General features: G+C 69.0%; 56 protein-coding genes and 1 riboswitch (1 of these 57 only partly in view). Of the genes, 26 read left to right on the top strand and 30 right to left on the bottom strand.

Annotated features, from left to right (window positions below; all coding sequences use genetic code 11):
* Nucleotides 1-420 carry the end of an Mrp/NBP35 family ATP-binding protein gene (locus NA4_RS17390; protein WP_067470709.1) on the top strand. The gene continues 717 nt to the left of window position 1, outside the view, so the window shows 420 of its 1,137 coding nt (coding positions 718-1,137); its start codon lies off the left edge, out of view; it ends in the stop codon at nt 418-420.
* Nucleotides 421-535: 115 nt separating this feature from the next.
* On the top strand, nt 536-1,240 hold the full coding sequence (locus NA4_RS17385) for a histone deacetylase (RefSeq protein ID WP_245671437.1): 705 nt from the start codon (nt 536-538) through the stop codon (nt 1,238-1,240).
* A gap of 18 nt (nt 1,241-1,258) precedes the next feature.
* On the opposite strand, the gene NA4_RS17380 is transcribed toward NA4_RS17385, so the two are convergent.
* Nucleotides 1,259-2,533, bottom strand: coding sequence for a PucR family transcriptional regulator (locus NA4_RS17380; protein WP_067470707.1), 1,275 nt, complete (start codon nt 2,531-2,533; stop codon nt 1,259-1,261).
* A 210-nt stretch (nt 2,534-2,743) separates the two neighbouring features.
* Here NA4_RS17380 and NA4_RS17375 point away from each other — a divergent pair, with 210 nt between their 5' ends.
* Nucleotides 2,744-3,106 carry a hypothetical protein gene (locus NA4_RS17375; protein WP_067470705.1) on the top strand — a complete coding sequence of 121 codons (363 nt, stop codon included), beginning with the start codon at nt 2,744-2,746 and terminating at the stop codon, nt 3,104-3,106.
* A gap of 71 nt (nt 3,107-3,177) precedes the next feature.
* Here the strand turns inward: NA4_RS17375 and NA4_RS17370 are convergent, their stop codons facing one another.
* Nucleotides 3,178-4,128: an FAD-dependent oxidoreductase gene (locus tag NA4_RS17370; protein ID WP_067470704.1), complete on the bottom strand. Its 951-nt coding sequence runs from the start codon at nt 4,126-4,128 to the stop codon at nt 3,178-3,180.
* A 75-nt stretch (nt 4,129-4,203) separates the two neighbouring features.
* Complete coding sequence (locus tag NA4_RS17365) at nt 4,204-4,539, bottom strand: hypothetical protein (protein ID WP_157129089.1); 336 nt, start codon at nt 4,537-4,539, stop codon at nt 4,204-4,206.
* Between the two features lie 155 nt (nt 4,540-4,694).
* Here NA4_RS17365 and NA4_RS17360 point away from each other — a divergent pair, with 155 nt between their 5' ends.
* On the top strand, nt 4,695-5,804 hold the full coding sequence (locus tag NA4_RS17360) for a carboxylate-amine ligase (protein WP_067470700.1): 1,110 nt from the start codon (nt 4,695-4,697) through the stop codon (nt 5,802-5,804).
* 50 nt (nt 5,805-5,854) lie between these two features.
* Here NA4_RS17360 and NA4_RS17355 read toward each other — a convergent pair whose 3' ends face one another.
* Complete coding sequence (locus NA4_RS17355) at nt 5,855-6,595, bottom strand: anti-sigma factor (protein ID WP_067470699.1); 741 nt, start codon at nt 6,593-6,595, stop codon at nt 5,855-5,857.
* Nucleotides 6,596-7,154: 559 nt separating this feature from the next.
* On the opposite strand from NA4_RS17355, the gene NA4_RS17345 reads away from it, so the two are divergent.
* From NA4_RS17345 to NA4_RS17330, 4 genes are all read left to right on the top strand, one after another.
* Entirely contained in the window at nt 7,155-7,709 is a 555-nt protein-coding gene (locus tag NA4_RS17345) for a TerD family protein (RefSeq protein ID WP_067470695.1), read from the top strand.
* A gap of 186 nt (nt 7,710-7,895) precedes the next feature.
* The gene (locus tag NA4_RS17340; protein ID WP_067470693.1) at nt 7,896-8,225 is read left to right on the top strand and encodes a plasmid stabilization protein; all 330 of its coding nucleotides are present in this window, start codon (nt 7,896-7,898) and stop codon (nt 8,223-8,225) included.
* Between the two features lie 195 nt (nt 8,226-8,420).
* Nucleotides 8,421-8,816, top strand: coding sequence for a hypothetical protein (locus NA4_RS17335; protein WP_067470691.1), 396 nt, complete (start codon nt 8,421-8,423; stop codon nt 8,814-8,816).
* A 358-nt stretch (nt 8,817-9,174) separates the two neighbouring features.
* Nucleotides 9,175-10,545: an amidase gene (locus NA4_RS17330; protein WP_067470729.1), complete on the top strand. Its 1,371-nt coding sequence runs from the start codon at nt 9,175-9,177 to the stop codon at nt 10,543-10,545.
* A 50-nt stretch (nt 10,546-10,595) separates the two neighbouring features.
* Here NA4_RS17330 and NA4_RS17325 read toward each other — a convergent pair whose 3' ends face one another.
* Nucleotides 10,596-11,459 carry an NAD(P)H-binding protein gene (locus NA4_RS17325; protein ID WP_067470688.1) on the bottom strand — a complete coding sequence of 288 codons (864 nt, stop codon included), beginning with the start codon at nt 11,457-11,459 and terminating at the stop codon, nt 10,596-10,598.
* 87 nt (nt 11,460-11,546) lie between these two features.
* Between NA4_RS17325 and NA4_RS17320 the strand changes: the two genes are divergently transcribed.
* From NA4_RS17320 to NA4_RS17310, 3 genes are all read left to right on the top strand, one after another.
* Complete coding sequence (locus NA4_RS17320) at nt 11,547-12,257, top strand: TetR/AcrR family transcriptional regulator (protein WP_067470686.1); 711 nt, start codon at nt 11,547-11,549, stop codon at nt 12,255-12,257.
* Nucleotides 12,258-12,416: 159 nt separating this feature from the next.
* On the top strand, nt 12,417-13,769 hold the full coding sequence (locus NA4_RS17315; RefSeq protein ID WP_067470684.1) for a cytochrome P450: 1,353 nt from the start codon (nt 12,417-12,419) through the stop codon (nt 13,767-13,769).
* Between the two features lie 54 nt (nt 13,770-13,823).
* Complete coding sequence (locus NA4_RS17310; protein ID WP_067470682.1) at nt 13,824-14,783, top strand: helix-turn-helix transcriptional regulator; 960 nt, start codon at nt 13,824-13,826, stop codon at nt 14,781-14,783.
* 86 nt (nt 14,784-14,869) lie between these two features.
* Here NA4_RS17310 and NA4_RS17305 read toward each other — a convergent pair whose 3' ends face one another.
* The 4 genes from NA4_RS17305 to NA4_RS17290 all read right to left on the bottom strand — a co-directional run bounded on the left by NA4_RS17305 (nt 14,870) and on the right by NA4_RS17290 (nt 21,579).
* A complete protein-coding gene (locus NA4_RS17305; RefSeq protein WP_067470680.1) occupies nt 14,870-15,400 on the bottom strand; it encodes a DUF8020 domain-containing protein in 531 nt (176 codons plus the stop codon).
* Nucleotides 15,401-15,574: 174 nt separating this feature from the next.
* Nucleotides 15,575-19,147: a cobaltochelatase subunit CobN gene (cobN, locus tag NA4_RS17300; protein ID WP_067470678.1), complete on the bottom strand. Its 3,573-nt coding sequence runs from the start codon at nt 19,145-19,147 to the stop codon at nt 15,575-15,577.
* Nucleotides 19,148-19,180: 33 nt separating this feature from the next.
* A riboswitch (cobalamin riboswitch) is annotated at nt 19,181-19,280 on the bottom strand.
* 95 nt (nt 19,281-19,375) lie between these two features.
* Entirely contained in the window at nt 19,376-20,158 is a 783-nt protein-coding gene (locus tag NA4_RS17295; RefSeq protein ID WP_067470676.1) for an SAM-dependent methyltransferase, read from the bottom strand.
* Between the two features lie 362 nt (nt 20,159-20,520).
* Nucleotides 20,521-21,579: a hypothetical protein gene (locus tag NA4_RS17290; protein WP_067470674.1), complete on the bottom strand. Its 1,059-nt coding sequence runs from the start codon at nt 21,577-21,579 to the stop codon at nt 20,521-20,523.
* A gap of 331 nt (nt 21,580-21,910) precedes the next feature.
* Here NA4_RS17290 and NA4_RS17285 point away from each other — a divergent pair, with 331 nt between their 5' ends.
* Nucleotides 21,911-22,930, top strand: a complete 1,020-nt coding sequence (locus NA4_RS17285; RefSeq protein ID WP_245671436.1) for an alpha/beta hydrolase — start codon at nt 21,911-21,913, stop codon at nt 22,928-22,930.
* Nucleotides 22,931-23,028: 98 nt separating this feature from the next.
* The gene (locus NA4_RS17280; RefSeq protein ID WP_067470672.1) at nt 23,029-24,270 is read left to right on the top strand and encodes a ferredoxin-like domain-containing protein; all 1,242 of its coding nucleotides are present in this window, start codon (nt 23,029-23,031) and stop codon (nt 24,268-24,270) included.
* Between the two features lie 24 nt (nt 24,271-24,294).
* Here the strand turns inward: NA4_RS17280 and ddaH are convergent, their stop codons facing one another.
* On the bottom strand, nt 24,295-25,140 hold the full coding sequence (gene ddaH, locus NA4_RS17275) for a dimethylargininase (protein WP_245671435.1): 846 nt from the start codon (nt 25,138-25,140) through the stop codon (nt 24,295-24,297).
* 137 nt (nt 25,141-25,277) lie between these two features.
* On the opposite strand from ddaH, the gene NA4_RS17270 reads away from it, so the two are divergent.
* The 5 genes from NA4_RS17270 to NA4_RS17250 all read left to right on the top strand — a co-directional run bounded on the left by NA4_RS17270 (nt 25,278) and on the right by NA4_RS17250 (nt 29,057).
* Nucleotides 25,278-25,715, top strand: a complete 438-nt coding sequence (locus NA4_RS17270; RefSeq protein ID WP_067470668.1) for an Lrp/AsnC family transcriptional regulator — start codon at nt 25,278-25,280, stop codon at nt 25,713-25,715.
* Nucleotides 25,716-25,802: 87 nt separating this feature from the next.
* Nucleotides 25,803-26,438: a precorrin-8X methylmutase gene (locus NA4_RS17265; protein WP_067470666.1), complete on the top strand. Its 636-nt coding sequence runs from the start codon at nt 25,803-25,805 to the stop codon at nt 26,436-26,438.
* The gene (gene cobJ, locus NA4_RS17260; RefSeq protein WP_067470664.1) at nt 26,435-28,000 is read left to right on the top strand and encodes a precorrin-3B C(17)-methyltransferase; all 1,566 of its coding nucleotides are present in this window, start codon (nt 26,435-26,437) and stop codon (nt 27,998-28,000) included. The genes NA4_RS17265 and cobJ overlap by 4 nt, the downstream gene beginning before the upstream one ends.
* A 32-nt stretch (nt 28,001-28,032) precedes the next feature.
* A complete protein-coding gene (locus NA4_RS17255) occupies nt 28,033-28,470 on the top strand; it encodes a hypothetical protein (protein WP_157129088.1) in 438 nt (145 codons plus the stop codon).
* Nucleotides 28,471-28,526: 56 nt separating this feature from the next.
* Entirely contained in the window at nt 28,527-29,057 is a 531-nt protein-coding gene (locus tag NA4_RS17250; protein WP_245671434.1) for a PadR family transcriptional regulator, read from the top strand.
* Between the two features lie 47 nt (nt 29,058-29,104).
* On the opposite strand, the gene NA4_RS17245 is transcribed toward NA4_RS17250, so the two are convergent.
* The 4 genes from NA4_RS17245 to dprE2 all read right to left on the bottom strand — a co-directional run bounded on the left by NA4_RS17245 (nt 29,105) and on the right by dprE2 (nt 32,578).
* The gene (locus tag NA4_RS17245; protein ID WP_218022311.1) at nt 29,105-29,854 is read right to left on the bottom strand and encodes a cobalt-precorrin-6A reductase; all 750 of its coding nucleotides are present in this window, start codon (nt 29,852-29,854) and stop codon (nt 29,105-29,107) included.
* A 2-nt stretch (nt 29,855-29,856) separates the two neighbouring features.
* Nucleotides 29,857-30,474: a DUF8020 domain-containing protein gene (locus NA4_RS17240; protein WP_067470658.1), complete on the bottom strand. Its 618-nt coding sequence runs from the start codon at nt 30,472-30,474 to the stop codon at nt 29,857-29,859.
* A gap of 77 nt (nt 30,475-30,551) precedes the next feature.
* A complete protein-coding gene (cbiE, locus tag NA4_RS17235) occupies nt 30,552-31,844 on the bottom strand; it encodes a precorrin-6y C5,15-methyltransferase (decarboxylating) subunit CbiE (RefSeq protein WP_084497178.1) in 1,293 nt (430 codons plus the stop codon).
* Nucleotides 31,823-32,578 carry a decaprenylphospho-beta-D-erythro-pentofuranosid-2-ulose 2-reductase gene (gene dprE2, locus NA4_RS17230; protein WP_067470656.1) on the bottom strand — a complete coding sequence of 252 codons (756 nt, stop codon included), beginning with the start codon at nt 32,576-32,578 and terminating at the stop codon, nt 31,823-31,825. Before dprE2 ends, cbiE begins: the two co-directional genes overlap by 22 nt.
* A gap of 266 nt (nt 32,579-32,844) precedes the next feature.
* Between dprE2 and NA4_RS17225 the strand changes: the two genes are divergently transcribed.
* Nucleotides 32,845-33,288, top strand: a complete 444-nt coding sequence (locus tag NA4_RS17225) for a PPOX class F420-dependent oxidoreductase (RefSeq protein WP_067470655.1) — start codon at nt 32,845-32,847, stop codon at nt 33,286-33,288.
* 21 nt (nt 33,289-33,309) lie between these two features.
* On the opposite strand, the gene NA4_RS17220 is transcribed toward NA4_RS17225, so the two are convergent.
* The gene (locus tag NA4_RS17220; RefSeq protein WP_067470654.1) at nt 33,310-34,437 is read right to left on the bottom strand and encodes a M24 family metallopeptidase; all 1,128 of its coding nucleotides are present in this window, start codon (nt 34,435-34,437) and stop codon (nt 33,310-33,312) included.
* An 83-nt stretch (nt 34,438-34,520) separates the two neighbouring features.
* On the opposite strand from NA4_RS17220, the gene NA4_RS17215 reads away from it, so the two are divergent.
* Nucleotides 34,521-35,486 carry a 5'-3' exonuclease gene (locus tag NA4_RS17215; protein WP_067470652.1) on the top strand — a complete coding sequence of 322 codons (966 nt, stop codon included), beginning with the start codon at nt 34,521-34,523 and terminating at the stop codon, nt 35,484-35,486.
* Between the two features lie 405 nt (nt 35,487-35,891).
* Here NA4_RS17215 and NA4_RS17210 read toward each other — a convergent pair whose 3' ends face one another.
* The 12 genes from NA4_RS17210 to dop all read right to left on the bottom strand — a co-directional run bounded on the left by NA4_RS17210 (nt 35,892) and on the right by dop (nt 49,181).
* Nucleotides 35,892-36,581 (bottom strand): DUF4333 domain-containing protein, encoded by a 690-nt coding sequence (locus tag NA4_RS17210; RefSeq protein ID WP_067470721.1) that lies wholly within the window; start codon nt 36,579-36,581, stop codon nt 35,892-35,894.
* A gap of 175 nt (nt 36,582-36,756) precedes the next feature.
* On the bottom strand, nt 36,757-39,459 hold the full coding sequence (locus tag NA4_RS17205; RefSeq protein ID WP_067470651.1) for a DEAD/DEAH box helicase: 2,703 nt from the start codon (nt 39,457-39,459) through the stop codon (nt 36,757-36,759).
* 3 nt (nt 39,460-39,462) lie between these two features.
* Nucleotides 39,463-40,416, bottom strand: a complete 954-nt coding sequence (gene tatC, locus NA4_RS17200; protein ID WP_067470650.1) for a twin-arginine translocase subunit TatC — start codon at nt 40,414-40,416, stop codon at nt 39,463-39,465.
* Nucleotides 40,417-40,509: 93 nt separating this feature from the next.
* Complete coding sequence (tatA, locus tag NA4_RS17195) at nt 40,510-40,770, bottom strand: Sec-independent protein translocase subunit TatA (protein WP_067470649.1); 261 nt, start codon at nt 40,768-40,770, stop codon at nt 40,510-40,512.
* A gap of 64 nt (nt 40,771-40,834) precedes the next feature.
* A complete protein-coding gene (locus NA4_RS17190; RefSeq protein ID WP_084497177.1) occupies nt 40,835-41,884 on the bottom strand; it encodes a 2-dehydropantoate 2-reductase in 1,050 nt (349 codons plus the stop codon).
* 125 nt (nt 41,885-42,009) lie between these two features.
* Nucleotides 42,010-42,987 (bottom strand): helix-turn-helix transcriptional regulator, encoded by a 978-nt coding sequence (locus NA4_RS17185; RefSeq protein WP_067470648.1) that lies wholly within the window; start codon nt 42,985-42,987, stop codon nt 42,010-42,012.
* Complete coding sequence (locus tag NA4_RS17180; RefSeq protein WP_157129087.1) at nt 42,984-43,979, bottom strand: helix-turn-helix transcriptional regulator; 996 nt, start codon at nt 43,977-43,979, stop codon at nt 42,984-42,986. Before NA4_RS17180 ends, NA4_RS17185 begins: the two co-directional genes overlap by 4 nt.
* 140 nt (nt 43,980-44,119) lie before the next feature.
* Complete coding sequence (pafA, locus tag NA4_RS17175; RefSeq protein ID WP_174186519.1) at nt 44,120-45,478, bottom strand: Pup--protein ligase; 1,359 nt, start codon at nt 45,476-45,478, stop codon at nt 44,120-44,122.
* Between the two features lie 221 nt (nt 45,479-45,699).
* Nucleotides 45,700-46,497 (bottom strand): proteasome subunit alpha, encoded by a 798-nt coding sequence (gene prcA / locus NA4_RS17170; protein WP_067470647.1) that lies wholly within the window; start codon nt 46,495-46,497, stop codon nt 45,700-45,702.
* Between the two features lie 2 nt (nt 46,498-46,499).
* Nucleotides 46,500-47,354, bottom strand: coding sequence for a proteasome subunit beta (prcB, locus tag NA4_RS17165; RefSeq protein ID WP_067470646.1), 855 nt, complete (start codon nt 47,352-47,354; stop codon nt 46,500-46,502).
* The gene (locus NA4_RS17160; protein ID WP_014986166.1) at nt 47,351-47,545 is read right to left on the bottom strand and encodes a ubiquitin-like protein Pup; all 195 of its coding nucleotides are present in this window, start codon (nt 47,543-47,545) and stop codon (nt 47,351-47,353) included. The genes prcB and NA4_RS17160 overlap by 4 nt, the downstream gene beginning before the upstream one ends.
* Before the next feature lie 136 nt (nt 47,546-47,681).
* Entirely contained in the window at nt 47,682-49,181 is a 1,500-nt protein-coding gene (gene dop / locus NA4_RS17155; RefSeq protein WP_067470645.1) for a depupylase/deamidase Dop, read from the bottom strand.
* A 121-nt stretch (nt 49,182-49,302) separates the two neighbouring features.
* Here dop and NA4_RS17150 point away from each other — a divergent pair, with 121 nt between their 5' ends.
* The 4 genes from NA4_RS17150 (at nt 49,303) to NA4_RS17135 (ending at nt 52,710) form a co-directional block, all read left to right on the top strand.
* Nucleotides 49,303-50,517: a DUF418 domain-containing protein gene (locus NA4_RS17150; protein ID WP_157129086.1), complete on the top strand. Its 1,215-nt coding sequence runs from the start codon at nt 49,303-49,305 to the stop codon at nt 50,515-50,517.
* 142 nt (nt 50,518-50,659) lie between these two features.
* Nucleotides 50,660-51,226, top strand: a complete 567-nt coding sequence (locus NA4_RS17145) for an NUDIX hydrolase (protein WP_067470644.1) — start codon at nt 50,660-50,662, stop codon at nt 51,224-51,226.
* Between the two features lie 60 nt (nt 51,227-51,286).
* On the top strand, nt 51,287-51,574 hold the full coding sequence (locus NA4_RS17140; RefSeq protein ID WP_067470643.1) for a DUF427 domain-containing protein: 288 nt from the start codon (nt 51,287-51,289) through the stop codon (nt 51,572-51,574).
* A gap of 485 nt (nt 51,575-52,059) precedes the next feature.
* Nucleotides 52,060-52,710: a slipin family protein gene (locus NA4_RS17135; protein WP_067470642.1), complete on the top strand. Its 651-nt coding sequence runs from the start codon at nt 52,060-52,062 to the stop codon at nt 52,708-52,710.
* 502 nt (nt 52,711-53,212) lie between these two features.
* Here NA4_RS17135 and NA4_RS17130 read toward each other — a convergent pair.
* Nucleotides 53,213-53,599: a nitroreductase family deazaflavin-dependent oxidoreductase gene (locus NA4_RS17130; protein WP_067470641.1), complete on the bottom strand. Its 387-nt coding sequence runs from the start codon at nt 53,597-53,599 to the stop codon at nt 53,213-53,215.
* Nucleotides 53,600-53,653: 54 nt separating this feature from the next.
* Between NA4_RS17130 and NA4_RS17125 the strand changes: the two genes are divergently transcribed.
* Nucleotides 53,654-54,247 carry an NUDIX hydrolase gene (locus NA4_RS17125; RefSeq protein ID WP_067470640.1) on the top strand — a complete coding sequence of 198 codons (594 nt, stop codon included), beginning with the start codon at nt 53,654-53,656 and terminating at the stop codon, nt 54,245-54,247.
* Here the strand turns inward: NA4_RS17125 and NA4_RS17120 are convergent, their stop codons facing one another.
* Nucleotides 54,248-54,928 carry a TIGR00266 family protein gene (locus tag NA4_RS17120; RefSeq protein ID WP_067470639.1) on the bottom strand — a complete coding sequence of 227 codons (681 nt, stop codon included), beginning with the start codon at nt 54,926-54,928 and terminating at the stop codon, nt 54,248-54,250. It abuts the gene before it with no gap.
* A gap of 105 nt (nt 54,929-55,033) precedes the next feature.
* The gene (locus NA4_RS17115) at nt 55,034-55,402 is read right to left on the bottom strand and encodes an arsenate reductase family protein (RefSeq protein WP_067470638.1); all 369 of its coding nucleotides are present in this window, start codon (nt 55,400-55,402) and stop codon (nt 55,034-55,036) included.
* Nucleotides 55,403-55,494: 92 nt separating this feature from the next.
* Here NA4_RS17115 and NA4_RS17110 point away from each other — a divergent pair, with 92 nt between their 5' ends.
* Nucleotides 55,495-56,091, top strand: coding sequence for a PNPOx family protein (locus NA4_RS17110; RefSeq protein ID WP_084497174.1), 597 nt, complete (start codon nt 55,495-55,497; stop codon nt 56,089-56,091).
* Nucleotides 56,092-56,250: the final 159 nt, after the last annotated feature.

Raw genomic sequence — 56,250 nt, 5'->3', positions numbered from 1 at the left:
TTGCTGCCGACCGCGGAACTGCTGGTCGTCACCACGCCGCAGCAGACCGCCGCGCGCATCGCCGAGCGGGCGGGCGCGGTGGCCGCCAAGACCGAACAGCGCGTGATCGGCGTCATCGAGAACATGTCGTGGTACCAGGATCCCGGCGGGGCGCGCATCCCCCTGTTCGGGTCCGGCGGCGGGGCCATGGTCAGCCGCAGGCTTACCGAAATCCTCGGAACCGACTGCCCACTGCTCGGCAAGATCCCGTTCGACCCCGATGTGTGCGCTACGGGTGATCGCGGGACGCCGATGGTGCTGGCCGAGCCCGGCTCGGCGGCGGCGATGGCCTTCTTCGCTCTGGCGGACCTGCTCGCCGCGCCTCGCGAGAGCATCGTGGGGAAGCGCCTGATGGTGTCTCCAGTCGAGAAACCAGCCTGAGCGCCGACTTCTGCACGGCACCACCTACCCGGCGTCACACCTCTGAGACCGCACAGACGGGCTCGCGGCGGCTCGCCGGTGGGCACGGCGGCGAGAAGCGCCCAGAATGGGTGTCATGACGGCGTGGTGCACAGACATCGCCGCCAGCCCCGCGGCGGCAGAGGCAACCGCGCACACAGATCGGCGCGCCCGGGATCCGGATCTGATCTGGTACGCGGCCTACGGCTCGAACATGAGCCTGATCAGGCTGCGCACCTATCTGCGCGGCGGAAGTCCCGATGGTGGAGCGCTCACGCTGCCCGGCTGCCGCGACCACGCCGATCCGCTGCGCTCGATTCCCCTGCTGCTGCCCGGCCTGCTGTATTTCGCCACCGAATCGCTGACCTGGACCGGCGGCCGCGCTTTCTACGACCCTGGCTGCCCCGGCGAGATCGCCGTGCACGCCCACCTGCTCACCGCCGCGCAGTTCTCCGACATCGTGGCCCAGGAGATGTACCGCTCTCCCGGCATGGACCTCGACTTCAGCGAGGTGATCGCTCGGGGCACCACCACTCTCGGTCCCGGCCGGTACGAGACGCTGGTCTGCGCGGGCACCTACGACCGTCACCCCGTGCTGAGTTTTACCGCGCCCTGGCGCTATCGCGATGTTCCGGGCAACCCGCCCGCCGCCGCCTACTTGCGGTACCTGGCGGCCGGGCTACGCGCCTCCCACGGCTGGTCCATTCGGACGACCGCGGGTTACCTCGCCACCCGCCCAGGCGCCGATCGCCGATGGACACCGGATTCCGTCCACGCACTGCTCCGTGCGGACGATCGGTAGCGACACCGCGCCTTACGTCTACGACGAGATGCCCGGCTCTCCAGCGCGGGCACCAACGGCAGGCGGCTCCGCCTCGGAATCCCGATAGCTGCGCGCGACGAGCGCCGCGCGCAGGTACCACACCCCGGAGGCTTGGGCGGGGTCGAACCCGGTGAGCTGGCCGATGCGTTTGAGCCGGTAGTCGACGGTGTTGGTGTGGATGTGCAACGACCGTGCGGTGCGCTGGCGGTTCAGGTTGGTGCCGATATGACGCTTCAGCGTTTCGAGGAGCTCGGGGTGCTCGTCGAGCGGATCGAGGAGTGTCCGCAGCGTTTCCAGTCCAGGGCCGGGTCGGGTGAGCTGGTACTCCAGTGCCAGGTCGTCGAAGCGGAACAGCCCGCGCGTCCAGCGCAGCCGCTGCACCATGTCGAGCAGTTCGTGCGCGCGATCGGCGGCCGTGGGCACCTCGGCCGGCGTCGCAGCGATCACCGTGGCAACGACCGGGACCTGCGCGGCGCCGCCGAGGCACTCCACCAGCTCGTCGAGAGCTTTGTCCTCCGGTGACGCGGACGGCAGCAGAATCGTGCCACCGTCGACGCTCAGCAGCGACAGCACCGTGTCGCCGCAGCGGGTGGCGAGCTCCGATTGCACACGGCGCAGCTTTCGCCGCGCCACCACCGCGCCGTCGAGTCGCGGATTTCTCTCCTCGGGATGCGCCGGGATGGCAACAGCGAGAACGGCATACGAATCGGCGATCGGAATGCCGCATTCGCGCGCCATGGTGAAGGTGGGGTGCCCGCCGAGCAGGGCGGAGGCGAGCGTATGGGCGGCGGTGTGGTGTTCGCCGACCACGGCACGCAGCTCGGTGACGTAGGCCCGCGAGACGGTCGATGTGATGGTGTCCAGGATTTCCATCAGGCGGCGGCTGATGTCCTTGAGGCTGTCGAAATCCGCGGCGGTCGCGTTGGCGACGATCAGGTCGAAGCCGAGCTTGAATCCCTCGTGCACGGCGTGATGGATGGTGTCGATCGGGATGCCCTCGCGCGCCCAGCCGGCCGCAGCGGTCCGCAGCAGCATTGTCCGCTCGGGGATGTCGCCGCCGTCGAGCATGCTGACGGCCAGTTCCAGGCACAGGCGGGTGATGTTGGTGATGTCACCGTTGAGCGCCTCGCCGGGTAGCGTCCGGCAGTGCGCGACGGTCTCGATGAAGTGGCCGACCATTTTGCGCGACAGATTCCGCACATCCCGCAGCGAAGAACTGGCCGGGCGGCCCGAGAGCGTCAAATCCGGACCTGCCGAATCGGTGATGGACATCGTGACTCCTTCCCTCCCCGATCGCGGAAAGTAACCCACGGTAACTTGACCGGTTCGGCCTTCCGAGAGGCGCGCCCCGGGTTGGGGATACCACCCGAAACCGAGCCGCCCGCGCTTGTGAAGGCTCACAACACACATTCGCGCGGTCGAAATCTCTCGATCCCCGCCGTAACGTCGGTGCCGGCAGGGTCGTCGCGCGGAGGGAGGGCCATGACCATCGGCCCGCACGGAGAAGATCGGCACACGGCCGGGGCGCCTGCGCGCTTCGATCGTGGGCCCGACGCGCTGATCAAAATGGGTCTGGAACTGGCCCTCGTCCTGGTCGACGCGGCCGAAGCCGCGGGCGGTCTCGCCCTCGGCAGGTTCGAGCACGCCGCCAGCCGATGCGCCCAGGCCGGTATCCCGATCGAAGCGGTGCACGCCGTCCTGCGCGACGGTGTCGACGCGGGCCTCGCCGTACCCGCGACCGAGTCGCCGGAACGCCGGGCCCGGCGTGACCGGCTGGAGCCCGGCATGATCAGCGAATTCCTGGAAGCGCTGAACTCGGTGGTGGCGCGCAGCTACGCCAACTGAATCTTCCCCTTCTTCGCCCCGTCACATGTCGACTCAGCTCGGCCCGAGTCGGAACTGCTGAGCAGCGCCGGTCACAGTGCGGCGACCAAAGCCGCGCTCTCCAGTGCGCAGCCGTATCCGATGGTGATGCCGGAACCGCCGTGGCCGTAGTTGTGCACGACGGGTATGCCCGGCAGCGCGGCAGTGTCGAGTTCGAGGCGGACTTCGGCGCGGCCAGGGCGCAGTCCGACCAGGGTTTCCAACACCTGGCTCTCGGCGAGCGCGGGTGCCAGATCGCGGCAACGCCGCAGGATCGACCGGGTGAGCTCGGGGTCGGGCGTGGTGTCCCATTCGCCCGGTTCCAGCGAACCGCCGAGAACGCAGTCGGCGTCCCGGGGATGGACGTAGGCACGTCCGAGTGGATGGGCCTCGTCCCGGATCGACACCGAAAGCCCCGGGTTCGTCACCCGCACGATCTGGCCGCGGATCGGGTACACGTCCGGGTCACCGACGAGCTCGGCGGCGCGCAGACCCGCACAGTTCACCACGACGTCGGGGGAAAGGTCGGCGAGGTCGGCGAGCCGGTGGACGGTGCGCCGCACGCGTCGCGCGCCTGCCGCGTCCACCTGAGCGCTCAGGAACGGCAGGTAGGTCGGCATCTCCACCAGGGGAACCGCGAAACGGAAACCGAAGCCGTATCCGGGTGGCAATTCGCCCTGGTCGGCGGCCCGGAACGAGCGCACCGACCGTGACCAGGCCGGAACCGCGGGTTCGTTCCGATAGAGCGCCGTCGACTCGCACATCCGCACGCCGGGCGCGCCCGCGGCGGCCAGCGCGGCCAAGTGCGCGAACGTGGTGTCGCTCCACGCCCGGACCCGGTCGGCCGGACCCGCAGCGGTGGGAAACCACACCGCCGCGGCGAGAAAGGACGTGGTCGCGGTGATCGGAGTGGCGCTGACGATGGTCACCTCATGCCGGGCCCGGAGCAGTTCCGCGGCGGTGGAAAGACCCGAAATGCCCGAGCCGAGGACGACGATCCGCATGCGAGCGAGACTATCGAGCCCGCACTGCTGCGTGAGGTTTCCGCAGCACCGGCCGTGGGAGGCGGGCCGGAGAGGTCAGTCCGCGTCGTCGAGCGAGGTGACTCCGGTGGTCAGCGCCACCATCGGCCACTGCGGTCCGACGCAGGCGGCGGTGACGGTACTGCCCGCCGCGAACCCGCCGCGGCTCTCCCCGTTGCGCGCGACATCCGCTCGCAAACCGGCTTGTTCGCCCGAGCCGACCAGCGCGCAGGTCCAGCTCTCCGACGCCGGTTGGCTGCTCACCGCGATGGTGCCTTCTTCCTGGGTGTCCGCCGACAGCGTTGGTCCCGCGGCGGCGAGCCCGGCACCGGTCCCGGCGACCGCCATTGCGCAGCCGGCTGTCACGACGAGACGTAGAACGATCCGAAACATGCGATATCTCCCTGGTATTGGTGCAGCCCCCTTCGTCGGCAGTTTCCGCATCGACGCCGTTCAAACCGTGGTCGAGGCGGGCGCGGCGAGCGACGGCGCGGCAACTTCGCGCCGATCCAGCGACTAGGCATCCTGACCCGGGGTATGCCATTCACATGGACGATGGCCGCGCGACCGTCGGTGTGGAAGAGGAGTTCTTGCTGGTCGATCCGCGTACCGGCGCGCCGCTGGCACGCAACGTCGAGGTGGCGCGCACGGCCGAGGACATCGGCATCGACCTGCAACTCGAGCTGACTCGTTGCCAGGTGGAGGCCAGCACCGCGGTCCACACCGATATCGCCGCGCTGCACCGGCAGCTCCGGGAGCTACGGCGCGGTATCTCCTCGTGCGCCGAGGAGAACGACGCGCGCCTGCTGGCGGTGGGCATTCCGCCGACCGTGCCGCACGAATTCCCGGTCACGCAGACACCGCGCTATCAGCGCATCGAGGAGAACTTCGGCCTGCTCGCGCACGAGCAGGGACTGTCGGGCTGCCACGTGCACATCGGCATCCCCGATTCCGAGACCGCGATCCAAGTGAGCAACTATCTGCGGCCGTGGTTGCCGCAACTGCTGGCGATGACGGCGAACTCGGCGATCTACCGCGGCACCGAGACCGGATTCGCCAGTTGGCGCAGCATCCTGTGGCGACGCTGGCCCAGCGCCGGACCGCCGCCGTACTTCGAGTCTGCACGCGACTACGAGGCGATGGTCGCGATGATGCTCAACAGCGGCAGCATCCTGGACAAGCAGATGGTCTACTGGGATGTCCGCCCGTCGGTCTCCTTCCCCACCGTCGAGATCCGGGTGAGCGACATACCCGCGACCGTCGAGGAGTCCGCGCTGTTGGCCGCGCTGGTGCGCGCGATCGTCGTCATGGCGCGAAAGTCCCTGGCCGACGGTCATGCCGCGCCCGCGGTGCCCGCCGAGGTACTGCGAGCGGCGTACTGGAAGGCGGCGCGTTCGGGACTGGTCGGAGACGGTGTCGACCCGCACGACGGCGAGGTGGCGCCCATCCGCACGCTGCTGCGCCGCCTGATCGACTACGCGGCCCCCGCGCTCGAGGAGGCGGGCGACCGCGAGTTCGTCGACGAGGCATTCGCTCGCCTGCTCGGCCGTGGCAACGGTGCGCTCCGGCAACTGACCGCGTTGCGGGAGCGTGGTGAGGTCGATGACGTCGTCGAAGAGGTGGCTCGCGCGACCCTCGAAGGGTGCGACCAGCCCTGAGTGCGGGTCGTGCACGCGGGAACGTGACCCGGTACGGATCGGTGTACCGCTCAGCCGAGGGCGATCGCCGCCAGGTGCGGTGATGTGGGGCGCGGCGACCCGCTCGCGGGTTCGATCGTGACAACGAAGACGTCCGCCGGATCGAACCGGGTCGACACCCCCGCCTGCGGCACCGTGGTCAGCACACCCGCCGAGCGCACCGCACCCGTGGACGACATCACCCACAGCTGATAGGCCCGTCCGGGAGGCGGCGCCGGCACCGCGTCGAATGTCACCGCGACGGCACGCAGCCGGTCCGACATGCTCACCGTCAGGGTGCCCCCGACCGTGAACCCGACCACGCGAGACCGCGAATCCGGTTGCCGCAGAACCTGTTCAGCGGTAACCGGGGCAGGACGATGTCCGGCGATCCGCTCCGCGGCCACCACGGCTCCCGCGCCGGCACCGATGATCACGGCGACGGCGACGGCCAGCCGAGCCGCTCGCGGCAGGCCGCTGGACACCGACCGGGCACCGCGTCGCCCGGATCGCATGTTCCGGCGCGAGTCGTCGATCGCTCGCAGGATCTTCGACTCCAACGTCGGCGGCGGATTCACCGCGTCGACGGCACTCAGTACCGCCACTGTCTCGCGCACCCGGTGTACTGTGCCGGCGAATGCCGCTGCGGTATCGGAATCGGTCTTCGCCACCCGGCTTTCGATGTGCCTTCGCTCGATCTCGGCCACCGCGTCCATCGCGTACGGGTAGGCCAGGTCGAGCAGGTCGGTGCGAGACTGTGCGGTCTCGGTCATGACCCGCCACCTGCCAGGCCGGCCCGGCGTCGTTCGACTGCGGGCCGGATACGCACCCGGGCATGGGGCGCCACGGCGACCACACCGACGGCGCGAACCGGATAACGGCCGAGCATCCGGCCCCGGAGAAGAACATCCGCTGCCGCCGGTCGAATCTGCGGCGGCCGCGAAGCCGATTCGGCGGTCCGGTGGCCGATCCTCCGCACGGACCGGGCGGGCCCATCGTAGCCCTTCGCGGCGACCGAACCCGGTCGCGCCTTTGCGGCTACCTCGCGAACCCGGTACGCCGGTGACGACGAACCGCGGGCGCGGGGTCTCCCGCCATGGCGTCGGCTCTGCTGCTTTATGCCAACCCGCATGCCTTGACTTCGCGGCGCACCGCCTCATGGATTGGATTCCGCCCGATATTCGCCCTGATTCGGGTAGGCTGCTGCGCCGATCATGCGTCACTGTCCGGCGTGCAGGTGAGTGTCGCGGGCTTCAGTAGCCCGTATGTCCGCTCCTACGCCGGAGTACGGAGATCGCTGCGACCCGGTCGCCAACGCAGAGGGGAACACGGATGTCCACGAGGCCGCACGACGAGCGCGACACCCGGCTCGACCACGTCACCATAGGGCTCGGCTGGGACCCGGCCACGCCCTCGCGCTGGTTCAACCGGCGGAAGGACATCGATCTCAACGCCGCCGCGCTGTTGTTCGCCGCGGACCAGCTCATCGACGTCGTCTATCACGAGCGACTCAGCTCGACGGACGGCTCGGTGCGGCTGCACGGCGACAGCATCACCGGCGAGGGCGACGGCGACGGCGACGGCGAGGTCATCACCGTCGACCTCACCCGGATTACCTCCGAGGTCACGACGGTGCTGTTCCTCGTCACCTGTTACACCGGGCAGACCTTCGAGCAGATCGACAATGCCTACTGCCGGGTGATCGACAGCGTGGCGGGTACGCAGATCGCCCGCTACGACCTGACCGGCGGCGGCGACCACACCGGCTTGGTGCTGGGCCGAGTCCGGCGCACCGACGGTGTCTGGCACTTCGACACCGTCGGCAAGGGTGTGCGGGCGCGGCATCCGGTCGAGGCGGTGCCGCTGCTCGGCGACTACGTCGGCTAGCGCGAGCACGACTGCAGCCCAACGCTTTCGCCGGGTAGCACTGCGTCATCGTGGAGCCCGCGGATCATCCGGCGCCGCATCTCGTGTCGCGGGGAGGCCGGCACCGCCGCAGCGTCGAAAACGCAAGCGCGGATGCGTCCGATTGGAATACCTGCACCCGGGTAGTCGCCATGCAGGAGGTGTGACATGCCCAAGGAATGGACCGCAAAGGAAGAGCGACAGTACGAGCACGTCAAGGACTCGGCGAAGGACCGGGGCGCGAGCACGAAGCGTGCGAAGGAGATCGCCGCACGCACCGTGAACAAGAACCGGGCGCAGGAGGGGAAGACCAAGACCGCGAGCCGGACTTCGATCCGCGACAAGTCCCCGCAGCAGCGTGGCGGCCAGCGCTCCGGGCGCAGCGGGCCCAAGGGCCCGACCAGGGACCAGCTGTACAACGAGGCGAAGAAACGCAATATCAAGGGCCGCTCCACGATGACCAAGGGTCAGCTGGAGAAGGCGCTCGGCCGCGGTTGAGATCGTCGGCGCGGCAGCGGCGTCGCATGCGAGGAAATCCGGCTCGCCCGAATGGAGATGCGACAGAAAGACAACCGGTTCGGCCGCGTGGCGCGGCTGGTGGCGTCGCCGTTGGCCTGCTACCGCAGTGTTGCCGGAAGTTGCCGCTGCGGTGCTCGGGATACTGGGTGATCACGGATAGGAGATGAGGAGAGGATGAGCGGCAGCCGATCGCCCACCGGGGCGCACGGCGATGGCGCCGCGGCGCTGCGACGCGCCCGCGACACCGCCAGGAAGGAACTCGACAAGGCGGTCGAAGAACTCGGTCACAAGCTCGACGACGCCTCATGGAGCAAGGGAAAGGCGCGCGACGCTGTCGAGGCGACGCAGCACGCGGTGTCCGAAGCTGCGCACGCGGTCTCGGACAAAGCCGAGCACGCCAAGACAGGCGCCGCGGATCTCGCCCACCGGATTGCGGCGGCGACGCCCGCACCGAGGCTCGCGCGTGGCAGGCACGCGGCCGGAAGGTTGCGCCCGCCGCCGTTACCAGCGGTCCTCATCGCGGCAGGCGTCGCGATACTCGTGTGGCGGATCCTGCGGTGGCGGCGATGAAGAAGCTCGACAACCACTCGGCGTGCTGATCGACGTCCTCGGCGGGCTCGTGGCGAATGCGGTGTTCATTCGGGTGGGACTCGGGTCTCGATCGGTCGCGACTGCTCCCGGAATCAGTTGCCAATGCGCGGGTTCCCGCCCGGATTCATGTGTCGAACTCCCCCGCACCCGTTCCCGGCCGCGGGAAAGGGCGCGTGTGGTCATTGTCGCCGTTATCGGTCGACCATTACCGTGGACCGCGATGTAATCGGGAGCGGCTATTCGGTACCGCGCTCGGCCGGTTCGGCCATTGCGAGCGCATCGCGCTCAGCCGTTGGGCGGTGCCGGTCACCGGCGCGGATGGATCGAGGAGAGTGCGATGGGATGGGCGGGCGCTTCGGCGATCGAGATAGCTTCCGCGGTCCGGACCGGCGACGTGTCCCCGCTCGAGGTGGTCGACGCGCATCTGTCCCGGATCGCGGCAATCGACGCCCGGATCAACGCTTTCCGGATCGTCCGGGTCGATGAGGTCCGCGCGGAAGCCCGCGCCTTGGCCACCCGCGACGACCTCCGGGAACTCCCTTTGGCCGGGGTTCCAGTCGCGGTCAAGGACAATCTCGACCTCGCCGGATGCGTGACCGGCAACGGTTCCCGCGCGACGCGCCAGACCCCGGCCGAAGCCGACAGTGAACTGGTTCGCCGATTACGCGCAGCGGGGGCCCTCCTGATCGGCAAGACCAACGTGCCGGAGCTGTGCCAGTGGCCGGTCACCGAAAGCACCGCGCACGGCAGCACCCGCAATCCGTGGCAGCTCGAGCACACTCCAGGCGGGTCGACCGGCGGCGGCGCCGCTGCCGTCAGCAGCGGAATGGCCGCGCTCGCGGTCGGGTCCGATGGCGGCGGGTCGATCCGGATACCGTCGTCCTGCTGTGGACTGATCGGCCTGAAACCCGGTGACGGCGTAGTCCCGCGTCCCCCGGAACTGGGCACGAACTGGCTCGGGATCTCCACCTTCGGGCCGCTCGCCACCACCGTCGCCGACGCCGCGCTGCTACTCGACGTGCTCGCCGCCGTCCACGAATACCGGGACCCCGCACCGCCGCCGCGGTCGCTGCGGATCGGCATGACCGCGCAGCCGCCGGTCCTCGGAGCGTCCGTGGCGCCCCAGGTCCGCACCGTGCTGCACGCCGCGGCGGAAGCGCTCCGCGCAGCGGGCCACACCGTCACCGAAGCGCCGCCGCCCTGGCGTCCGCAGGACACGCTCGGATTCCTCGCACGCTACTTCGCCGGTGTCGCCGAGGACACCACCGATCTGAGCTGGGAGCTACTCGAACCCCTCACCCGCAAGGTGGCGCGCACCGGACGGATGATCACCCGCCTGCGCCGTGTCCCCGATGCTCCTCCGCCCCGGCAGTCCGCCCGATTCGCGGCCTGGTTCACCGAATACGATCTCCTGGTGACCCCGACCCTGGCGACCCCTCCCGTCCCGATCGGCACCTTCGCCGGACAAGGGCTTGCGCAAACCGTGCTCCGGGTGCCGCGATTCATCCCCTTCACACCGCCGTTCAATACCGTCCGCTATCCGGCGATGTCCATCCCCGCCGGCAACTCGGACGATGGACTACCCATCGGCATCCAGCTCGCCGCGGCACCGGGCGGCGAATCCACGCTTCTCGGCGTGGCCGCGCAACTGGAAGAGATACGTCCCTGGCCACGCCACGCCGCCCTCGACAATGCGGCAACCCAGTAGCCGTCGAACGCGGCGCGGCCGTGAACGCGTGATCCCTATCCGGCTCGACGTCACCCAAGGGGTGTGAGCGTCGCCCGCAGGGTGTCCGCCAAAGGCACGGGCGGCCTGTCGAGCAAGCGCGCGAGGGTGGCGTTGGTCGACGCGAAATGACCCATCCGGCTCGCGGCGAACATCCCGAGGAGCAGATCGGCCGCCGACTCCGGCAAGCCGCGGGCGAGCAGGCTCGCACGATACTCGGTCTCGGCGACGACGACCCGGCGGATGGGACGCCCCGTAAGCCGCGCGCCGATCGCCGCGATGCCCGTCATGTCGATCGCCTCGGAGCCGGTGAGTGCGGGAGTTATGCCGTCGAACTCGTCCTCGGTGAGCGCCAGCGCCGCCGCTTCGGCGAGGTCCGCGTGCGCGGTCCACGCGACCGGCCCGTCCTCCGGCGCGATCAGCTCCCCCGTGTGCACGGCCGTTTCCAGCAGCATGGCCGCCGACGCGGCGTAGAAGCCGTTGCGCAGCGCGGTGAAGGCAATGCCGCAGTCCCGCAGCACGGCCTCGGTGGCGGCATGGGCCGGCATCGGCGGGAATGGAGACGACCGGTTCGCGCCCATGTGGCTGGTGTAGACGACGCGCTCGGCTCCGGCGGCTACCGCCGCCTCGATGGCCGCGCGGCGATGGCGCACCGCTGCCTCACCCGTGCTGTCGGTCGACACCACGAGAACTTTCGACGCGCCCTCGAAGGCGTGCGCGAGTCCGGCGGGTTCGGCGAAATCGCCACGACGGACCCGTAAACCCCGTTCTTCCAGAGCGCGCGCCCTTTCGGGGTCACGCACGCTGACGCCGATCTGCGCTGCGGGGACGCGCTTCAGCAAGTGCTCGGTTGCTGCCCTGCCGAGCTTCCCATTGGCTCCGGTGACGATGACCATGGAGATCTCCTATGTTTCCAGTGATAACGATTTCACCGTACCATCGTAAACAAACGTCGATAACACCTTCTCGTTATCATTGGAATCATGGACGGCAGTGAGGGTGCATCCGCCGAGGCACACCGCGAACGCATCGTCGAGGCGGCGGCCCGGCTGCTGAGCGAAGGCGGACCGGACGCGGTCTCGACGCGTGCGGTGAGCGCTGCGGCGGGAGTCCAGCCGCCCACCATCTATCGGCTGTTCGGCGACAAACAGGGCCTGCTCGACGCCGTTGTCACACACGGCTTCACCGCCTACTTGGCCGGCAAGTCCACCGTCGAACCCGCCGAGGATCCGGTCGACGATCTCCGCGCCGGGTGGGATCTGCACGTCGGACTCGGCCTGGCCGACCCGGCGCTGTACACGCTGATGTACAGCAGGCCCCGCCCGGAAGGAGCCGCACCGGCCGCGCGCGCCGCCTTCGAGGTGCTCGCCGAGCGCATCCGGCGCATCGCCGCCGCCGGCCGGCTACGTGTGCCCGAGGATCGCGCCGTTGCCTTGATCCATGCGGCCGGGTCCGGGACGACACTCACCTTGATCGCCACCCCCGAGCCCGACCGCGATCCGGAACTGTCCAGAACCGCCCGCGAGGCGATCATCGCCGCGATCACCACGGACGCCCCGGCCGCCGCGACTTCCGGACCCGTCGCCGCAGCCGTCACGCTCCGAGCGGTGCTGCCGCAGACCGACGCCTTGACCGACCCCGAACGCGGTCTCATGCGGGAATGGCTCGACCGAATCGCCAACGCGGGCAGCTGATCGCGGCGATCCGGTGACCGGGATACCCCGTCCCCGAACTGAGCTTCACGGCGCCGCGTCGGCGCCGCACACACGCGCCTGCGGTTTCAGCCACGCATTCTCGGGTACCTGACCGGACGTCGGCATCGTGTCGACTCGAGCACGTCGGGAGGAGGCCGGATGGCAGAAAACCGCGAACACCGACTGGTGGGGGTGCCCGCGGTGGCGGCATTGGCGGATCTCGGATTCGCCTCGGTGGCGTCCGGAGTGATCGCCCGACGACGGCCGGTGCTGGGCTTACTGGAACGCACGGGGGCCGATGCCAGGGCGATCGAGCGCGTGCGGCAGCTACGCCGCGAATTCGGCGCGGGCCCGGTCGAATTGGTGGTGCCGGGACGGCGGATCGTGGTGATTCTCGACCCGGCCGACGTCGGCCGGGTGCTCGCCGACGCGCCGACTCCCTTTCACCCCGCCAATCGGGAGAAGCGCGCCGCACTGCGGCAGTTCCAGCCGCACGGCGTCCTGCTGTCCGACGGTCCGATCCGCGCGCAGCGCCGAGTGTTGAACGAGGCCGCGCTCGACAGCGGCGAGCCGCTGCATCGTCTCGCCGGGCCCTTCGCGGGGGCGATCGCGGAGGAGGCGCAGGAGATGATCGTGTCGGCGCTGCATCGTGGGCACATGGACGCGCGGCACTTCACCCTCCAGTGGTGGCGGCTCGTCCGGCGAATCGTGCTCGGCGAACGGGGACGCGACGACACCGTACTCACCGACGAACTCGCCCGATTGCGCTCGGCGGGCAATTGGTCGTTCCTGGCTCCGGCCCATCGCAGGCAGCGTGACCAGTTCACCAATCGCCTCTACCGGCATGTGGAGTCCGCCGCACCCGACAGTCTCGCCGGGGCGCTTGCCGCGGTCCCCGCGGGCGGCGCCGTCGATCCGGTCGGGCAGATTCCGCACTGGCTATTCGCCTTCGACGCCGCGGGTATCGCGCTCAGCCGCGCGCTGGCGGTGCTCAGCACCCATCCGGAGCACAATGCCCGCGCGCTCGACGATGCCATCGATCCCGAGCGCGTCGACGTGCGCGCCTATCTCCGTGCCTGCGTGCTCGAGTCGGTGCGGTTGTGGCCGACCACGCCCATGTTGCTGCGCGACATCACCGCCGACACGCAATGGCGGGACGGCGAAGAACGTTTCACCATCGCGGCGGGCGCCGCGCTGATGATCGCGGTCGCGGCCTTCCACCGGGACGCCGAGCTGCTGCCCTTCGCCGACGCCTTCGTCCCGGATATCTGGCTCGACGGCCGCGCCGAGCAGTACCCGCAGCTCGTGCCGTTCAGCGCGGGCCCGGCCGACTGCCCTGGCCGCAACCTGGTCCTCTTCGTCACGAGCACGCTGCTCGCGCACCTGTTGACCGCCGCGGACTTCCGGCTGCGCTCCACACCGCGGCCGAACCCGGACGCGCCGCTGCCGGTGACCTTGAACAACTTCGGCCTCGACTTCGCCGTCGAGCCGTGCATGACACAGACCGGCTAGCTTGCGGCCCTATCGCGGAACGAATACTGCCGCGATAGCTGACATGATCGAGGAATGCTGGAAACCTCCGCGCGGCTGTTGCGGCTGCTGTCGCTCTTGCAGATGCGCCGCGACTGGACCGGGCCCGCGCTGGCCGAGCGGCTCGGCGTCTCCACCAGAACGGTGCGCACCGACATCGAGCGGTTGCGGACGCTCGGGTACCCGGTGCACGCCACGCCCGGTGTGGCGGGCGGGTACCGGCTCGGCGCCGGGTCGGCGCTGCCGCCGCTGCTGCTCGATGACGAGGAAGCGGTCGCGGTGGCGGTGGGGCTGGTCACCGCCGCCAATGGCGCGGTCACCGGCATCGAGGAGACTTCGGTGCGAGCGCTGGCGAAGCTGCAGCAGGTACTGCCCGCACGATTGCGGCACCGGGTCGAGACGCTGACTTCCGCCACCGTGCATGTGCCCGGTCGCGGAGAGCCGACCGTGGAGGCGGCGGTGCTCACCGCGGTCGCCGGCGCGATCCGGGCGAGCGAACGATTGCGCTTCGACTACGAAAACCATTCGGGGACCTCGTCCCAGCGGGATGTGGAGCCGCACCGGATGGTGCACTTGCGAGGTCGCTGGTATCTGGTCGCCTGGGACGTCGCGCGCGACGACTGGCGCACCTTCCGAGTCGACCGGATCACGCCGAAGATTCCGAACGGTCCTCGGTTCACCCCGCGCGCCGTAACCGAGCAGGAGATCGCCGAGCGGGTGCAGCGCGGGGTCGACGCGGCTACGTGGCGCTATCGCGCCCGTGTGCGCATGGCCGCGCCTGCGCAGGCGATCCGGGCGCGCCTGCCCGCGACGGTGGAAGTCGAGCCGGACGGTCCAGGGCACTGTGTTGTGCATGTCGGTTCGGATTCGCCGCAGCTACTGACGTTGTACCTCGGCCTCGCCGACGCCGACTTCGAAGTCTTGGACGCCCCCGCGCTCGCCGAGCACCTCGTCGCCACCGCGGCACGATTTCAGCGCGCGGCGGGACAGGGATAGCGCCCGGACCAACGTGATTCGCGCGACAGGCCATCGGCCGCGCCCGGCAATTGGATGCCGAGCGCGGCCGATGCGGAAACTCTTGCTCAGATCGGGCGACTTGCGCCGGCGGCGGCACCGATGAGGCCACCGACCACGCAACCGGGGAAGACCCCGACGATGAAGAAGATGAGACCGACCGCCGCCCCGATGGCGCAGCCGATCGCCAAGCCCCCCAGCGTGCTCTGCGGGTCACCGATGAACCGCAGCGCGCCCGGCGCCGGCATGGCGGCTCCGACCGGTGTCAACGTCAAGGTCGTCGCGGACTCGTCGATTTCCGGCGACACCCGGACGTGCTGGCCCATCACGGTCTGCAGGGTCGTCGGCACCGACGCGACCACCGCGCCGTCCGGCGCCAGTACCGTAATACCGTCCGGCGTCAAGGCGAACGCGCCGGAAGCGAGCGTGACCGTCGCACTCGACCGGTCCGGCGCGACCGTAGCGGTGTAGGCGACACCGTGGTCGACGCCGCTGATCGCGGGGTCGGATACTTCGGCCTGGCCGTACGCGGTCGCCGCCGTGACGCCGGTGGCGGCAATGGTCAGCAGCGTGGTCGCAACCACTTTTCTGAGCTTCATGAGCCATCCCATCCTCAGCAGATTCGATCTGTCGTTACCTGGGTACAGCCGTGAAATGCTATCAATTATAGGCATTCCGCATGACTATTTCCGGAACGCGTTCGATGCCCGAAATGTCTTGCTAAGTCGGGTATTTCGCGGCACACCGAGCGATCATGGGATGGCGGCACCCCGCTACTCCAGTTCTCCTTCGGTCTCCAGGTAGACCTGGCGCAGCCGGTCGAGCGTGTCCGGTTCGGGATGCTCCCAGAGTTTCCGTTCCGCCGCCTCCAGCAGCCGCTCGGCAATGCCGTGCAGGGCCCACGGGTTGGACTGCTCCATGAACTTGCGGTTCACATCGTCGAATACGTAGCTCTCCGTGAGCTTCTCGTACATCCAGTCCGCCACGACATTGGTCGTGGCGTCGTAGCCGAACAAGTAGTCGACGGTCGCCGCCATCTCGAACGCGCCCTTGTACCCGTGCCTGCGCATGGCCTCCAACCACCGCGGGTTCACCACGCGGGCCCGGAACACCCGCGAGGTCTCCTCCGACAGCGTCCGGGTGCGCACCGCGTCGGGCCGGGTGCTGTCACCGATGTAGGCCTCCGGGTTCTTGCCGGTCAGCGCGCGAACCGTGGCGACCATACCGCCGTGGAACTGGAAATAGTCGTCGGAGTCGGCGATGTCGTGTTCGCGGGTGTCGGTGTTCTTCGCGGCCACCGCGATTCGGCGGTACGCCCCACGCATGTCCGCCGCGGCGGGCGCGCCGTCCAGATCCCGGCCGTAGGCGTAGCCGCCCCAGGTGGTGTACACCTCGGCGAGGTCGTCGTCGGTGCGCCAGCTCTTCGAGTCGATCAGCTGCAGCAGACCCGCGCCGTAAGTGCCCGGCTTGGAGCCGAAGATGCGGGTGGTGGCGCGTCGCCGGTCGCCGTGCTCGGCCAGATCCGCTTCGGCGTGCGCGCGCACGTAGTTCGCTTCGCCCGGTTCGTCCAAACCTGCGACCAGGCCGACCGCGTCATCCAGCAAGGCCAGTACATGAGGGAAGGCGTCGCGGAAGAATCCGCTGATGCGCACGGTGACATCGATGCGGGGACGGCCGAGTTCCTCGAGCGAGATCACCTCGAGCGTGCTGACCCGGCGGCTGGCCTCATCCCAGACCGGCCGGACACCCAGCAGCGCAAGGACTTCGGCGATGTCGTCACCCGAGGTGCGCATGGCGGAGGTGCCCCAGATCGAGAGGCCGACCGACCGTGGGTACTCGCCGTGGTCGGCCCGGTACCGGTCCAGCAGGGACTCCGCCATGGCCTGGCCGGTCTCCCAGGCCAGCCGCGACGGCACGGCCTTGGGGTCGACCGAGTAGAAGTTGCGTCCGGTCGGCAAGACGTTGATCAGGCCGCGTAACGGCGAGCCGCTCGGGCCCGCCGGGATGAACCCCCCGTCGAGCGCGTGCAGCACCCGGTCGACCTCGACGCAGGTCTGTCGCAGGCGCGGCACCACCTCGGTGGCCGCGAACCGCAGCACCCGCCGGACCTCGGGATTGTCGGTGATGCCGTCGACCGCGTCCGGCGACCAGTTCGCTGCCTGCAATCCCGCGACGAGTGCGCGGGCGCTGCTCTCCACCGCGTCGACGCGCTCGCGCGCCTCGCTGCCCGACTCGTCGAGCCCGAGTGCTTCGCGCAGGCCGGGCACGGTGCGCTCACCGCCCCACAGCTGGCGCGCGCGGAGCATGGCCAGCACCAGGTCGAGCTCGCCCTCCCCCGTCGGCGCCTGGCCGAGCACGTGCAGGCCGTCGCGGATCTGGACGTCCTTGATCTCGCACAGCCAGCCGTCGACGTGCAGCAGCATGTCGTCGAAGGAATCCTCGTCCGGGCGCTCGGCGAGGCCGAGGTCGTGGTCCATCTTGGCGGCGCGCATCAGCGTCCAGATCTGCTGGCGGATGGCGGGCAGCTTGGCCGGGTCGAGTGCGGAGATGTTGGCGTGCTCGTCGAGCAGCTGCTCCAGCCGCGAGATGTCCCCGTAGCTTTCGGCGCGGGCCATCGGGGGGATCAGGTGATCGACCAGGGTGGCGTGCGCGCGCCGCTTGGCCTGGGTGCCCTCACCCGGGTCGTTCACCAGGAACGGATAGATCAGCGGCAGGTCGCCGAGCGCCGCATCGGTGCCGCAGGAGGCCGACATGCCGAGCGTCTTGCCCGGCAGCCACTCCAGGTTTCCATGCTTGCCCAGGTGCACCATCGCGTCGGCGCCGAATCCCTCTGGAGCGCTGAGCCACCGGTACGCGGCCAGGTAGTGATGGCTGGGTGGCAGGTCGGGATCGTGGTAGATCGCGACGGGGTTGTCGCCGAAGCCGCGCGGCGGCTGCACCATCAGCACCACGTTGCCGAAGCGCAATGCGGCGATGACGATCTCGCCGCCGGGATCGGACGAGCGGTCGACGTAGAGTTCGCCGGGCGGCGGGCCCCACGCTTCGACGACGGCCGCACGCAGGTCGGCGGGCAGGCTGTCGAACCATGCGGCGTAGGTCGTGGCGCTGATGCGGATCGGGTTGCCCGCCAACTGCTCGGAGGTCAGCCAGTCCGGATCCTGGCCGCCCGCAGCGATCAGGGCGTGGATGAGGGTGTCGCCATCGCGCTCGTCCAAGCCGGGGACCTCGCCGGGCGCGCCGAGGTCATAACCGGCGGCGCGCATCTCGGTGAGCAGGCGGATCGCACTGGCCGGGGTGTCCAGGCCGACGGCGTTGCCGATGCGGGCATGCTTGGTCGGGTAGGCCGACAGCATGACCGCGACGCGCTTGCGCGCGGCGGGGATGTGGCGCAGCCGGGCGTAGCGGGTCGCGATGCCGGCGACCCGGGCGGCGCGCTCGGCATCGGGGACGTAGGTGGACAGCCCGTCGGCGTCGAATTCCTTGAACGAGAACGGCACCGTGATGATCCGGCCGTCGAACTCCGGCACCGCGACCTGGGTCGCGACGTCCAGCGGGGACAGGCCGTCGTCGTTGGCCTCCCATTGGGCGCGGCCGGTGGTCAGGCACAGGCCTTGCAGGATGGGGACGTCCAGGTCGGCGAGCGCACCGACGTCCCATGCTTCGTCCTCGCCGCCGGCGGAGGCGGTCGCCGGTTTGGTGCCCCCCGCGGCCAGCACCGTCACCACTAGCGCGTCGGCCCGGCGCAGGGTGGCGAGCAGCTCGGGTTCCGCGGTGCGCAGCGACGCGCAGAACAGCGGCAACGGACGCGCGCCCGCCTGTTCGATGGCGGTGCACAGTGCGTCGACGTAGGCGGTGTTGCCCGCGAGGTGCTGGGCACGGTAGTAGATCACCGCGACGGTCGGGCCGTCGACCGGCGCCGCGACCCGGTCCAGTTCGCCCCAGCTGGGCAGCTGGATCGGTGGCTCGAAGCCGTGCCCGGTGAGCAGCACGGTGTCGGACAGGAAGTTGTGCAGCTGGCGCAGGTTCTCCGGGCCGCCGGCGGCGAGGTAGTTGTGGGCGTCGGCCGCGACGCCGCCCGGCACGGTGGAGCATTCCATCAGCTCGGCATCGGGCGCGAGCTCGCCACCGAGCGCGACCAGCGGTACGCCGCTCGCGCGCAGCACCTCCAGCCCGTCCTCCCACGCCCGCTTGCCGCCGAGGATGCGCACGATCACCAGATCGGCGCCGTCGAGCAAACCGGGTAGGTCGTCGGCCAGCAGGCGGGCCGGATTGCCCCACCGGTAGTCGGCGCCGCTGGCGCGCGCGCTCAGCAGATCGGTGTCGGACGTGGACAACAGCACAATCACGGTGGCAGCCTTCCTCGGGTGACGCGCCCATCGGGGGTTCGCTGCTCGCCGGAGAGGGTCTGGCTTTCTACAGTGGCGCGACCGCACCGGATTTTCACCGGTTTCCTCGTCGTCCGCCGAGCACGCCGATGCTACCTGCCGCCCGGAGCGGGTTCGCCGGCATGTGGTTGTGCCGCACCGGCCAGCCGCCGGTCGCACTAGCCCGGGCAGCTAGGTGTCGCGCGCGCGTCACGCTTTGCGGACTACCCCGCCCAGGAGCACCAGCCGCGTGGCGGGCAGGTCGTCGTCGAGCCACTGTTGCAGGGGCACCACGCCGGGATCGAGCATGTCGAAGCCGTCGAAGAACGAGGCGACCTGCGCCGCGGATCGATACCTCACCTGCGCCGAGGACTTGGCGGTGTCCGCCGAGGACTGATTGATGAAATCCGGATCGCTGCTGTCGGAGCCGTGCGTGAAGGCCAGATAGCTTCCCGGGGCGATCGCGTCGCGGAATCGGGCGACGATCTCGGCGGGGTGTTCGTCGTCCATCACGAAGTGCAGAACGCCGACCAGCGTGATCGCGACCGGCTCGTCGAAGTCGATCAGCTTCCCGGATGCCAACCGGTCCAGGATGTCGTCCGGACGGCGGACATCGCCCAGCATCGCCGCCACGCCGTCCGAAGCGGCCAGCAGAGCATTGCAGTGCGCGTACACGACCGGGTCGAAGTCGACGTACACCGCCCGCGCCGACGGATCGGTCTTGCGCGCGACCTCGTGGACATTGGGCGAGGTCGGGATGCCCGCACCGAGATCGATGAACTGCCGAATGCCCGCCTCGGCCGCCAACTGGACTGCGTTCACCAGGAATTGGCGGCTGAACCAGGCCAAGGTCTTGGTGTCGGGCGCGATCGAGAGCATGCGACGGGCGACCGCCCGGTCCACCTCGTAGTTGTCCTTGCCGCCGAGCAGATAGTCGTACACCCGAGCGGAGTTCGGCGTGGTCGGATCGACGCCACGCGGTGCTCGCTCCATGCTCGACACCGTACCTCTCCGATAACCTTGACCAAATCGTAACAAATTGTCACCTGCAGGTGACGCGCTCTGTCGTGAGGAAGCCGATGTCGGCGCCGCGCCACTGTAGCGTGCGCGTACTGCTCGAAAGATGCTGTGGTGCCGGCCTTCTGGCCATTCGTCGCCAACACGACGCTCGGCGTGCGCCGGTGGATCACACGCTCGGGAACAACGCAGGAGCACTGCCACGCTGGACAATCAGAGGTAGCGGCAGCGGAGCGCACACAATTGGCCGTCAGAGGTCTCCCATGAGGCACCGAATCCGCTACTCAATTGCCTTCCAGGAGAAGCCCTCCGACACCAACGTGAACGAAGGAGCAGACTCAGTTGTGCGGTGCCGCCGCCAGCGCATCGGCCCGCGCCATGAGCACATCGGCGACCGGACGGGGACGGCGGCCGAGTCCACATGCGCTGGCGACCCCGTCGACAGGGCGTCCAAGTGCGTGCTCGATAGCCGCCAATGTCTCCAATTGTTGTTCCTCGCTGGGAATATCGTGCACCAATCCGGCATAGAAATCGGTGCCTTCGCAGAGGGACAGGTCAGCGAGCGGCGCATAGAATTCGCTCTTCGACGAGGGCGGTCTGTCGCCTCCCGCGAAGGGTCCGTGCAGGTATTCCAGGACGCGTCCGTGCGGCCAGTGCCGGACGACGGAATTGGCCAGATCCACGAACGGCCGCACGTCGCGCAGCCTCCCGCGGGCTTTGTTGCGCAGACTGCCCAGGCACAGGTGTACCCCGAATCGGGTTCCCGCAGGGGCTGCCGCGGCCAGCGCGGCGATGCCGCGGCCCAATCCCAGCATCCGGTCCACCTGGCGGTGGAACGGCTGCGCCTTGGCCAGCAGCACCAGTTCCGCGGTGGCCTCGAGTTGCACGACGACGTCGTCACCGGCCAACTCGCGAATCGCGGTGATGTCGCGCACGGTGGCGTCGATGAATGCTTGCCGGTGCGGCCGGATCCCGGATGCCCCCAAGGCGATGAACGTGAGCGTGAAATCGGTCGGCATGCCGATCTGCAAGGCGAGATCGGGCAACTGCCGATCCTCGCGCAGCTTCCGGAATGTCGGCCACGCCTCCTCGGCCTCCCTGAGGTACCCGAGATCCATGACGTCGCCGCACAATTCGGTCCCGCGCGCGGCCCGATGGATCGTGCGGTGCCTGCTCGACTGCCAGCCGCCGGGCTTTCGCACCTCCAATGCGCCTTGGGAAACCAAATCCTCGATGATCGGCTGGATGTAGAACTCGTAACGCCGAGTCTCCCCCGTGGGCAGGGTACGCAACCGCGGACCCGCGCCATCGAGCATCGCTCGCATCGCGACATCCGTGCTCTCGGCCGGAAAACTTCCGACGAAGTGCACCGCCCGCGTGCCCGCCCCTTGCACCATCGAACCCACGTTCCCGCGCTCCTCAGTTCACCGGGTCGTCCCGGGCTGGGCCGGGACACTCATGCGGCTCTACTCCGCGATAGCCACGGACCATTATGTGCGGTAGTGGCGTTCGCCGGATACCTCGACACACAACGGCCGCCTACTCGACCGCCGCGATGGAATACCAGAGAACCACTCTCTGCGGGCGATGGTTCGATGCGAGGCAGCGACCTCTGTCGAACCTGTCACCATGACAGATGAAAGGTATTGGTGCAGTGAGCGTTACGGACAGCTGCTGGACAGAGGTCGGGTATTGCGCGTGACATGGTTGGCGCATAGCCTGCGTCGCGTGCGAATCTCGGTACGGTCGATCCTCGCTTCCGCTGCGACAATGGTCCTCTGCCTCACACCAGGCGTGGCCCACGCGGAGGATACGCCGCCGGATCGCTGTGAATCGGTGTCCATTCCGGTGCCGCTCGGGGTGATGGCGGGTACGTTATGCGTTCCCACAGCGCAGCCGACCGACACGGTCATGGTGCTGATCGCGGGTTCCAACTACAACCACACGTACTGGGATTTCCCCTACGCCCCGGAGACTTACAACTTCCGGCGCGCGATGAACGCCGCGGGTTACGCGACACTCGTGGTCGATCGGCTCGGTAACGGCGCGAGCAGCAGGCCGCCCAGCACGCAGCTGACGGCGTCGGTGTCCGCACGCGCCTTGCACGACATCGTCCAGGCCCTGCGCCGGGGACTGGCGGGCGCGCCGCCGTTCGGCAAGGTCGTCACCGGTGGCCACTCGCTCAGCTCCGGTATCGGCGTCATGGAGGCGAGCACCTACCAGGATGTCGACGGTGTCTTGCTCACCGGGTTCTCCCACGCCCTCAACGTTTCCGAAGTCCTCGGCGTGATCGCGACCTATCATCCAGCCGCCGAAGATCCCCAGTTCGCCGGGCGCGGATACGATCCCGGCTACCTCGCCACGCGGCCCGGAACCCGCGCACGCAATTTCTTCGCGCCCGAGACGGCCGACCCCGAGGTTCTCGCGGTCGACGAGGCGACCAAGGAGGTCTTCTCGCCGACGGAATATCCCGACGGGCTGACCTCCACTCTCCCGCCGATGACCAACTTCATCAGCGCCCCGGTCCTGATCGTCAACGGCAGCTCGGACCGATTGTCCTGCGGACCCGGTTACGCGGTCTGCGCGAATGCCGAGACGCTGCTTGCCGCCGAAGCGCCGTTCTTCGGCCCGGCCGCACGACTGCGCACCTTCGTGCTGCCCGGTAGCGGCCACTCGGTCAATCTCGCACGCAACACCGCCGAGTACCGGTCCGCCGTGATCGACTGGATGGACTCCATCACCAAGTGACCGGTCTCCCGGACGGCTCACCGCAGCGAGTGCTTCGACGCTCCTCGGGTGGACGCGCCGGCGGTGTCGTGCTGACGGGTCCGTAGGCTGGACCAGCTATGACACGAGGTGGTCCCGATTCCTGTCCAGGTGTGCTGCGGCTGCACCAGGCGGCCGACGGTCCCCTGGCGCGGATCCGGGTGCCCGGTGGGCTGCTGAACTCCGCTCAGTTGCAGGCACTGGCGGAGTCTGCCCGTGACCTGGCGGACGGGAATATCGAACTCACCTCGCGCGGCAACGTCCAATTGCGGCAGGTACGCGACGCGGCGGCGTTGACAGACCGGCTCGCCGCCGTTGGGCTCCTGCCCAGCCACACACACGAACGGGTGCGCAACATCATCGCCTCGCCGCTGTCCGGACGTGTCGGCGGCCTGGCGGACGTGCGCACGCTGGGCCCTGCGCTGGACACCGGCCTGCTCGCCGCGCCACGGCTGGCCGAGTTGCCCGGCCGGGTGCTGTTCACCCTCGATGACGGTCGCGGCGATGTCAGCGGGCTCGGCGCCGACATCGGGGTGCACGCGCTCGGCGCGGAGGAGTTCGCGTTGCTGCTGGCGGGCCGCGACAGCGGCGTCCGACTCCGGGCGGCCGACACGGTCGAGGTCATGCTGGCCGCGGCGCACGGATTCCTGGAGCTGCGCGGCGAGGACGCGGGACGGTGGCGGTTGCACGACATCGAACAGGGCGCTGATCGGGTGGTCGATCTCCTCGGGCTCTCGCCTGTCGCAGATCGGCTCGAATTACCTGTGGGGCAGAGCCTTCCGATCGGCTGGCTGGAGCAGGAAGACGGGTTGGTCAGCCTCGGCGCCGGTGTGCGCCTCGGCTGCCTCCCCGCCCGCACCGCCGAATTCCTCGCCGCGGTCGAGCGCCCGATCGTCGTCACGCCGTGGCGCGGCCTGGTGGTCGCCGACCTGGAGGCGTGGGCCGCCGAACAGGTCGTGCGCGTGCTGGCCCCGATGGGTTTGATCTTCGACGCCGACTCGCCATGGCTGCTGGTCAGCGCCTGCGCCGGGCAGCCCGGTTGCGCGAAGTCGCATACCGACGTCCGAGCCGATGTGTCCGACGCGGTCGACACGGGCCGTGTGCTGCCCGCGACGTACCCTCGCGAGCATGGCGCGGATGACCGGGATGCCGACCCGGAAGAACCTGCGCAGCAGCAGGTCTCGGAGCCTCCCCGGATCGCGGCTACCGATATTTCGGTGGCCGGGCGGCAACACTGGTCCGGCTGCGACCGCCGCTGTGGCCGCCCCCGGGGCCAGGTCACCGATATCGTCGCGACAGACGAGGGTTACCGCATCGGCTGATCGTCGCCGGGCCTGCGTGCCGCGTCACCTTCCGTGGATCTCGAGGGTGCAGCATTTGACGGCTCCGCCCGCCTTGAGCAGTTCGGACATCTCGATCCCGACCGGGTTGTAGCCGCGCTCGCGCAGGGATTCGCTCAGATCGGAAGCGCGGCTGCTGAGGAATACATTGGCACCGTCGCAGACACCGTTCAATCCGAGTACCACCGCGTCCGCGTCGGTGGCCACGATCGCGTCGGGGTAGAGCTCGGCGAGAATCGCGCGGGCCGCCGGGCTGAAGGCGGGCGGGTAATAGGCGACGGTGCGGTCGTCCAGCGGAAGCAGCACCGTATCCAGGTGATAGAAGCGCGGATCGACCAGTTCCAGGGACACCACGGGCAGACCGAAGTGCCGCGATACCTCCTCGTGCGCCGCAAGCGAACTGCGGAAACCCATGCCCGCCAAGAGCCGATCACCGACCAGAAGGAAATCACCTTCCCCTTCGTTCAATTCCCCGGCGGCTACAAGATTCGGCAGCCTGGCCCCGGCGAACCATTCGTGGTAGGCGGGACCTTCGGCAGCGCGTTCCGGATGCGTGAAGCGGGCCGACATCGCCCGGTCCCCGACGATCAGACCACCATTGGCGGCGAACACCATGTCGGGCAGGCCCGGGATGCCGGGCACCACCTCGACTATGTGCCCGTATGCCGCATAGGTGGCGCGCAGCGTCTCCCACTGTTCGATCGCCAGGTCGCGGTCGACCGGTTCGGCGGGATTCATCCAGGGGTTGATCGAATAGGTGACGTCGAAGTAATCGGGTCGGCACATGAGGAACCGGCGCGGCGACGAACCACGGGCCGCGGTCTCGACTCGGAGGGTGGCTACAGACGTCAACGGAACTCCCGGAGGTCGGCGGGGACTTTCAGCTGAGACGAAGGTAAGTCGACTACTATTGCGTCAGAAACAACGATTTGTTGCTAATCTCAGCCAGAAATCGATAGTTCATTGCGCGAAGGCACCAGGAGTGTGATGTGGACGACCTCGATCGGCGGATTCTCGAACAGCTGCTCAAGCACGCGCGCGCCTCGTTCCAGGAGATCGGCAGCGCGGTCGGGCTGTCCGCGCCCGCGGTGAAGCGACGGGTCGACCGGCTGGTCGCGAACAAGCAGATCACCGGATTCACCGCGTTGGTCAACCCCGCCGCGCTGGGCTGGAAGACCGAGGCATATGTCGAGGTCTACTACCGCGACAACATCTCCCCCGCCGAATTGAAACGCAGCCTGGAACCGATTCCGCAGGTGGTCGGCGTGTGGACCATCGCGGGCGAGGCCGACGCACTGGTGCACGTGATGGCCACCGACATGGCCGAGATCGAGGTGACCGTGGAGCGGATCCGGGAGAACGCGCGCGTCGGGCGCACACGGAGTTCGATCGTCATGTCGCGGATCCTCGAGCGCCCGCGAACCTGAGCGGGCAACGTCATCCGGACATCGTGCGGTGCTGTACCCCTCAACCCGGACCGCCCGGTCCGGACCCGCACCCATAGGGTGGAGCGCATGTCCGACGTACGCGCCAGCTACCTGACCGACGGGGCCGAGATCTACCGTCGCTCGTTCGCGACGATCCGCGCCGAGGCCGATCTGAGCGGGTTCCCACCGGACGTGGCGCAAGTGGCGGTGCGGATGATCCACGGCTGCGGGCAAGTCGACCTCGCCGAGGACATCGCCTTTTCGCCCGGCGTCGTCGCGGCGGCGCGGGCTGCCCTGCGTGCGGGCGCGCCGATTCTGTGCGACGCGACCATGGTCGCCTCCGGTGTGACCAGAAAACGACTGCCCACCGACAACGAGGTGGTGTGCACCCTCGCCGATCCGCGCGTCCCCGGATTGGCGTCGGCTCTGGGCACCACCCGCTCCGCTGCCGCGCTCGAACTCTGGCGCGACCGCCTCGATGGCGCCGTCGTCGCAATCGGCAACGCACCGACCGCGCTGTTTCATCTGCTCGATCTGCTGGACGCGGGCGCACCCAGGCCCGCTGCCGTCCTCGGCATTCCCGTCGGATTCGTCGGAGCCGCCGAATCCAAGGACGCGCTGATCGCGGCCGGCGGCATCGAGTACCTCACGGTCCGCGGCAGGCGCGGCGGCAGCGCGATCACCGCATCCGCGCTGAACGCGATTGCGAGCGAACAGGAATGAGCGCGCCGGGCAAACTGTGGGGCGTCGGACTCGGCCCCGGCGATCCGGAGCTGGTGACGGTCAAGGCGGCCAAGGTGATCGAGGCGGCGGACGTCATCGCGTTCCACAGTGCGCGCCACGGTCGCAGCATCTCCCGCCGCATCGCCGCGCCGTACATGCGCCAGGGTCAACTCGAGGAGCACCTCGTCTACCCGGTGACCACCGAGACCACCGACCATCCCGGCGGCTACCAAGGCGCGATCGACGAGTTCTACGAACACGCCGCCGAGCGGCTGGCCGCGCACCTGGCCGCGGGCCGCTCGGTCGCGTTGCTCGCCGCGGGCGACCCGCTGTTCTACAGCTCCTACATGCACATGCACCGTCGGCTGGCCGACCGGTTCGAGACCGAGATCATCCCGGGTATCACCTCGGTGAGCGCGGCGTCGGCCGCATTGGGCACGCCGCTGGTCGAGGGCGAACAGGTGCTCACGGTGCTGCCGGGCACCATGCCGGTGGACGAACTCACCCGGCGTCTGCGCGCGACCGACGCAGCCGCGATCATGAAACTGGGCCGCACCTATCCCGGTGTCCGCCAGGCACTTTCGGATTCGGGTCGGCTCTCCGGCGCCTACTACGTCGAGCGCGCCAGCACCACCGAGCAACGCGTCCTGCACGCCGACGCGGTGGACGACGCGGAGGTCCCCTACTTCTCCATCACCCTTGTCCCGGGCCCGGAACCGACGACGCCGCTGCCCCACGCCGAGCCGAATCCAGCTGCCCGTCAGCCGATGCCCCGGGCAGCGACCGGGCGAGTCGGCGAGGTCGTCGTCGTGGGACTGGGTCCCGGCGCGCCGGAATGGACCACCGACGAAGTGCGCGCGGCGCTGGCGGACGCCACCGATCTGGTCGGCTACACCACCTACTTGAACCGGGTACCACCACGACCTGGCCAGCGCCGTCACGCCAGCGACAACCGGGTGGAGTCCGAGCGCGCCGCCATGGCCTTGGATCTGGCCGAGCGGGGCGCGCGGGTAGCGGTCGTATCCTCGGGTGACCCAGGGGTTTTCGCGATGGCGGCGGCCGTACTGGAGGAAGCAGCGGACCCGCAGTGGCGCGAGGTGCCGGTACGGGTGCTTCCCGGACTCACCGCGGCCAACGCGGTGGCGAGCCGGGTCGGCGCACCGCTCGGACACGACTACGCAATGATCTCGCTCTCCGATCGGCTCAAGCCATGGGATGTCGTGGCAGAACGCCTTTCCGCCGTCGCGGCGGCCGACATGGCCATCGCGGTCTACAACCCGGCGTCCTCGCAGCGCACCTGGCAGGTCGGCGCGATGCGGGACCTGCTGCTGGAGCACCGCAAGCCCGATACGCCCGTCGTCGTCGGGCGTGACGTCGGCGGGCCGGCCGAGTCGGTGCGCGTGGTGACGCTCGGCGATCTCGACCCCGCCGAGGTGGACATGCGCACGCTGTTGATCATCGGCGCGTCGACCACGACCGCGTTCGCGACCGGCTACGGGACCCGCGTCTACACCTCCCGGCGCTATGGGACGGTCCGCGACGCGGCGGCGGACAACGCGTAGGATCGCCTGACGCACCGGAGATGGGAGGGAACTTGGCCGCGACACTGGCGGAGTTGACGCTGCGCACGCGAGCCTTGGAGGCACGGGCCACCGCGACCGAGCAAGCACTCGACGAACAGGGCGTCGTCCTGGGCGAACTCGCAGGACTCACCAGGAAAGCGCTGGACGGCATCGATCGGCTCGACCGGCGGGTCGAGAAGATCGAGAACACTGTCACAGAGCTTCGCGAGGACGTCGGCGAGCTGCGCGAAAACGTCGGTGGACTGCAGGAAAGCGTCGGCGAGTTGCGCGAGGACGTCAGCGGACTGCACGACCGTGTCGGCGAACTCAGCCGACGGGTCACGGTACTGGAAAAGGGCCAGGTCCGGTTGGAACAGGGGCAGACGCGACTGGAACAGGGCCAGGCGCGACTGGAGCAGGGCATGACCGAGGTGCTCGCCCGGCTCGACCGGTTGGCCGGGACCGCGTAGCCGCGCCCGTGCCGGTAACATTCCACTATGGAATGTTCAGCAGAAGGGAGCAGTCGTTGACCAACGCCACGACCACGCGCAAGTCGCTGAACTCCACGGCGGCGTCGTTGCTCGGATTTCTGCACGAAGGTCCCATGTCGGGGTGGGATCTGGTGGCGGCGGCGCAAGACCGCATCGGCGACTTCTGGACGATAACGCAGAGTCAGGTCTATCGAGAGCTCGCCGCCATGGACGCCGCTGGACTGGTCGAGAAGGGTGAGACCGGCGCACGCGAGCGAACGCCCTATCACATCACCGACGCCGGGCGAGAGGCCTTCCTGGAGTGGGTGGCCCGTGATCCCGGCGGCGAGACCATCCGGGTGCCGCTGCTGCTCACGCTGTCGTTCGGCGAGCATCTGGACCGCGATCGGCTCGACCGCATCGTCGCGGCCAACCGGGAGATCCATCAGGCACGGCTGGCGCGGTATCTCGCCGAGGACCCGGAGACGATGTCGGCCTTCGCCCGCGCCACATTGGATTTCGGGATCCGCTACGAGCGGGCGGTGCTGGACTGGTTCGATCACCTGCCCGAGCTTCTCGGCCGCTGATCGGAACGGGTCGCGACGGCTCTTTCCGGATACGAGCGCGCCAGGGATCAACTGCGCCCGAGATGGATTCGTTTCTCGCGTAGCCAATCCATCGCCTGCGCAACGGTTTCCACGACCTGCACGCCCTCCGGCAGGGGCGGTCGGTCGACCAGGACGACCGGAATTCCGGCCTCGCGGGCGGCGGCCAGCTTCGCTTCGGTCTGATCGCCGCCGCTGTCCTTGGTGACCAGCACATCGATCCTGTACTCGGCGATCAGCCGCGATTCGTCCTCGAGCTCGAAAGGTCCTCGGGCGAGCAAGATTTCGTGTCGAGGCGGCAACGGGCCCGCGGGCGGATCAATGGCTCGGATCAGGAACCACTGCCGCTGCTGTCCCGCGAAGGCGTCCACGCCTTGACGGCCGATGGTCAGGAACACACGCTCGCCGAGCGTCGCGGCCGCCTGCGCTGCGGCGGCGAGATCGGGCACCCGTACCCATCGATCCCCCGGCCGCTCCGGCCAGTTGGGCCGTCGCACGCAGACCATCGGCACGCCCGGATCACGCGCGGCCGCGGCGGCGTTGGCACTGATGCCCGCCGCGAATGGATGGGTGGCGTCCACGACAGCGGCCACGTCGTTGTCCGCGATCCAAGAACGCAATCCCTCGATGCCACCGAAGCCACCGACCCGTACCTCACCCTCGGGCAACCGGGGCGCACGCACACGACCGGCGAGCGAGGACACGATCTCGAATCCTCGCTCGCCGGAAGCGATGTGGGCGAGGTCCCGGGCTTCCCGGGTGCCGCCCAGAATCAGAATTCTCAGGGCTGACCGCTGAAGTAGGCGATACCCGCGTTCAGCAGCGACGGCCCGCCCGCGACGGCCAGACCGATCAGCGCGCCGAGCACGGCGCCCGGCAGGATGCCGATGCCGAAGAAGACGATGCCGATGGCGGCGCCGATCAGACCGCCGACCAGAGCACCGAGCGAGGCGCGCTGCAGCTCGGCGAAGAACCACTCCTGTGCACCGATGAATTCGGCGGCGACCGGCGCGTTCGCGGTCGGGGCGACCTGCGGCGTCAGCGTGAGCTGCCTGCCCTCGTCGGCGACGTTCGCGGCGATCTGGACCTCTTGGCCCTTGGCCGTCGCGGTGAGCGGAATCGTGGTGACGGTCTCGCCCGCGGAATTCTTCAGGGTGACCGATTGATTGTCGGCGTCGACGCTGAACGCGCCGCCGGTCACGCTGGTGACCACCGATTTACCCGCTTCGGCCAGCTTCAGCGTGTAGCCGACGCCCTGGTCGGCGCCGGTGACCGTGGGCTCGGCGGCCGGCTGGTCTTGCACCGCGGGCGGCGTGGGTGCGGCGTAGGCGGTACCGGCGGTGACTCCGGTGGCGGCGACAGCCAACAATGCGGTAGCGGCAAATTTCTTGTATTTCATCTATCTCCCCAACAGGAACGGATTTCCGATCATGACCGGAACTCGGCCCCGACCCTACCCCGTGACCGAGAACGCGTTCACCCATCGGTGGGGAGTTCCGGCCCGATGTCGCGCATTTTCGTCACCGACCACTGTGCCACCGGGAGCTGGGGCCGCCACGCGGTGAAGGCTCCCAGCGGTTCGCCGCGGTAGATCTGGAACTTCCGCAATGCACCGCCCTGAACGGACGCCCAATTGAGCAGCAGCGATTCGGATTCAGCGGTGACCGCGTTCGCGACGAGTCTGCCGCCTTGTCGCAGCTGCGCCCAACATGACTCGAGCAGGCCATCCTGAGTCAGACCGCCGCCGACGAAAATCGCGTCGGGCGAGGCGATTTCAGTGTCCCCGGAGAGCTCGGCGCGCAGGCCGCCGCGGATCACGATGTGCGGGACCCCCAGGGCGGCGGCGTTGTCGGAGATCTGCAGCCGTCGGCGCTCGAGCCGCTCGAACGTGACGGCACGGTTCGCCGGATGCGCGCGGCACCATTCGATCGCGATGCTGCCGGACCCGCCACCGACATCCCACAGCAGTTCGCCCGGGGCGGGTGCCAGCGCCGCGAGCGTCAGCGCGCGGATCTCATGCTTGGTCAGCTGGCCGCCGCCGAACAACTCGTCCGGCAGGCCGGGCAGCCGTGTGGCCCGTGGCTGGCCGGGGTCGGCAACGCAGCTGATCGCGACGATGTTCAGCGGGTCGCCGGGTGGGCGATCCCACTGCTTCGCGACACCGATGTGCAGACGCTCGGCCGGGCCACCCAGCTGCTCGAGCACGGTCAGCTCGGAGGCGCCGAAACCGTGCCGCCCCAGCAACCGCGCAAGCACCGGCGGCGTGTGCTCATCGGCGCTGAGCACCAGCAGCCGCCTGCGGTCGGCCAGTTCGGGCAGCACCGTCACCAACGGCCGCCCCACCACGCTCACCACCGGCGTCTCCGCGAGTGACCAGCCCAGGCGGGCGCAGGCCAGCGATGCGGACGACGGCTGCGGCAAGACCCGCAGCGCCCGCGCGCCGAACAGCCTGGCCAGCGTCACGCCGATGCCGTGGAACATCGGATCGCCGCTGGCCAGGACGCACAGCCGCGCCCCGCTGTGCCGCTCGAGCAGTTCGGGTAGCGCGGGCAGCAACGGCGAAGGCCAGTTGACCCGCGTCGCCGTCACCGCCTCGGGCACGAGCGCGAGCTGTCGCGTGGAGCCGAACACGATCTCGGCGTCGCCGACGGCTTCGCGGGCGGCCCGACCGAGACCGTCCCAGCCATCGGCGCCGATCCCGACCACCGCGATCGGCGGCCCGGTCCACGCCAGGGTCGCTGCGGCTCTCACCGTGGCATCCGGCGCCAGATCGGTTGGGGCAGCAGGCGCATCGCGAAGAACACCGGCTGCAGGACCCGGGGCACCCAGACCCGGCCCGCGCCTCGGCGCAGGCCCTTGACCACGGCGTCGGCGACCTGGGCGGGGGTAATGGGGAATGGGGCCGGGGACATGCCCTCGGTCATCCGCCCGATAACGAAGCCGGGACGGACCAGCAGCAGCTGGACACCGCTGCCGTGCAACGCGTCCGCGAGGCCGCTGACGAATCCGTCGAGTCCGGCCTTGGCCGATCCATAGACAAAGTTGGCGCGCCGGACCCGGACGCCCGCCACCGAGCTGAAGACCACGAGCTGCCCTTCGCCTTGCGCGCGCAGCAGATTCGCCAGGACGGTGAGGACACTGGCCTGCGCGACGAAGTCGGTGTGCAGGATCGCCGCCGCGTGGGCGGGGTCTTTCTCGGCACGCCGCTGATCGCCGAGCACGCCGAACGCCAGCACCGCGATACCGATCCGTCCATGCTCAGCGGCGACCTTCTCCAGCAGCGCCGGATGGCTCGCGCAGTCGTCGGCGTCGAACTCGATCGTGTGCACAGCGCTCGCACCGGCAGCCTCGATCTCCGCGCACTGTTCGGCCAGCTCGTCGCTGCGCCGCGCCGCGAGAATCACCGTCCGCCCGGGTGCCAGACGCCGGGCGACCTCCAGTCCGATCTCGCTCCGACCGCCGAGCAGCAGCACGGCTCCGTCGACCAACCCACGCGTTCCCATGCGCCCCAGTCTGTCACCTGTCCGCCGCGCCGCTGAACACCCCGGTGACCCGTCGACAGCACGTGCCGACGATGTTTGTCGATAGATCCCGCGCCGGTGCGGGCGCACCCAGGGCATGTCCATCTCGTCTGCCCGGAGTCCGCGGACGGCGGACCGGGTCACGAAGGACGTCGATCCGTCCGACGAGCCGATGCATCCGGCCGAAGCGGTTGCGCAGTCGTCGGGCTGCCGGGTGGCGGGTACCCGGCAGGGGCTACCGTCGGAGGATGCCGACCACTACCGCCGAATTGTCGACCGCCGCTCTCGAGTTCGTTGCCGAGCGGCATCTCGCCACGCTGACGACGTTGCGGGCGGATGGGACGCCGCACGTGGTGGCGGTCGGGTTCACCTGGGATCAAGACGCCGGGATCGCGCGTGTGATCACCAATGACGGCTCGGTGAAGGTGCGCAACGTGCGCCGTTCGGGATACGCGGCGGTCAGCCAGGTCGACGGCGTCCGGTGGATCACGCTGGAAGGCCCGGCGACCGTGCTCGACGACCAGGACAGTGTCGCCGACGCGGTGCAGCGGTACGCGGGCCGCTACCGGGTACCCAGGGAAAACCCGACCCGGGTGGTGATCGCCATCCAGGTCCGGCGCGTCCTGTCCAGCAGCACCCTCGCCGCACCGGCTACCGACGGCAAAGCCGAAGGCAACGGCGCCACCGCCTAGCGGCACGGCGGCGACCGTGCGTCACAGCACCGTGAGGCCGTGCGGCTGGTTGTTCAGCGACTCGCCACCGTCTTCGGTGACGACGACGATGTCCTCGATGCGCGCGCCCCACTCGCCGCGGAAGTAGATGCCGGGCTCGACGCTGAAGGCCATGCCCGGCTGCAGGACTAGGTCGTTGCCCGCCACGATGTAGGGCTCCTCGTGCACCGAGAGGCCGATGCCGTGGCCGGTGCGGTGCACGAAGGCGGGACCGAAACCGGCCTCGGTCAACGGGTTTCGCGCTGCCGCGTCCACGGCGGCGGCCGTGACACCGGGCCGGACGGCCGCGACCGCCGCCGCTTGGGCGTGCTCGAGTTCGGCGTACCGGGCGGCCACCTCCGGATCGGGATCGCCCAGCACGTAGGTGCGCGTCGAGTCCGAGTAGTAGCCGGGTTCGACCGGGCCGCCGATGTCGATCACCACCACGTCCCCGGACTCGATGGGCCGCTGCGAGACCCCGTGGTGCGGGTCGGCGCCATGGGGGCCACTGCCGACGATGACGAATGCCGCCTCGGTGTGCCCCTCCGCCACGATCGCCTCCGCGATACTGCGTCCTACCTCCGCCTCGGTGCGCCCGACCTGCAAGAACTCCCCCATCCGGGCGTGCACCCGGTCGATCGCCGCGCCGGCCCGGCGCAGCGCGTCCACCTCGGCCGGGTCTTTGATCATGCGCAGTTCGCGCAGCACCGGGGTGGCGGAGACCGGGAGGCCGGTGCAGGATTCGGCCAGTGGCAGCAGGTGCAGCGCGGGCATGGCATCGGCGACGGCCACCCGGGAACCCACGTGTAGCGCGGACTTCACCAGGGCATAGGGGTCGCTACCGTCGACCCAGTCCAGCACCTGCAAATCCAATTCGCCTGCCGCCGAGGCGTCCAGCGAAGCCAGCTCCAGTTTCGGGATCACCACCGACGGGGTCGCCCCGTCCGCGGGGATCACCAGGCAGGTCAGCCGCTCGAACGACTCGGCCGCCGACCCGATGAGGTAGCGCAGGTCCGGCCCGGGAGTGATCAGCAGGGCATCCAGATGGGCGGCCCGGATCAGTTCCACCGCCCGCTCCAGCCGAGCACCGTAGACGTCCGCCGCGAACCTGGAATCCGTATGCGAGCTCATTCGTCCGACGTTACCCGCCACACCTGCCGGAGGAACGCCGAACTTCGCCGGGTGGTGTCGGTGCGGGCGAGTAGCCTCAGCGCGTGACCTCTGCTCCCGCTGGGCCCCTGTTGCTGTTGGACGGTGCCAGTCTCTGGTTCCGCGCCTTTCACGCGATCCCGGAGAAGATCACCGCGCCCGATGGCCGGTCGGTGAACGCGCTGCGCGGTTTCACCGACATGGTGGCCTCGCTGATCACCAAGTACGCGCCGGTCAGGCTGGTGGTGTGCCTCGATCTGGACTGGCGGCCCGCGTACCGGGTGGAGCTGGTGCCGTCGTACAAGGCGCACCGGCTGGACACGTCCCCGGAGGCCGCACCAGGGGCGGAAACGGTGCCCGACACCCTGACACCGCAGGTCGAGATGATCCTCGAGGTGCTCGACGCGGCCGGCATCGCGACCGGCGGGGCGGAAGGCCTCGAGGCCGACGATGTCCTCGGCACCCTGGCCACCCGGGAGCGTACCGACGCGGTGATCGTGGTCAGCGGCGACCGCGATCTGCTGCAGCTCGTGCGGGACGAGCCCACGCCCCCGGTGCGGGTGCTCTACGCCGGACGCGGGCTGGCCAAGGCGGAACTGTTCGGCCCGGCCGAAGTCGCGGCGAAATACGGTGTGCCGGTGCGGAATGCGGGCCCGGCCTACGCCGACCTGGCCACGCTGCGCGGTGACGCCTCCGATGGCCTACCCGGGGTGGCCGGCATCGGCGAGAAGTCCGCGGCCACGCTGATCTCCCGTTTCGGCTCGCTCGAGGCGCTGCGTGCGGCCGTCGAGGATCCCGGCGCCGAGCTGGCCAACGGCACACGCGCCCGGCTCCGGGCCGCCGAGGACTACCTGAAGGCCGCCGCGCCGGTGGTCCGCGTGGTCTGCGACGCCGACGTCGCGCTCTCCCGCTCCGACGTCCTCCCGGCCGAGCCCGCCGACCCGGACCGGCTGCGGGCCCTTGCCACCGCCTACAACGCCGAAAGCCCCGTGACTCGGTTGATCACCGCGCTCGGGGCACGCACCGCCTGAGCCCGATACGAAGAAGCCCACTGCGCACCATGCGATGGGCCGCGAACATGCCGGAATGAAGGCGCCGCAAGACAAACCGAGTCCGCGTCCGAGCGACCGACAGGTCCGCGACGAAGTTGCCAGCCGCACTCGCCCACCAGCATCACGGTGCGCACCCAGGTCGTGCTGCTACCACCCCACGCAACCACACCGCCCCGACTCCCGCTTTCGAGCGCAGCGAGACCGAGCATTGCCCGTTCGCGGCCCGGCTCGCGCCCGAGTGGCCGACACGTCCGCGACGAAGTCGCCAGCGGCGGTCGCTCGAATGCGAGCCACAGATGGGCCGCGAACACGCCGCGACGAAGTCGCGGCCGAACCAGCACAGTCGCGAACACGCAGCGCCGCGGCGCTGCCGATCGAAAGCAGTTAGCTCGGGCGACCGACCTCGTAGGTGCCGTCGTCCTTGGTGATCTTGATGGTGACCTTCTTGGCCTCACCACTGACCTTCACGTCGCACGAGAAGGTGGCGTCGACCTTGACCTCCTGGCCGGACGGGCAGGCGACGTCGCTGACGTCCTGAATGCCGTAGGAGTCCGACAGCACCTTCTTCACGCCGTCCTGCACCGCGGCCTGGTCGAGTTGATCCTTGGCGGTCAGCAGGAGCACGAGCGCGACGATCGCACCGACAACGACGACGCCGAGCAGGGACAGGCCGATGACCAAGCCCTTGCCTTTACCGCCCTGCTGCGGCGGCGGCTGCTGCGGGGGGGCACCCCACTGCTGCTGCGGCTGCCCCCACTGCTGCTGCCCCTGCTGACCCCAGTCCTGCTGCTGCGGCTGACCCCATTGCGGCTGCCCCTGGGCGGGCTGCTGACCCCATTGCGGCTGCTGGGGTTGCTGCGGCTGCTGCCCCCACTGCTGCTGCGGCTGACCCCACTGCTGCTGCGGCTGCTGCTCACCCCAGTGCTGGGTCGGCTGGGCCGAGGCCGGGGTCTGCGGCTGACCGGCCCACTGCTGCGTGGGACCCGCCCCGCCGGGTGCCTGCTGTCCACCCCACTGCTGGGTGGGATCGTTGCGTCCCTCCCCGGGTTCGTTCGGTCCGTAAGGGCCGCTCATCTGCTTGCCTCCACTCGCATCGTTGTACACACGGTAGCCCCCCGCGTGGGCCTCGTCGCATGACACGACTCCTCCGCCACGGTCGGTACGCGAAAGAAATCAAATCACAATCGAATCCGCCGTGTTGACATTGGCGGCGTTCGCGGTGTCCGCCACGCGCGCCACCGAACACCACTCAGGCGGCGTCGACCGCAACGACACCGCGCCGGATCGCCCGCACCGCCTTCGCCGCCGTGGCGGCGACCTCGAGATCGTCCGCGGTGCTATGGATCTGATCGAGCAGATCGATCACCTGCCTGCACCAGCGCACGAAGTCGCCCGCCGCCAGCGGTGCGCCCTGATCGCCACTGGCGAGCAGCGACTCGGCCAGCCCGTCGCCGCGCGCCCACTTGTAGACACCGGTGACGAAACCCAGATCCGGTTCCCTGGTCGGCGGCAGCTTGTGCCGCGCCTCATCGGTCCGCAGCTGCGACCACACGCCGATGGTCGCGCCGACGGCTCGCCGGATCGGCGCCGTCGGTCCGCTCGCGCCGAGATATCCGCCTTCCTGGCGGGATTCGTACACCAGGATCGACACGACGCCGGCCAGCTCGGCCGGACCGAGGCCGCGCCACAGCCCCTCCCGGAGGCATTCGGCGACCAGCAGGTCGCTTTCTGTGTAGATGCGGGCCAGCCTGCGCCCGTCGGCGGTCACCTCGCTGTCGTGCACGAATCCGCGTTCCTCCAGCAGACCGAGGATCCGATCGAAGGTGCGCGCCAACGAATTCGTGGTCGCGGCGACCTTCTGGCGCATGGACTCGGTTTCGCGCAGCAACCGGTTGTAGCGCTCACCGATCCGGGCCAGCTGCTCGCGGTCGGGCCGGGTGTGCGCCGGATGCGCGCGCAGGCTGCGCCGCAGCGTGGCCAGTTCCCGGTCGTCGGCTGCGGCGGACCGGTTGCTGCGTCGCGGCCTGCCCGGCACCGAGATTCCGGTGCTGCGCAACGCCGAGGCCAGGTCGCGGCGGGTGCGCGCGGTGCGGTGGTCCACCCGGCGTGGCAGCCGCATGTGTCCGAGCGCCTCGGCGGGCACCGGGAAGTCGGCCACCGACACCCGGCCCGCCCACTTGTCCTCGGTGAGCACCAGCGGACGCGGATCCCCAGGCGTCGTGTCCGGCTCCAGGATCACCGCCAGCCCGGCGCGGCGCCCGGAGGGAATCGCCACCACGTCGCCGCGGCGCAGGGCGCCGAGCGCGTCCACCGCCGCGCCTCGCCGGTCGGCGCGGTTCTGCTGGGTCAGCTGCCGTTCCCGCTGCTTGATCCGCTCGCGCAGGGCCAGATAGTCCAGGAACCCGCCTTCGGCGCCGCCGAGCTGATCGCGCACCTTGCGCAGCGTGGCCTCGTTGCGCTCGATGCCGCGCACCAGCCCGACCACCGAGCGGTCCGCCTGGAACTGTGCGAACGACCGCTCCAGCAGCGCACGCGACTCGTCGGCGCCCATCCGGTCGATGAGGTTGATCGACATGTTGTAGCCCGGCCGGAACGAGCTGCGCAGCGGATAGGTGCGAGTCGAGGCCAGGCCCGCGACCGCGCTGGTATCCACCTCGGGCTGCCACAACACCACCGCGTGGCCCTCCACGTCGATGCCGCGCCGGCCCGCGCGCCCGGTCAGCTGGGTGTACTCCCCCGGCGTGAGTTCCGCGTGCGACTCGCCGTTGAACTTGACCAGCCGCTCCAGTACCACCGTGCGCGCGGGCATGTTGATGCCGAGAGCCAGCGTCTCGGTGGCGAAGACGGCGCGAACGAGCCCGTTGACGAACAGTTCCTCGACGGTGTGCCGGAACGCGGGCAGCATCCCGGCGTGGTGCGCGGCCAGGCCCCGATGCAGCGCTTCGCGCCACTCCCAGTAGCCGAGGATCTCGAGATCGCTCTTGGGCAGGTCACCGGTGTGCTTCTCGATGATCGCGTCGATCTGTTCGGTCTCGTCCGGGCGGCCCAGGTCCAGGCGCGACCGCAGGCATTGCGCGAGCGCACCGTCGCATCCCGCACGGCTGAAGATGAACGTGATGGCGGGCAGCAGGCCCTCCTCGTCCAGCTTGGCCAGCACCTCGTGCCGCGGCAGCGGACGGAAATCACGTCGTGGACCACCGCGGCCGTTGCGCGGGACATTCCAGCCGTTCATCCGGTCGGCGGCTTCGCGATGACGGATGAACCGCACCAAATCCTCGTCCACGAGCACTTTCTGCTCGGTCGACTTGGTGTCGAACAGGTCGAACATCCGCCGCCCCACCATGACGTGCTGCCACAGCGGCACCGGCCTCGTCTCGTCGACCACGACAGCGGTGTCGCCGCGCACGGTCTCCATCCAGGCGCCGAACTCCTCGGCGTTGCTGACCGTGGCCGAGAGGCTGACCAACCGGACGTCCGGCGGCAGATGCAGGATGACCTCCTCCCACACCGCGCCGCGGAACCGGTCGGCCAGGTAGTGCACTTCGTCCATCACCACATACGACAAACCGCGCAGCGCGTCCGAGGAGGCGTACAGCATGTTGCGCAGCACTTCGGTGGTCATCACGACCACCGGCGCGTCCGGGTTGATCGACTGGTCGCCGGTGAGCAGTCCGACGTTGTCGCGGCCGTGGCGCTCGGTGAGGTCGGCGAACTTCTGGTTCGACAGCGCTTTGATCGGCGTGGTGTAGAAACACTTGCCGCCCGCGACCAGCGCGAGATGCACCGCGAATTCGCCGACGACGGTCTTGCCCGCGCCGGTCGGCGCGCAGACCAGAACGCTGTGGCCCTCTTCGAGCGCCACACACGCGTCGCGCTGAAACGGATCCAGCCGGAACTTCAGCTCGGCGGAGAATACGGCCAATTCGCCCGTCTGCGACCGGTGATCTGTCACTCGTCAGAGCGTATCGGAGTAGTCCGACACGGGTCGTGTGGATTTTTTCTGCGGAGTCTTGATCGACTCCGCGGGGTCGATCGGATCGGGCACGCCCAGCTCGGAGGCTTCCTCGTCGGAGAGCGCGCCCCAGCCTTCGCGCTCCTTGCGGGCCCGGCGCAGGTCGTTGATCCGGGAGAACTGGATGGCGACCTCGAACAGGACGGTCAGCGCCAGGGCCAGCGCCAGCATGGAGAACGGGTCCTGCGGGGTCACGATGGCGGCGAAGACGAACAGCCCGAACGTGATTCCGCGCCGCCAGGCCTTGAGCTTCTGATAGGTCAGCACCCCGACCAGGTTCAGACCGATGATCAGCAGCGGGGTCTCGAAGCTGACCCCGAAGATGATCAGCAACTGGATGATGAAGCTGAAGTACTGCGAGCCGCTCAGTGCGGTGATCTGCACGTTGTCGCCGATGGTGAGCAGGAAGCTCAACGCGTGCGCGATGATGACGTAGGCCAGCACCGCACCAGCGGTGAACAGCACGGTGCCCGAGGACACGAACCCGATCGCGTATTTGCGTTCCTTGGCGTACAGGCCAGGGGTGATGAACGCCCACAGCTGATACAGCCAGATCGGCGCCGCGAGCACGATACCGGCGGTCATGCCGACCTTCAGGCGCAAGGTGAACTGTTCGAACGGCGCGGTGGCCAGCAGGCGGCATTCACCGTCCGGGCTCAGCGCCGCGCGCGCCGAGGGAGGCAGCGAACAGTACGGTCCGCGCAGGATCTCACCCAGGCTTTCGATGCCGAGGAACGAATGCCCATACCAGAGGAAACCGAGCACGGTGGTGGCGATCACCGCGGCGATCGAGACCAGCAGGCGGTAGCGCAACTCCTGTAGATGCTCGACCAACGACATGGTGCCGTCGGGATTGGTCCTGCGCTTGCTGCGCCGCGGATCGAACGGGATTCGCATGGTTGGTGATCGCCCCTGGGTTGGTGTGCCTCGCTCGGCAACAGCACTACGACCGGAGTGAGTTCTTCCTCACTCCGGCACGAGCGGACCCGCTCAGACCGACTTCTGCTCGGTGCGGGGCTCGGTCGCCGACGGCGTCGCCTGCTGCCCGGCGGGCAGCTGCGGTGCAGGCTCCTGAGCGGCCGCGCCGGTGTTCGGCGCGTTGCTCTCGTTATGCATCTGGCTGACCTCGCTCTTGAAGATGCGCAGCGAGCGGCCCAGGCTGCGGGCCGCGTCGGGCATCCGCTTCGCGCCGAAGAACATCACGAAAACGACCGCAATGATCAGCCAGTGCCAGATGCTCAGACTGCCCATGATCTACCTCCCAAGACTGTGATGTCTCGATGCTACCGGACCGTGACGTGCGCGAACGCCGCCGTCACCGCTCGTTCGCCCGGTGTTCGGCCGACCCGCCCGCCGCGGCGTCCCGCAGCTGGCCGAGCAGTTCCGGACCGGTCCATGCGCGCTGGTCGCCCTGTTCGGCGGCGACCACCAGTTCGATCAGCCGCTGATTCACCGGTGTCGGCATCCCCACCATCGCGCCGAGCCCGACGATTTCGCCACACAGCCAGGAGATTTCGGTCTTGCGGCCCGCTGCCAGATCGTCTGCCATGGACGAGCGTGCCACCGGATCGATCGCGAGGACCTGCCCGGCCACCCGCTGGAACAGGGCGTCGGGGACGGTCAGCAGCGCAGCCATCACCCGGGGCGGCAGCGGGGTCAACCGCGCCGGGCGAATGCGCGCCCGGTTCATCACCGCGAGCGCTTCGCGCTGGGTCAGCGCGAGACAGCGGCGATAGTCGCGGTCGGCGAGTTCCTCGCGCAGCGGACGCCCGGACAGCGCGTTGATCGGGTTGTTCAGGTTGAGCAGCAGCTTCGCCCACTGCACCGGGCGCAGATCCGGATACCGGCGCAACCCGAGTCCGGCGCGCTCGAACCCGTCGAGGAACGGCGCCAGGGCCGGGTCGTCCTGCACCGCGAGGCCGCCTTCGGTACCGCGGTGGAAGTGCCCGCCGGGATGATGCACGACGTTGAACATCACCATGCCCGCCAGCACCACGCATTGGGGCAGGATCTCCCGGATCACCGAGTCGTTGCCGATGCCGTTCTGCAGGCTGAGCACCACGGTGCCCGGCTGGATCTTCCCGCTCAGTTCGCGCACCGCTTCGGCCGTTGCCGCCGATTTCACGGTGACGAGCACCAGATCGGCCGCCCCGGCGTCATCCGGCTCGGTGGCGACGCGGAACCGGTCCGCCGCGAGCGCGTCGTCGGCGCCGTCGAGGTCGGTGAGCCGCAGCCCGGACGCGGTGATCTCGTCGAGTATCCTCCTGCGGCCGACCAGGGTGACGTCCGCACCGGCCACGCCCAGCTTGCCGCCGACGAAATTGCCGATGCTGCCCGCTCCGATCACCAGCACGCGACTGATCACGCCGTTCCCGCCTCTCGTGCCCGGCGGAAGACCGGCACTCGAGCACTGCGTAAAGCCCCGGGCGAACTACCGCACATCGAGCCTCCGGGGCGCCGCCGTTCGGCGGCGCGCTGTTCGGTTGTCCCTCATCGGGCCTCCAGGTATCCGGCTTCCTCGTAGGCGGCCAAGGCTGCGTTCGACCGCTCGCGCACGGCGGCGACCAGTTCCGGCGGGCCGAGAACGGTGACGCCGGCACCGAAACCCAGCAGCAGCCGCGCCATCCAGTCCAGCGTGGCGAACCGCATGGTCGCCTCCAGACTGCCGTCCGGGTGCACCGCGAGCCGGTGCATCGGGTATTGATCGAGTACCCAAGCGTAGTCGGCGTGGATACGCAACCGTGCCAGCGGAACCGCCGGATCGTCCTGGAACAGGTCGAGGCCCGCTGTCGCGTCGGTGGCGTGTTTCGGCGGCCGGGCGGGCTCGTCCAGTTCGGTCGCGGCCTCGATCCGGTCGAAGCGGAACAGCCGCACCCCTTCGGCCTGCCTGCACCAGGCCTGCAGATAGCTGTAGTCGTCCACGAGGACGATGCGGATCGGGTCGACGATCCGTTCGGAGACCACATCGCGGCTGGCGGAGTAATACACCAAGCGCGCCGCGCGTCCAACCGCCAGCGCCGACCGCACAGCGGCGACCGCGGGCGCTTCCCGCGGCGGCATGCGTGATGGCTCGTCCTCGGCGGGCGCCGACCCGCCCGCGATGGCGGATTCGATCTTGGCGATGGCCGCGTGCGCCGCGGTGGGGTCGACCATGCCCGGCATGTCGACGATCGAGCGCAGCGCGACGAGCAGTGCGGTCGCTTCGGTGGAGGTCAGTCGCAACGGCCTATCGATGCCTGCGGAGAAGGTGACCTCGATGCTCTCCTCGGAGAAGGACAGGTCGATCAGGTCGCCGGGGCCGTACCCGGGCAGTCCGCACATCCACAGCTGGTTGAGGTCGCTCATCAACTGTTTGGTGGTCACACCCAGGTCCGCGGCGGCCTCGGCGGCGCTGATGCCGGGATGGGCGATGAAGTACGGGATCATGTTGAGCAGCCGCGACAGCCGGACCGAGAGCCGGGAACTCATGCCCGCACCTCCGTGTGGTCGAACACCGAGCGCAGCCGGGCGATGACAGCGGTCCTGAGGTCCTCAGGGGCGAGCACGACCGCGTCCGGTCCCAGACCCGTGATCAGCCGCGCCAGCCAGTCCCGGGAACGCACCGGCAGCTGCACCACGGAGCCCGGGCGGCCGCCGATGGTGCGCTCGCCGGTCACCTCGCCGAGCCTGCGGATCTCGCGTCCGCGCCCCTCGGCGACCCAGACCGTGGCCGTGCCGCTGACCGGCGCCGTGCTGGTGACCTGATCGACGATCGCGCGCAGGTCGACGCCTTCGGGTTTGCGGACCGCGTTGCGCGGACCGTACGGGGTCACCTCGTCGCCGATCCGGGACAACCGGAAGCTGCGCACCGCGTTGCGTGCCCGGTCGTGCCCTACCAGGTACCACCGGCCGTGATGGGTGACCACACCCCACGGCTCGACGTCGCGCATCAGATACGGGGCGTTGATCGCACCACGGTGCTCGAACCGCACCGCCTGCCCCGCGTCGATCGCGGCCAGCAGCTTGCCCAGCACCGGTTCCGACCCGCGGGTGCGGGCCGGTACGGCGGGCACCGACGCCACGGCCGCATCGGTCTCCACATGGATGCCGGCCGCGCGCAGTTTGAGCAACGCGCCCTCCGCCGCCGCGGCGAGCTCGGGCGACTCCCACATCTGCACGGCCACCGCGACAGCGGCGGCCTCCTCGTCGGTCAGGTCGATATCGGGCAGTTCGTAGGCGTCCCGGTTGATCCGGTACCCCTCGATGGTCGAGTACCGGCTGACCGGTCCGACTTCCAGTGGAATGCCCAGATCGCGCAGCTCGTTCTTGTCCCGCTCGAACATCCGGCTGAACGCCTCGTCGCTGGCGGAGTCCTCGTATCCGGCGACACTGTCCCGGATCCGCTCCGCGGTCAGGAACTGCCGGGTCGACAGCAGCGCGATAACCAGATTCATCAGCCGCTCGACCTTGGATATCGCCACGCGAGACAGAGTAATCGGACCGTGGCACGACATGCGCCCCGGAGCACGATTCCACTCGGAGTGTTGTCAGGCTATGAGCTCGACACGGCACGACAGAGCCGCCTTGGTCCGCGACCGGGCCAAACTGACCATCGCGCTACCTACATGGACGCAATGAGGCGATCCACGCGTTCGTCGACCGACCGGAACGGGTCCTTGCACAGCACGGTGCGCTGCGCTTGGTCGTTCAACTTCAGGTGCACCCAGTCGACGGTGAAGTCGCGTCCTGCCTCCTGGGCGGCGGTGATGAAATCGCCACGCAGCTTGGCCCTGGTGGTCTGCGGCGGGGTGTCGACCGCGGCGTCCACCGCCTCGTCCTCGGTGACGCGCTTGGCCAGGCCCTTACGCTGCAGCAGGTCGAAGACGCCGCGTCCGCGCTTGATGTCGTGGTAGGCCAGATCCAGCTGGGCGATCTTCGGATCGGACAGTTCCATGCCGTACCGGTCCTGATAGCGCTGGAACAGTTTGCGCTTGATCACCCAGTCGATCTCGGTGTCGACCTTGGCGAAATCCTGCGCCTCGACCGCGTCCAGGGTCCGTCCCCACAGGTCGACGACCTGGTCGATCTGAGGATCACGGTCCCGGTTGCGCAAATGCTCCACCGCGCGGGCGTAGTACTCCCGCTGGATGTCCAGCGCGCTGGCCTGCCTGCCGCCCGCCAAACGCACCGGTCGGCGGCCGGTCAGGTCGTGGCTGACCTCGCGGATCGCGCGGATCGGGTTGTCCAGGGCGAAGTCGCGGAACGACACGCCTGCCTCGATCATCTCCAGCACCAGGGCGGCGGTGCCGACCTTGAGCATGGTGGTGGTCTCGGACATGTTGGAGTCACCGACGATCACATGCAGACGGCGGTACTTCTCCGCGTCGGCGTGCGGCTCGTCGCGGGTATTGATGATCGGCCGCGAACGGGTGGTCGCCGAGGAGACACCCTCCCAGATGTGCTCGGCGCGCTGCGACAGGCAGAAGGTGGCGGCCTTCGGCGTCTGCAGCACCTTCCCCGCGCCGCAGATCAGCTGGCGGGTCACCAGGAACGGCAGCAGCACATCCGAGATCCGGGAGAACTCGCCCGCGCGGACCACCAGGAAGTTCTCATGGCAGCCGTAGGAGTTGCCCGCGGAGTCGGTGTTGTTCTTGAACAGATAGATGTCGCCGCCGATGCCTTCTTCAGCGAGACGCTGCTCGGCGTCGATCAGCAACTCTTCCAGGACCCGCTCGCCCGCACGGTCGTGGGTCACCAGTTGCGCCAGGTTGTCGCACTCCGCGGTCGCGTACTCCGGGTGCGACCCGACATCGAGGTAGAGCCGGGCACCGTTGCGGAGGAACACGTTCGAGCTACGGCCCCAGGACACCACCCGGCGGAACAGATACCGGGCCACCTCGTCGGGGGACAGTCGACGGTGACCGTGGAAGGTGCATGTCACACCGAACTCGGTCTCGATCCCCATAATTCGTCGCTGCACACTATCGACATTACAGCCATGTCAGGCGCTTGCGTGGGGCACCGAACAACCCGTATGCATACGTCTTCACAACGATTTGGCCCGCTTTGTCGGAATTTGCGCGGGCGAAACGGCGGTTGCACCGGAAGGATGCGCACCTCGGGCCGTACCCGGACATGACGGCACGGCCCGCGAACGAGTCCTCGTTCGCGGGCCGTCGCGCCTCCTCGGCCGGGTGGGGGTCACTCCGCGGAGGGAGTGTCCTCGCCCGGCGTTTCCTCGTCCTTCGACTCGGGCTTGCCGTTCTTGGAGGCGGATTTGCCTGCCTGCGCCGGGCTCAGCAAGCGCTCCAGCGTGGCGTTGGTGACCCGGCGGAACGCCCGGCGTGGACGCGCCTGCTCCAAGGTGGCGACCTCGAGCGAGCTCACGCCGAGCACACGCTTCTCCTTCTCCGCGCCCTCCGGCACGCCCGCCTGCAGCGCGCGCACCGCGACGCCGACCGCCGAGGCCAGGTCGAGACCGGGCTGGTAGGACGCCTTCAGCGCGGTGACGATCGGCTCGGTCGTGCCGCCCATCACCACGAACTCCCGCTCGTCCACAATCGACCCGTCGAAGGTGATCCGGTACAGCACCGACTGCGCGGCCTGTTCCGGATAGCCCACCTCGGCCACGCAGATCTCCACCTCGTACGGCTTGAGCTGGTCGGTGAAGATCGTGCCGAGGGTCTGCGCGTAGGCGTTGGCCAGCGCGCGGCCGGTGACATCACGGCGGTCGTACTGATAGCCGCGGATATCGGCCTGCAGGATACCGCCCCTGCGCAGGTTCTCGAACTCGTTGTACTTGCCGACCGCGGCGAACCCGACCCGGTCGTAGAGCTCACTCACCTTGTGCAGCGTCGCGGACGGGTTCTCCGCGACGAACAGCACACCCTTGTCATAGGTCAGCACCACGACGCTGCGCCCCCGAGCGATGCCTTTGCGCGCCAGCTCGGTCTTGTCGCGCATGATCTGCTCGGCCGACGCGTAGTACGGCAACGTCATGATCAGGCGCTCCCTTCTTCGGCGGCCTCGCGGGCAGCGACGATCCCGCGAGCGATCTCAGCGAGCCGCGACTCGGTCACCTCTACCGCACCCTCCTCATCGATCATGATCGCCGTCGGGAAGATGCCGCGCACCAGATCCGGGCCACCCGTCGCGGTGTCGTCGTCGGCCGCGTCGTAGAGCGACTCGACGGCGATGCGCAGCGCGCGGTCCTGATCGATTCCCTTGGCGTACAACTTCTTCAGCGCGGACTTCGCGAACACCGAGCCGGAACCGACCGCGGCGTACCCGAAACGTTCCTCGCTGCGTCCACCCACCACATCGAACGACACGATGCGGCCCGCTTTGTCCGGATCGGTGGCGTCCAGGTCGTAGCCGACCAGCATCGGCACCACCGCCAGACCCTGCAGGGCCGCCGGCAAATTCTCCCGCACCATCTTCGACAGCTTGTTCGCCTTGCCGTCGAAGGTCAGCGGCACGCCCTCGAGCTTCTCGTAGTGCTCCAGCTCCACCGCGAAGATCCGCACCATCTCCACCGCCATGCCCGCGGTGCCCGCGATGCCCGCCGCGGAATAGCTGTCGGTGATGTAGACCTTCTCGATGTCCCGGCTGGCCAGCAGGTTTCCCTGGGTGGCGCGCCGGTCACCGGCGATCAGCACACCGCCGCGGTAGCTGACCGCGACGATGGTGGTGCCGTGTGGAGCGATGTCCTTCGCGGAAGTGCCGCCGGAGATTCCGGCGGCACCTTGTCCGAACCTCATGGCGGGCAAGAGGTCCGGAGCATGCATGCGCAGGTGGTCGGAGAAGGAGGAGAGGGCGTACCCCAAGTGGAGACGCGAGGGGTCACCGACTGTCACTGGCCACCTTTCTGCACGTACGCGCGGACGAAGTCCTCGGCGTTCTCCTCGAGCACGTCATCGATCTCGTCGAGCAGGTCGTCGGTTTCCTCCGCCAGCTTCTCGCGGCGCTCCTGACCGGCGGCGTCTACGCCGTCCGGGCCCTCGTCCTCGTCGCCGCCCCCGGCGCGCTTGGTCTGCTCTTGTGCCATGGCAGCCGACCTCCTCTGTCCTCATCATGATCGGGACCCATTGTGAGCACGGTCCCGATCATGAGCATTGTCCGTGCTCGTCCCTCAACACTACCTACCAGCGCCGACAGTGTGCCGATTTTGTCGCCGTGCTGTGTCAGGTGGTCAGTTGCTCGACGAGGTCGGCAGCGGTGTCCACACCGTCGAGCAGCTTGCCGACATGCGCCTTCGTGCCGCGGCGCGGTTCCAGGGTGGGGATGCGCACCAGGGAATCGCCGCCCAGGTCGAAGATCACCGAGTCCCAGCTCGCCGCCGCGATGTCTGCGCCGAAGCGGCGCAGGCATTCGCCGCGGAAGTAGGCGCGGGTGTCGGTGGGCGGGTTGGTCATGGCGTCCAGCACCTGCTGTTCGCTGACCAGCCGCTTCATCGAGCCGCGGGCGACCAGGCGGTTGTAGAGACCCTTGTCCAGCCGCACGTCGGAGTACTGCAGGTCCATCAGATGCAGCTTGGGGGCCGCCCAGCCGAGGCCCTCCCGGTTGCGCATGCCCTCGAGCAGGCGCAGCTTGGCAGGCCAGTCGAGCAGGGTCGCGCACTCCATCGGGTCGCGTTCGAGCAGGTCCAGCACCATGGCCCAGTTCTCGATGATGTCCACGACGCGCTTGTCGTCGTTGCCGGTGCGGTCGACGAACTTGATCACCCGGTCCAGGTAGACGCGCTGCAGTGCGAGACCGGTGAGCTCGCGCCCGTCGGCGAGCGCGACGGTCGCGCGCAGCGTCGGGTCGTGGCTGATCGTGTGCACCGCGGTGACCGGGCGGGCCAGCTGCAGATCCGACAGGTCCTCGCCGGCCTCGATCAGGTCGAGCACCAGGGCGGTGGTGCCGACCTTCAGGTAGGTCGACATCTCGGCCAGGTTCGCGTCGCCGATGATGACATGCAGCCTGCGGTACTTGTCGGCATCGGCGTGCGGTTCGTCGCGGGTGTTGATGATCCCGCGTTTGAGCGTGGTCTCGAGGCCGACCTCGACCTCGATGTAGTCCGAGCGCTGGGACAGCTGGAACCCCGCCTGATCGCCGGACTGGCCGATGCCGACCCGGCCGGACCCGCAGATCACCTGGCGGGACACGAAGAACGGCGTGAGCCCGACGATGATCTGGTTGAACGGCGTCTCCCGGCTCATGAGGTAGTTCTCGTGGGTGCCGTAGGAGGCGCCCTTGCCGTCGACATTGTTCTTGTACAGCTGCAGCCGCGGCGCCCCCGGAACGCTCGAGGCGTGCCGTGCCGCGGCCTCCATCACCCGCTCGCCTGCCTTGTCCCAGATCACCGCGTCCAGCGGGTCGGTGACCTCCGGCGCGGAGTATTCCGGGTGGGCGTGGTCCACATAGAGCCGCGCGCCGTTGGTGAGGATCATGTTGGCCGCACCGACCTCGTCGGCGTCGATCACCGGTGCCGGTCCGTTCATCCGGCTCAGGTCGAATCCCCGCGCGTCGCGCAGCGGCGACTCCACCTCGTAGTCCCAGCGGGTGCGCTTCGCGCGCGGTACGCCCTCGGCCGCGGCGTAGGCCAGAACCGCCTGCGTGGAGGTGAGGATCGGGTTGGCCGACGGCTCGGTTGGGGTCGAGATGCCGTATTCGACCTCGATTCCGATGATGCGCTGCATGCTGTCGAGCCTAGGCGACGCGGCCCGCCGCACCTGTCGCGACCGGCGGAGTTGAATGTCATACCGCAGGTAGTACTTCCGGAGGACCCGCTATGGCGCAGGTCGGCGCGATAGTCTGGGCATGACCGAATCCATCGCCGATCCGCGCGGCGACACGCCGGGCCACTCCGGCACGACGGTTCCGCGGAACTCACTCCCGCCCGCCCGACTCGTCGCCTTGGACGTGCTACGGGGCATCGCCATTCTCGGCACGCTGGGCACCAATATCTGGATCCTGACCCACCCGCGGGGGCTGATCGGCTACCTCCAAGAGCTCGGCGCATCGTCCGGCGAATGGATCTGGACCGAACGGGTGCTCCAGCAACTGGCGCAGGGCAAGTTCCTCGGGCTGCTCACCATCATGTTCGGCATCGGCCTCGCCATCCAGCAGCGCTCGGCGACCAAAGCGGGGCGGCGCTGGCCGGGGAAGTACCCCTGGCGCGCGGGACTGCTGTTCCTGGACGGCCTGCTGAATTTCGTGTTCGTCGCCGAGTTCGACGTGCTGATGGGCTACGCGGTGACCGGCCTGGCCGTCGCGTTCGTGCTGGCCACCGGAGAGCGCGCGCAGCGACGCTGGCTGGTCGCAGCGGCCGGCGTGCACGTCGCCCTGCTGACCTGGATCGCCACTGCCATGGCCTTTGTACCGCAAGAGGATTCGGCGGCAGACCGGCCGCTGGACCCGAATCCCTACGCCGACGGATCGTTCTGGGATCTCGCGATGTTCCGGCTGGAGAATGCGGGCCTGTTCCGGATCGAGGCGGTCTTCGTGTTCGCGATGTCGGTCGCGCTGTTCCTGGTCGGCGCCCGGCTGTTCCGCGCGGGGGTGTTCCGCCCGGATGGCGCGCGGATCCGCAAGCGGCTCATGATCATCGGCTTCGGCGTCGCCGCGCCGATCGACCTGATCGCCGGTATCGCGGGTGGCGGCGATCTCATCCTGTTCACCCGCTACGGCAGCGCTCCGTTCGTCTCCCTCGGCATTCTCGCGGCGGCAGCCGAGTGGTACGTGCGGCGGCCGCGGGCCGGATTCGCCGGGCGCCGCCTCACCGAGATCGGCCGCACCGCGCTCAGCTGCTACATCCTGCAGAACCTGGTGGCGTCGATCCTCTGCTACGGCTGGGGTTTCGGGCTCGCCGCCCGGATCTCGCCCGGCGACCGGGTTCCGTTCACCGTCGGGGTCTATCTGCTGGTGGCGCTGATCATCGCCGCCTGCGCACACCTGTGGCTGCGCCGCTTCGAGCGGGGACCGGTGGAGTGGCTGTGGCACGTCAGCTACCGGGCACTGGCCCGCGAACGATGACGTCCAGCGGCACGGCGATTGCCGCCGGCGCAGTGCCCGCACCGCCGAATCCGGCTGCGTCACTTCCCGTCTCACGGTAGAGCTCGCAATCCCGGGCCGGAAATCAGCGGACATCGCGGTCGGCGACCGCTACCGTCGGACTGTGACGCTCGCCGACCGCTACCCCTTGCTGCACACGCCGACGCACTGGGCCTGGGGTGATCTGGACGTGCGTTTCTCCACCACGCTTCCACCCGACGACCTGGTCACCAATATCCACGTCGTCTGCTTCGTCGGCGAGCAGATCGTGCTCTGCCGCGACGATCGCGACGTCTGGCTGATTCCCGGCGGCACCAGGGAGCGCGGCGAGTCCGTCGACGCGTGTGTTCGCCGGGAGTTACGCGAGGAGGCGGGAGCGCGCCCGGTCGGCCCGATCCGATGGTTCGGCGCCCATCACGCGACGAGCAACCAACCCGCGCCGTTCCGCGAGTGGCAGCCGCATCCGCACAAGGCGTGGCTGTGGTGCACGGCGGACGTGCTACTGGACTCGGTACCGACCAACCCGGCAGATGCCGAACAGATCCTCGAGGTCCGCACCTTTCCCGTCGACGAGGCCATGCGGCAAGCCCGGACCGACGGCGACCACATGAGCGAACTCATCGCATTGGCCGTCGAGCTCCACCGCTGCGAAACCGGGCCGACTTCGCCCTCTCCCGACCTGTCCGCCTGAGCACGGACGGACCGACCGCGGGGCCACGCACCGTCCGTGGAACTGGGGCAGAATCGAGGTATGGCAACGGCAACCTGGCACGGCCGCGTCCTCGCGACCAGCGACGACACCATCATTGTCGAGGGCAACCACTACTTCCCGCCGGATTCGGTGCGCTCGGAGTTCTTCCAGCCCTCCGACACCAACACGATCTGCCCGTGGAAGGGCACCGCCAGCTACTACACCGTGGTGGTCGACGGCGAGACCAACCCCGACGCCGCGTGGTACTACCCCGACCCCAAGCCCAAAGCCGCGCAGATCAAGGATTACGTCGCCTTCTGGCGCGGCGTGGACGTGACCGACAACTGACCCCGTGCGGCGGCCGACCGTAGGCCCCATCTCAACGACTGGGCCGACAGCTCGGACACGCTCGGGCGCGCCACCGTCGACGGTGACCTGGCCACCCAGGTCGGCGCCGTCGTCGGCGATCTGCTGGCATCGCGACCCGCGCCGGCGAGGCAGCGACGGACGGATAGCCCGAGCGAAAATGGCTCGCGTTCGGCATACCTGGTTCTCTATCGTCGATCTCGGTTGCGTAAGGGGCGCACCGGATTCTCCGGATCGCGTTCTCCGTGTCGGCGCAGCCACGTCCTTCAGGTGGGGCGCAGACTCGAAGTCTGTTGGGGTTCGATTCCTCTCCCGATGTCCTCCGCCATGGCCACATGCGCCGGACGCGGCCTTGCGGGCCGACCGGATCCGTCCGGCAACGCCCCCGCCGCGTCGCCGCGGCCGTGGCGGAGGACATCCGAAGGACAACGCGGACAACGACTTACGTCGGGGAAGGGAGTGAGACCATGTACACCACGGTGATGGAGTGGCAGCGCACGCTGCTGTACCGGGACGGCACGCTGGAGCGGATCCTGGAGCCCGGACGGCACCGGTACGACGCGAAGCGCTGCACGCTGATCGAGGTCGACATGCGTCCCCGGCTGCTGTATGTCACCGGGCAGGAGTTGCTCACCCGCGACGGGCTCGCGCTGCGCGCCAGCTACACCGCGCAGTGGCAGGTCACCGATCCGGCCGCGTTCACAATGGGCGCGCAGAACGCGGAGACGGTGCTCTACGCCGCGGTCCAGGACGCTGCCCGCGGCGCGGTCGCCGCGCACACGCTCGACGAGCTCATCGCCGATCGCGGCTTGCTCACCGGTGATCCCGGCGAGATCGGCGCGGCCGTAGCGAGCCTGGGTATCCAGGTCATCGGGGTCCGCGCTCGCGATCTGATGCTGCCCGGCGAACTGCGCAAGGCGGCGCTGGAGACGGTGCTGGCCAAGGAACGCGGCCGCGCCGAGCTGGAAAAGGCGCGTGCAGAGGCGGCGGCGTTGCGCTCGCTGGCCAATACCGCACGGCTGCTCGAGCAGCACCCGGCCCTGCTGCGCCTGCGGACGCTCCAGGTCGCGACCGTGCCCGGCGCCCAAGTGGTGCTCGACCCGCGCGACAACGCCTGACCCGCGACGCGACAGCGTGGCGCACCCGGACGCCGAGCCGCTGGACGAGTCCCCGGCTCGGCGTTCACGTGGGGCTCAGCTCGGTCGATTCGCGCCAACCGCGGACAGTGACACTGTGCGTCCGGATCGTCCCACCACGCCGCTACGCACGTCGGTCAGCGACGGCAGGCCGATCGGCCGCCCGGCGGGGGACATCTGATCGAAAGCGCTGACGCAGCGAACCTGTCCCCAGGTGCGTCGTCAAAGCCATATCAGCAGGTCGTCAGGCCCGTTTCGCGCTGCGGCGCGATATCACTGCGGCGACGGCGCCGCCCACTACGCGACGAGGCGGTCGGCCGAGAAGGTCGACCCCGTGGCTCTCGGGGTGGAGTCCGAACTAGCCGGCCAGCTCCTACCAGAGGTATTCGCTTCTCTGCGTTGCAGACGCGCCCTCTGCAGCGGCCATATCTGCGTCCTTGCCTGGTCGGCGACCGCCGATTTGCTCGGACGCAGGACCACCGCCTCAGAGTCGGTTCGCCGCGCGGGCCTCGACATAGTATTCGGCCGAGATCGTCTTCAGGACCTGCCGGACACCCAACGGCGCCCAGCTCGCGGACCGGTCATGCTCGACCACCGGATCGGTCAGATCCACGACGCGCCCACGGGTCTCCAGCGCGAATCCGCCCGCGGCGCGAATGTTCTTGACCCAGTCGACGTTTTGCCCGTACGTCAGCGCGATGCGGAAGGCGCCGTCCTGTTCGAAGACCATCACCGGCGTCCGGTAGGACCGCCCGGACTTCCGGCCTTTGTGTAGCACGATGCCGAAACCGGGCGCCCGGCCCGCGACCAGGCCCGTGGTGGGATTGGTGACATGCCGGTTGAAATTCGCCAGTGCGTGCGGAAGCACCATGGGCGGCGATCCTCTCTCAGGAGTGGCGTGCGGGGTTCACGTTACTCTCGATCAATGGCCGCTCCGCCGCATCGTGACTCGCCGTACACCGGGGACCCGCGCACCGAATCGATCGCGGTCTACGACCCTGCGGGCAACCCGATCGGCGCCGCCGAGCGCGCCACCGTCTACCGCGACGGATTGTGGCACGCCAGTGCCGGTGTGCTGCTGCGCTCGCGCGACGGCACGCGGATCTACGTGCACCGCCGCACCGACACCAAACTGGTGTTCGCGGGTATGCACGACTGTCTGGCGGGCGGGGTGGTCGCGCCGGGCGAAGCACCGCACGATACCGCCCGGCGCGAACTGGCCGAGGAATTGGGCGTCACGCCCGATCTCCAAGAGTTCACCCCCGTGGCAACCGCCACGTGGGACGGCGAATGGGACGACCGGCCGATGCGCTGCCATCTGTTCGCGTACGAACTGCGCTACGACGGACCTGTCCGGCACCAACCCGACGAGATCGCCGACGGATGGTGGTGGACCGACGCCGAGCTGCGCGCGCATCTGGCCGACCCGGATTGGCCGTTCGTCCCCGACACCCGCCTCTTGATCCCCGGCTTGCTCGCCGCCCGCCGGCCAGAGGACGCGGCGGAGCCCACAACGTGATCAGCCGCTCGTGGCGACCGAACCCGCCCAAGCGGCGAGCGCGCCGGGGTTGCGGGTCTGCAGCAGTACCCGGCCGGGACCGGTGAAGTCGAACACGAATCCCTCGCCGGACTTCAGCGACTGGATCGAACGACCCGAAACCGCCCGCCGGATGGTGAAGTTCATCGCCAAGTCGTAGGCGACCACATGGCCGGTGTCGATCGTGATCGGCTCACCCGGCTGCAGATCGATGACATCGATCGCACCGAACACGCCGACGACCACCTCTCCCTCACCGTGCACGCGCACACCGAAACCGCCCTCGCCGCCGAAGAGGTTCGCGAAACCACCCCACTTGCCCTCCAGCTGCACGCCGGAGGAATTGGCGATCCAGCCGCCACGACTGATGAAGAACGGCCGGTCCTGGGTGATCTGCAAGTTCAGCATGTCGCCGGGTAGCGCTGGTGCCACGTCCACCCAGCCGCCCTGCGGCGGCGCGGTGAACGTCGAGACGAAGAACGATTCGCCAGCCAGCCACGACCGCTTCAACCCGCCCAGGATGCCGCCTTCGGCCTTGGCCCGCAACGTGACTCCCGCCGAATGGGCGACCATGGCGCCGCTCTCGACGCGCATCGGTTCGCCCCCGGCGAGAAAGCACCGCGCGACGGTCGAGGCGGGGCTGTGGCGCAGTTGTACCTTCATGCCCGCCGACCCTACCCGCAGAGTCCGACCTGTAATGGGCGTCCGGATCCGCGACGCCATCCCGGCTGGATCGGCTCGTGAATACCGACGCGGAGCCGATGATCGTCAGAGCAGATCGCGCAGCGCTGCCTCGTCGCGCGCGACCATCGCCGCGCCGTCGGCGGTGAACACGATCGGGCGCTGGATCAGGATCGGATGTTCGACGAGCGCCGTGATCCACCGGTCCCGGTCGGCGGCGGTGCGCTCCCAACTCGCCATGCCCAGATCCTTGGCGATCTGTTCGCCGGTGCGGGTGATGTCCCATGGTTCGGCGCCCAACCGCCGCAACACGTCGCGGAGTTCGTCGGCGGTGGGCGGCTGGTCCAGGTACTTCCGCACGGTGTAGTCGACACCGGCGTCGTCCAGGAACGCCGTGGCGTTGCGGCTCTTGCTGCACCGCGGGTTGTGCCAGATCTCGGTCTGTCCGGAAGTCATACGAGCAGGGTACCGAGGGGCCCCGGCCGCACATAGAGCACTCCGCGGTCGAGAAGCCCCTTGTTGGGACCGTCCCCGCGGGTACGAGGCCGATGAGCAACACCGCGGCTGTGCTGGCGGTACCGGTCGTCGGGCTGCACATCGCGCTGGGCTACTCGATACTGGGGGCCATGAGCGAGGCATCTGTTCCCGATTCGTCTTCGTCCGAAAACCCTTACGGCACACCGACTACGTCGGGTCCCGAACCCATCCGGTCGTACCAGAACGTGGTCAACCGGATCGTGCGGACGCTGCTGGGCGTGCCGGGCATCTCCGGGGTCGTCGGCAAGCGGCTGATGATCCTGCACGTCGTGGGGCGTAAGTCGGGCGCGGTCTACGACGTGCCCGTGGCCTATACCAAGCACAGCGACACCCTGTTGATCGGAACCGCCCTGCGGCCTTGGGTCAAGAATCTGCGCGCGGGTGACCCCGTCCGGGCGTCGTTCGGCGGCAAGCCGCGCACGTTCGATCCGGTGGTCCACACCAGCGAGGCCGACGTGCTGCGGCTCTACGACATCATCGCGCGGGACAACCCGCAGAACGCGAAGTTCAACGGGATCGGCTTCACCGCCGACGGTGCACCGTCGAAGGCCGACATCTATCAGACCTGGCAGCAGGGCGCGGTCGTGGTCGAGCTGACGCCGCACTGAGTCCCGTGGATCAGCTCATCTGGACGTAGCCGTCGGCGACGTCGAGCACGTCGTCGATGATCGCCAAGCCGTCCCGCAGCTCGTCCGCCGTCGTGGTCAGTGGTGGTGCGATCTGGAAACGATTGCCCACGTTGAACGGCCACAGCCCGCGTGCCTTCG

Source organism: Nocardia amamiensis NBRC 102102, assembly GCF_001612745.1.
GTDB lineage: Bacteria > Actinomycetota > Actinomycetes > Mycobacteriales > Mycobacteriaceae > Nocardia > Nocardia amamiensis.
This window is presented reverse-complemented; position numbering and strand designations above follow the sequence as displayed.

Excerpts from the sequence above, each read along its gene's own strand:
- NA4_RS17310 (WP_067470682.1), top strand. The coding sequence starts at position 13,824 with ATGCTGGAAACCTCCGCGCGGCTGTTGCGGCTGCTGTCGCTCTTGCAG.
- NA4_RS17185 (WP_067470648.1), bottom strand. The coding sequence starts at position 42,987 with ATGAGTTCCCGGCTCTCGGTCCGGCTGTCGCGGCTGCTCAACATGATC.
- NA4_RS17210 (WP_067470721.1), bottom strand. The coding sequence starts at position 36,581 with ATGAGCGGCCCTTACGGACCGAACGAACCCGGGGAGGGACGCAACGAT.
- NA4_RS17125 (WP_067470640.1), top strand. The coding sequence starts at position 53,654 with ATGGCCGCTCCGCCGCATCGTGACTCGCCGTACACCGGGGACCCGCGC.
- NA4_RS17130 (WP_067470641.1), bottom strand. The coding sequence starts at position 53,599 with ATGGTGCTTCCGCACGCACTGGCGAATTTCAACCGGCATGTCACCAAT.
- NA4_RS17340 (WP_067470693.1), top strand. The coding sequence starts at position 7,896 with ATGCCCAAGGAATGGACCGCAAAGGAAGAGCGACAGTACGAGCACGTC.
- NA4_RS17220 (WP_067470654.1), bottom strand. The coding sequence starts at position 34,437 with ATGAGCTCGCATACGGATTCCAGGTTCGCGGCGGACGTCTACGGTGCT.
- NA4_RS17160 (WP_014986166.1), bottom strand. The coding sequence starts at position 47,545 with ATGGCACAAGAGCAGACCAAGCGCGCCGGGGGCGGCGACGAGGACGAG.
- NA4_RS17225 (WP_067470655.1), top strand. The coding sequence starts at position 32,845 with ATGCCGACCACTACCGCCGAATTGTCGACCGCCGCTCTCGAGTTCGTT.
- NA4_RS17140 (WP_067470643.1), top strand. The coding sequence starts at position 51,287 with ATGGCAACGGCAACCTGGCACGGCCGCGTCCTCGCGACCAGCGACGAC.
- NA4_RS17120 (WP_067470639.1), bottom strand. The coding sequence starts at position 54,928 with ATGAAGGTACAACTGCGCCACAGCCCCGCCTCGACCGTCGCGCGGTGC.
- NA4_RS17325 (WP_067470688.1), bottom strand. The coding sequence starts at position 11,459 with ATGGTCATCGTCACCGGAGCCAATGGGAAGCTCGGCAGGGCAGCAACC.
- NA4_RS17110 (WP_084497174.1), top strand. The coding sequence starts at position 55,495 with ATGAGCAACACCGCGGCTGTGCTGGCGGTACCGGTCGTCGGGCTGCAC.
- NA4_RS17375 (WP_067470705.1), top strand. The coding sequence starts at position 2,744 with ATGACCATCGGCCCGCACGGAGAAGATCGGCACACGGCCGGGGCGCCT.
- NA4_RS17315 (WP_067470684.1), top strand. The coding sequence starts at position 12,417 with ATGGCAGAAAACCGCGAACACCGACTGGTGGGGGTGCCCGCGGTGGCG.
- tatA (WP_067470649.1), bottom strand. The coding sequence starts at position 40,770 with ATGGGCAGTCTGAGCATCTGGCACTGGCTGATCATTGCGGTCGTTTTC.
- NA4_RS17305 (WP_067470680.1), bottom strand. The coding sequence starts at position 15,400 with ATGAAGCTCAGAAAAGTGGTTGCGACCACGCTGCTGACCATTGCCGCC.
- tatC (WP_067470650.1), bottom strand. The coding sequence starts at position 40,416 with ATGCGAATCCCGTTCGATCCGCGGCGCAGCAAGCGCAGGACCAATCCC.
- NA4_RS17365 (WP_157129089.1), bottom strand. The coding sequence starts at position 4,539 with ATGTTTCGGATCGTTCTACGTCTCGTCGTGACAGCCGGCTGCGCAATG.
- NA4_RS17135 (WP_067470642.1), top strand. The coding sequence starts at position 52,060 with ATGTACACCACGGTGATGGAGTGGCAGCGCACGCTGCTGTACCGGGAC.
- NA4_RS17345 (WP_067470695.1), top strand. The coding sequence starts at position 7,155 with ATGTCCACGAGGCCGCACGACGAGCGCGACACCCGGCTCGACCACGTC.
- NA4_RS17320 (WP_067470686.1), top strand. The coding sequence starts at position 11,547 with ATGGACGGCAGTGAGGGTGCATCCGCCGAGGCACACCGCGAACGCATC.
- NA4_RS17115 (WP_067470638.1), bottom strand. The coding sequence starts at position 55,402 with ATGACTTCCGGACAGACCGAGATCTGGCACAACCCGCGGTGCAGCAAG.
- NA4_RS17355 (WP_067470699.1), bottom strand. The coding sequence starts at position 6,595 with ATGACCGAGACCGCACAGTCTCGCACCGACCTGCTCGACCTGGCCTAC.
- NA4_RS17385 (WP_245671437.1), top strand. The coding sequence starts at position 536 with ATGACGGCGTGGTGCACAGACATCGCCGCCAGCCCCGCGGCGGCAGAG.
- prcA (WP_067470647.1), bottom strand. The coding sequence starts at position 46,497 with ATGACGTTGCCGTACTACGCGTCGGCCGAGCAGATCATGCGCGACAAG.
- NA4_RS17380 (WP_067470707.1), bottom strand. The coding sequence starts at position 2,533 with ATGTCCATCACCGATTCGGCAGGTCCGGATTTGACGCTCTCGGGCCGC.
- NA4_RS17330 (WP_067470729.1), top strand. The coding sequence starts at position 9,175 with ATGGGATGGGCGGGCGCTTCGGCGATCGAGATAGCTTCCGCGGTCCGG.
- NA4_RS17295 (WP_067470676.1), bottom strand. The coding sequence starts at position 20,158 with ATGGAGCGAGCACCGCGTGGCGTCGATCCGACCACGCCGAACTCCGCT.
- dprE2 (WP_067470656.1), bottom strand. The coding sequence starts at position 32,578 with ATGGGAACGCGTGGGTTGGTCGACGGAGCCGTGCTGCTGCTCGGCGGT.
- NA4_RS17360 (WP_067470700.1), top strand. The coding sequence starts at position 4,695 with ATGGACGATGGCCGCGCGACCGTCGGTGTGGAAGAGGAGTTCTTGCTG.
- cobJ (WP_067470664.1), top strand. The coding sequence starts at position 26,435 with ATGAGCGCGCCGGGCAAACTGTGGGGCGTCGGACTCGGCCCCGGCGAT.
- NA4_RS17290 (WP_067470674.1), bottom strand. The coding sequence starts at position 21,579 with ATGGTGCAAGGGGCGGGCACGCGGGCGGTGCACTTCGTCGGAAGTTTT.
- NA4_RS17370 (WP_067470704.1), bottom strand. The coding sequence starts at position 4,128 with ATGCGGATCGTCGTCCTCGGCTCGGGCATTTCGGGTCTTTCCACCGCC.
- NA4_RS17335 (WP_067470691.1), top strand. The coding sequence starts at position 8,421 with ATGAGCGGCAGCCGATCGCCCACCGGGGCGCACGGCGATGGCGCCGCG.
- dop (WP_067470645.1), bottom strand. The coding sequence starts at position 49,181 with ATGCAGCGCATCATCGGAATCGAGGTCGAATACGGCATCTCGACCCCA.
- NA4_RS17150 (WP_157129086.1), top strand. The coding sequence starts at position 49,303 with ATGACCGAATCCATCGCCGATCCGCGCGGCGACACGCCGGGCCACTCC.
- NA4_RS17240 (WP_067470658.1), bottom strand. The coding sequence starts at position 30,474 with ATGAAATACAAGAAATTTGCCGCTACCGCATTGTTGGCTGTCGCCGCC.
- NA4_RS17265 (WP_067470666.1), top strand. The coding sequence starts at position 25,803 with ATGTCCGACGTACGCGCCAGCTACCTGACCGACGGGGCCGAGATCTAC.
- NA4_RS17280 (WP_067470672.1), top strand. The coding sequence starts at position 23,029 with ATGACACGAGGTGGTCCCGATTCCTGTCCAGGTGTGCTGCGGCTGCAC.